General features: G+C 74.3%; 44 protein-coding genes (1 of these 44 only partly in view). 18 read left to right on the forward strand and 26 right to left on the reverse strand.

The features are described 5' to 3' along the window. The 3 genes from J7W19_RS30475 to J7W19_RS30485 form a co-directional block, all read right to left on the reverse strand. Positions 1-180, reverse strand: partial view of a 6-phosphofructokinase gene (locus J7W19_RS30475; RefSeq protein WP_004948759.1) — the start only. The gene continues 846 nt to the left of window position 1, outside the view; the window shows 180 of its 1,026 coding nt (coding positions 1-180); it begins with the start codon at positions 178-180; the stop codon falls past the left edge of the window. Between the two features lie 125 nt (positions 181-305). Then, a complete protein-coding gene (locus tag J7W19_RS30480; RefSeq protein WP_004948762.1) occupies positions 306-1,034 on the reverse strand; it encodes a type 1 glutamine amidotransferase in 729 nt (242 codons plus the stop codon). A 19-nt stretch (positions 1,035-1,053) separates the two neighbouring features. Continuing rightward, positions 1,054-2,292, reverse strand: coding sequence for a MurT ligase domain-containing protein (locus J7W19_RS30485; RefSeq protein ID WP_152263773.1), 1,239 nt, complete (start codon positions 2,290-2,292; stop codon positions 1,054-1,056). A gap of 165 nt (positions 2,293-2,457) precedes the next feature. Between J7W19_RS30485 and def the strand changes: the two genes are divergently transcribed. Continuing rightward, the gene (gene def / locus J7W19_RS30490; protein WP_040890963.1) at positions 2,458-3,045 is read left to right on the forward strand and encodes a peptide deformylase; all 588 of its coding nucleotides are present in this window, start codon (positions 2,458-2,460) and stop codon (positions 3,043-3,045) included. A gap of 238 nt (positions 3,046-3,283) precedes the next feature. On the opposite strand, the gene J7W19_RS30495 is transcribed toward def, so the two are convergent. Then, positions 3,284-3,922 (reverse strand): GNAT family N-acetyltransferase, encoded by a 639-nt coding sequence (locus J7W19_RS30495; protein WP_004948771.1) that lies wholly within the window; start codon positions 3,920-3,922, stop codon positions 3,284-3,286. A 124-nt stretch (positions 3,923-4,046) separates the two neighbouring features. Beyond that, entirely contained in the window at positions 4,047-4,691 is a 645-nt protein-coding gene (locus J7W19_RS30500; protein WP_004948774.1) for a TetR family transcriptional regulator, read from the reverse strand. A 152-nt stretch (positions 4,692-4,843) separates the two neighbouring features. Between J7W19_RS30500 and J7W19_RS30505 the strand changes: the two genes are divergently transcribed. Continuing rightward, positions 4,844-6,070 (forward strand): acyl-CoA dehydrogenase family protein, encoded by a 1,227-nt coding sequence (locus J7W19_RS30505; RefSeq protein ID WP_004948777.1) that lies wholly within the window; start codon positions 4,844-4,846, stop codon positions 6,068-6,070. Positions 6,071-6,553: 483 nt separating this feature from the next. On the opposite strand, the gene J7W19_RS30510 is transcribed toward J7W19_RS30505, so the two are convergent. Continuing rightward, complete coding sequence (locus J7W19_RS30510; protein ID WP_004948778.1) at positions 6,554-7,153, reverse strand: DUF4291 domain-containing protein; 600 nt, start codon at positions 7,151-7,153, stop codon at positions 6,554-6,556. A gap of 4 nt (positions 7,154-7,157) precedes the next feature. On the opposite strand from J7W19_RS30510, the gene J7W19_RS30515 reads away from it, so the two are divergent. After that, positions 7,158-7,583 carry a phosphotransferase family protein gene (locus tag J7W19_RS30515; RefSeq protein ID WP_233478198.1) on the forward strand — a complete coding sequence of 142 codons (426 nt, stop codon included), beginning with the start codon at positions 7,158-7,160 and terminating at the stop codon, positions 7,581-7,583. A gap of 86 nt (positions 7,584-7,669) precedes the next feature. Here the strand turns inward: J7W19_RS30515 and J7W19_RS30520 are convergent, their stop codons facing one another. Continuing rightward, positions 7,670-8,140, reverse strand: a complete 471-nt coding sequence (locus tag J7W19_RS30520) for an NUDIX domain-containing protein (protein WP_004948783.1) — start codon at positions 8,138-8,140, stop codon at positions 7,670-7,672. A 546-nt stretch (positions 8,141-8,686) separates the two neighbouring features. On the opposite strand from J7W19_RS30520, the gene J7W19_RS33715 reads away from it, so the two are divergent. Further along, positions 8,687-9,211 carry a LysM peptidoglycan-binding domain-containing protein gene (locus tag J7W19_RS33715; protein WP_004948788.1) on the forward strand — a complete coding sequence of 175 codons (525 nt, stop codon included), beginning with the start codon at positions 8,687-8,689 and terminating at the stop codon, positions 9,209-9,211. A 368-nt stretch (positions 9,212-9,579) separates the two neighbouring features. On the opposite strand, the gene J7W19_RS30535 is transcribed toward J7W19_RS33715, so the two are convergent. Then, positions 9,580-10,287: a trypsin-like serine protease gene (locus J7W19_RS30535; protein ID WP_004948791.1), complete on the reverse strand. Its 708-nt coding sequence runs from the start codon at positions 10,285-10,287 to the stop codon at positions 9,580-9,582. A gap of 46 nt (positions 10,288-10,333) precedes the next feature. Further along, positions 10,334-10,882 carry an RICIN domain-containing protein gene (locus J7W19_RS30540; protein WP_004948795.1) on the reverse strand — a complete coding sequence of 183 codons (549 nt, stop codon included), beginning with the start codon at positions 10,880-10,882 and terminating at the stop codon, positions 10,334-10,336. Between the two features lie 1,176 nt (positions 10,883-12,058). Here J7W19_RS30540 and J7W19_RS30545 point away from each other — a divergent pair. Both J7W19_RS30545 and J7W19_RS30550 read left to right on the forward strand, forming a co-directional pair. Then, positions 12,059-13,714, forward strand: coding sequence for a GMC oxidoreductase (locus tag J7W19_RS30545; RefSeq protein WP_040890972.1), 1,656 nt, complete (start codon positions 12,059-12,061; stop codon positions 13,712-13,714). 218 nt (positions 13,715-13,932) lie between these two features. Further along, positions 13,933-14,700: a thioesterase II family protein gene (locus J7W19_RS30550; RefSeq protein ID WP_004948803.1), complete on the forward strand. Its 768-nt coding sequence runs from the start codon at positions 13,933-13,935 to the stop codon at positions 14,698-14,700. Between the two features lie 192 nt (positions 14,701-14,892). Here J7W19_RS30550 and J7W19_RS30555 read toward each other — a convergent pair whose 3' ends face one another. Together J7W19_RS30555 and J7W19_RS30560 are read right to left on the reverse strand one after the other, a co-directional pair. After that, positions 14,893-17,070 (reverse strand): PIG-L family deacetylase, encoded by a 2,178-nt coding sequence (locus tag J7W19_RS30555; RefSeq protein WP_004948806.1) that lies wholly within the window; start codon positions 17,068-17,070, stop codon positions 14,893-14,895. 234 nt (positions 17,071-17,304) lie between these two features. After that, positions 17,305-17,865, reverse strand: a complete 561-nt coding sequence (locus J7W19_RS30560; protein WP_004948809.1) for a GNAT family N-acetyltransferase — start codon at positions 17,863-17,865, stop codon at positions 17,305-17,307. A 319-nt stretch (positions 17,866-18,184) separates the two neighbouring features. Here J7W19_RS30560 and J7W19_RS30565 point away from each other — a divergent pair, with 319 nt between their 5' ends. The 3 genes from J7W19_RS30565 (at position 18,185) to J7W19_RS30575 (ending at position 21,536) form a co-directional block, all read left to right on the forward strand. Beyond that, complete coding sequence (locus J7W19_RS30565) at positions 18,185-19,333, forward strand: alpha/beta hydrolase (RefSeq protein WP_004948811.1); 1,149 nt, start codon at positions 18,185-18,187, stop codon at positions 19,331-19,333. Positions 19,334-19,416: 83 nt separating this feature from the next. After that, a complete protein-coding gene (locus J7W19_RS30570) occupies positions 19,417-20,097 on the forward strand; it encodes a helix-turn-helix domain-containing protein (RefSeq protein ID WP_411848848.1) in 681 nt (226 codons plus the stop codon). Next, entirely contained in the window at positions 20,094-21,536 is a 1,443-nt protein-coding gene (locus J7W19_RS30575; protein WP_078588300.1) for an MFS transporter, read from the forward strand. The genes J7W19_RS30570 and J7W19_RS30575 overlap by 4 nt, the downstream gene beginning before the upstream one ends. A gap of 327 nt (positions 21,537-21,863) precedes the next feature. Here the strand turns inward: J7W19_RS30575 and J7W19_RS30580 are convergent, their stop codons facing one another. Together J7W19_RS30580 and J7W19_RS30585 are read right to left on the reverse strand one after the other, a co-directional pair. Beyond that, on the reverse strand, positions 21,864-23,078 hold the full coding sequence (locus tag J7W19_RS30580; protein ID WP_004956465.1) for an IS110 family RNA-guided transposase: 1,215 nt from the start codon (positions 23,076-23,078) through the stop codon (positions 21,864-21,866). Positions 23,079-23,377: 299 nt separating this feature from the next. After that, positions 23,378-30,898 carry a type I polyketide synthase gene (locus tag J7W19_RS30585; RefSeq protein WP_004954611.1) on the reverse strand — a complete coding sequence of 2,507 codons (7,521 nt, stop codon included), beginning with the start codon at positions 30,896-30,898 and terminating at the stop codon, positions 23,378-23,380. A gap of 334 nt (positions 30,899-31,232) precedes the next feature. Here J7W19_RS30585 and J7W19_RS30590 point away from each other — a divergent pair, with 334 nt between their 5' ends. Next, positions 31,233-32,366, forward strand: coding sequence for an SDR family oxidoreductase (locus J7W19_RS30590; RefSeq protein ID WP_004954608.1), 1,134 nt, complete (start codon positions 31,233-31,235; stop codon positions 32,364-32,366). Between the two features lie 7 nt (positions 32,367-32,373). Here the strand turns inward: J7W19_RS30590 and J7W19_RS30595 are convergent, their stop codons facing one another. Further along, positions 32,374-33,672, reverse strand: coding sequence for a WS/DGAT domain-containing protein (locus tag J7W19_RS30595; protein ID WP_004954606.1), 1,299 nt, complete (start codon positions 33,670-33,672; stop codon positions 32,374-32,376). Positions 33,673-33,819: 147 nt separating this feature from the next. Further along, on the reverse strand, positions 33,820-34,575 hold the full coding sequence (locus tag J7W19_RS30600) for a TetR/AcrR family transcriptional regulator (RefSeq protein ID WP_078588267.1): 756 nt from the start codon (positions 34,573-34,575) through the stop codon (positions 33,820-33,822). 131 nt (positions 34,576-34,706) lie between these two features. Between J7W19_RS30600 and J7W19_RS30605 the strand changes: the two genes are divergently transcribed. Together J7W19_RS30605 and J7W19_RS30610 are read left to right on the forward strand one after the other, a co-directional pair. Then, positions 34,707-34,958 carry a hypothetical protein gene (locus J7W19_RS30605; RefSeq protein ID WP_004954598.1) on the forward strand — a complete coding sequence of 84 codons (252 nt, stop codon included), beginning with the start codon at positions 34,707-34,709 and terminating at the stop codon, positions 34,956-34,958. Positions 34,959-35,299: 341 nt separating this feature from the next. Then, positions 35,300-36,514: an IS110 family RNA-guided transposase gene (locus J7W19_RS30610; RefSeq protein WP_004956465.1), complete on the forward strand. Its 1,215-nt coding sequence runs from the start codon at positions 35,300-35,302 to the stop codon at positions 36,512-36,514. A 223-nt stretch (positions 36,515-36,737) separates the two neighbouring features. On the opposite strand, the gene J7W19_RS30615 is transcribed toward J7W19_RS30610, so the two are convergent. Next, positions 36,738-37,385, reverse strand: coding sequence for a class I SAM-dependent methyltransferase (locus J7W19_RS30615; RefSeq protein ID WP_004956181.1), 648 nt, complete (start codon positions 37,383-37,385; stop codon positions 36,738-36,740). A 331-nt stretch (positions 37,386-37,716) separates the two neighbouring features. On the opposite strand from J7W19_RS30615, the gene J7W19_RS30620 reads away from it, so the two are divergent. The 3 genes from J7W19_RS30620 (at position 37,717) to J7W19_RS30630 (ending at position 41,782) form a co-directional block, all read left to right on the forward strand. Then, positions 37,717-39,330: a phospholipase D-like domain-containing protein gene (locus tag J7W19_RS30620; RefSeq protein WP_004956185.1), complete on the forward strand. Its 1,614-nt coding sequence runs from the start codon at positions 37,717-37,719 to the stop codon at positions 39,328-39,330. A 205-nt stretch (positions 39,331-39,535) separates the two neighbouring features. After that, on the forward strand, positions 39,536-40,456 hold the full coding sequence (locus J7W19_RS30625; protein WP_004956188.1) for a D-alanyl-D-alanine carboxypeptidase family protein: 921 nt from the start codon (positions 39,536-39,538) through the stop codon (positions 40,454-40,456). A 234-nt stretch (positions 40,457-40,690) separates the two neighbouring features. After that, positions 40,691-41,782: an IS110 family RNA-guided transposase gene (locus J7W19_RS30630; RefSeq protein WP_040892933.1), complete on the forward strand. Its 1,092-nt coding sequence runs from the start codon at positions 40,691-40,693 to the stop codon at positions 41,780-41,782. Positions 41,783-41,867: 85 nt separating this feature from the next. Here J7W19_RS30630 and J7W19_RS30635 read toward each other — a convergent pair whose 3' ends face one another. From J7W19_RS30635 to J7W19_RS30650, 4 genes are all read right to left on the reverse strand, one after another. After that, entirely contained in the window at positions 41,868-42,818 is a 951-nt protein-coding gene (locus J7W19_RS30635; protein ID WP_004955805.1) for an alpha/beta fold hydrolase, read from the reverse strand. A 190-nt stretch (positions 42,819-43,008) separates the two neighbouring features. After that, the gene (locus J7W19_RS30640; RefSeq protein ID WP_158688841.1) at positions 43,009-44,253 is read right to left on the reverse strand and encodes a wax ester/triacylglycerol synthase domain-containing protein; all 1,245 of its coding nucleotides are present in this window, start codon (positions 44,251-44,253) and stop codon (positions 43,009-43,011) included. Further along, entirely contained in the window at positions 44,250-45,494 is a 1,245-nt protein-coding gene (locus tag J7W19_RS30645; protein ID WP_004955801.1) for a glycosyltransferase, read from the reverse strand. The genes J7W19_RS30640 and J7W19_RS30645 overlap by 4 nt, the downstream gene beginning before the upstream one ends. A gap of 328 nt (positions 45,495-45,822) precedes the next feature. Next, positions 45,823-46,413, reverse strand: a complete 591-nt coding sequence (locus J7W19_RS30650) for a TetR/AcrR family transcriptional regulator (protein ID WP_004955799.1) — start codon at positions 46,411-46,413, stop codon at positions 45,823-45,825. A gap of 145 nt (positions 46,414-46,558) precedes the next feature. Between J7W19_RS30650 and J7W19_RS30655 the strand changes: the two genes are divergently transcribed. Further along, on the forward strand, positions 46,559-48,037 hold the full coding sequence (locus J7W19_RS30655; RefSeq protein WP_004955797.1) for an MFS transporter: 1,479 nt from the start codon (positions 46,559-46,561) through the stop codon (positions 48,035-48,037). A 531-nt stretch (positions 48,038-48,568) separates the two neighbouring features. Here the strand turns inward: J7W19_RS30655 and J7W19_RS30660 are convergent. Together J7W19_RS30660 and J7W19_RS30665 are read right to left on the reverse strand one after the other, a co-directional pair. After that, positions 48,569-49,717, reverse strand: a complete 1,149-nt coding sequence (locus tag J7W19_RS30660) for an amidohydrolase family protein (protein WP_004955846.1) — start codon at positions 49,715-49,717, stop codon at positions 48,569-48,571. A gap of 1 nt (position 49,718) precedes the next feature. After that, the gene (locus J7W19_RS30665) at positions 49,719-51,074 is read right to left on the reverse strand and encodes a type I glutamate--ammonia ligase (RefSeq protein ID WP_004955848.1); all 1,356 of its coding nucleotides are present in this window, start codon (positions 51,072-51,074) and stop codon (positions 49,719-49,721) included. 283 nt (positions 51,075-51,357) lie between these two features. Here J7W19_RS30665 and J7W19_RS30670 point away from each other — a divergent pair, with 283 nt between their 5' ends. Continuing rightward, on the forward strand, positions 51,358-51,978 hold the full coding sequence (locus tag J7W19_RS30670) for a TetR/AcrR family transcriptional regulator (protein ID WP_004955850.1): 621 nt from the start codon (positions 51,358-51,360) through the stop codon (positions 51,976-51,978). A gap of 206 nt (positions 51,979-52,184) precedes the next feature. Next, positions 52,185-53,135, forward strand: a complete 951-nt coding sequence (locus J7W19_RS30675) for a polysaccharide deacetylase family protein (protein ID WP_004955852.1) — start codon at positions 52,185-52,187, stop codon at positions 53,133-53,135. Between the two features lie 40 nt (positions 53,136-53,175). Here the strand turns inward: J7W19_RS30675 and J7W19_RS30680 are convergent, their stop codons facing one another. From J7W19_RS30680 to J7W19_RS30695, 4 genes are all read right to left on the reverse strand, one after another. Continuing rightward, complete coding sequence (locus tag J7W19_RS30680; protein ID WP_004955855.1) at positions 53,176-53,793, reverse strand: phosphatase PAP2 family protein; 618 nt, start codon at positions 53,791-53,793, stop codon at positions 53,176-53,178. A 49-nt stretch (positions 53,794-53,842) separates the two neighbouring features. Then, a complete protein-coding gene (locus J7W19_RS30685) occupies positions 53,843-54,520 on the reverse strand; it encodes a DedA family protein (protein WP_004955857.1) in 678 nt (225 codons plus the stop codon). A 278-nt stretch (positions 54,521-54,798) separates the two neighbouring features. Further along, positions 54,799-56,550 carry a carbohydrate binding domain-containing protein gene (locus J7W19_RS30690; protein WP_233478199.1) on the reverse strand — a complete coding sequence of 584 codons (1,752 nt, stop codon included), beginning with the start codon at positions 56,548-56,550 and terminating at the stop codon, positions 54,799-54,801. A gap of 272 nt (positions 56,551-56,822) precedes the next feature. Continuing rightward, the gene (locus J7W19_RS30695; protein ID WP_004948290.1) at positions 56,823-57,218 is read right to left on the reverse strand and encodes a rodlin; all 396 of its coding nucleotides are present in this window, start codon (positions 57,216-57,218) and stop codon (positions 56,823-56,825) included. Between the last annotated feature and the right edge of the window lie 453 nt (positions 57,219-57,671).

Consider the following 57,671-nt stretch of genomic DNA (forward strand, 5'->3'; position numbering starts at 1 on the left):
GATGCCCGCCACCGCGTCCAGGTCGAGCGGCCGGTGGTCGCCTTCCAGCAGACCGCGCCAGCCGTCGTGGAAGCCGATCACCTCGTCGCCGTGGTCGGCGACCGCGCGGTGCACGACGGAACGTATGACGGCGTTGAGACCGGGGCAGTCGCCGCCGGAGGTGAGCACACCGATGCGCATGGTGGAAAACCTTTGTGACAGGGCCGACGACCGGACCCCGTCGTCCGGTGGAATCCCCGTCACCCTACCCAGGGCGGGTGACGGGGAACACCGGCGTCCGTCATGCAGACGGTCGAGCGGGACGGCTACGCGGGCTGCGTCGCCGCCGCGATCCGCTCGTTGCGCAGCGCGTCGTACCAGCGGTCGTCCACCGGCGGCAGCGCGTTGACGTCCAGCGCCAGCTTCAGCAGCAGGTCCGCGATGTGCGGGTTCCGCGCCATGACCGGGCCGTGCATGTACGTGCCGAAGACCGTCTCGTTGAACGCGCCCTCGGTACCGTCGCCCGTGCCGTTGCCGTTGCCGAAGCGGACCCGGGCGAACGGGCGCGCGGACGGGCCGAGGTGGGTGACGCCCTGGTGGTTCTCGAAGCCGGTCAGCGGCGGCAGGCCGAGCTGCGGGTCGATGTCGCCGAGCACGTCGCCGACGCACCGCTCGCCCTCGCCGCGGGTGCTGTACACGTCCAGCAGGCCCAGGCCCTGCTCGCGCTGGCCCAGGTCGTTGATGAACTCGTGGCCCAGGATCTGGTAGCCGGCGCAGACCGAGAAGACGATCGCGCCGTTGGCGACCGCCCGGTTGAGGCCGCCGTCGCGGCGCAGCCGCTCGGCCGCCAGCCGCTGCGGGCGGTCCTCACCGCCGCCGATCAGGTAGATGTCGCCCGAGGTGGGGATCTGCTGGTCGGAACGGACGTCCAGGCGCTGGACGTCCAGCCGGCGCTGGTGGGCGCGCCGCTCCAGGACCAGGACGTTGCCCTGGTCGCCGTAGGTGCTGAGCAGGTCGGGGTAGACCCACACCACACGCAGACTGTTCTGGCTCATGCTCATGGTCCTTTGCGGGTCAGTTGCCGACGCGGCGGCGGAGGTCCTGGAACGCGGTGTAGTTGGCGATGACCTCGATCCGGCCGGGCGGGGCCGACTGCACGGCCTCGTCCACGCTCTCGCAGACCCGGAAGTCCAGGCCCGCGACCTCCAGGCGCACCGCCAGGTCGAGCTTGCGGTCGCCGATCACGAAGATCGGGTGCCCCGCGAGCCGCGTGTAGTCGACGTCCCACAGCCACGAGGTGTCCGTACCGTCCGCTCCGCGCGCGTTCACCGACAGCAGCACCGGCGCGGGCGGGCCGTCGATCAGCGAGAAGGTCTCCAGCCAGCCGGCCGGGTTCTTCGCCAGCAGCAGCCGCAGCTCGCGGTTCATGAACGTCACCACGTCGTACCGGCCGGCCACCGCCTGTACCTGGTACATCCGCTCCAGCGCCACCTGCGGCGGGACCCCGAAGGTCGCGGCCACGGCGGCGGAGGTGGTGGCGTTCGCCTTGTTGGCCCGGCCCGGCAGCTGGAGGTGGATCGGCCACGCGGAACCGTGCGGGTCCAGCACGTAGTCGCCCGACAGCGCCCAGCTCGGCGTCGGCCGGCGGAAGCCGCACTCGCCGCAGAACCAGTCGTCGCCCGGGCGCTGCATCACACCGCCGCAGGACGGGCAGGACCAGGCGTCGTCCTTCCACTCCTGGCCGGCCGCCACCCACACCACGTTCGGCGAGGACGAGGCGGCCCACACGATCAGCGGGTCGTCGGCGTTGGCGATGATCACCGCCTTGGAGCCGGCCAGGCCCTCCCGCCACTTCTCGGCCAGCATGCGGGTCTCCGCGGCGCGGTCGAGCTGGTCGCGGGAGAGGTTGAGCAGCGCTATGGCCTTCGGCGAGACGTCCCGGGCGACCATCGCCAGGTACTTCTCGTCCACCTCGATCACGCCGAAGCGCGCGTCCGAGCCGCCGGCGAGGGCGGAGGTGATGCCCGCGGGCATGTTGGCGCCCAGTGCGTTCGACACCACCGGGCCGCTGGCCCGCAGCGCCTCGGCGATCAGCCGGGTCGTGGTCGTCTTGCCGTTCGTGGCCGAGACGAGGACCACGTCGAGGTGGGTCGCCAGCCGGGCGAGCAGGTCAGGGTCGAGCTTGAGCGCGACCTTGCCGCCGATCACCGATCCGCTGCCGCGCCCCGCGGCCCGCGACACCGCCGCCGCGGCCTTGCCCGCTGTCACGGCCAGCTTGGCGCGTGCGGACAGCGGCCCCGAGTTGCCTGCCATCGTCCTAGATCCTCCTTGTTCGGCGCCGTCGCCTGTTCCCTGGTCCGCCGGTGGAACGCCCCCTCCGCGCCGAATCGTCAGCCAGGAGGCTTCGGTCGGGGATCAGCCTATCGAGATCCGCCCGTGGGCCCGAAACCGTCTTCCGCGGGCCCGTAGGCTGGACCCATGCGAAGACGTGCCATTCCAGGAAGTTCCGGACGCGTGCGGCCCGTGCGGCTGCTCGGCGACCCGGTGCTGGCCGCGCCCTGCGCCGAGGTCGAGGACTTCACGGCGCCCGTCGAGGTGGACGGGGACCGCACCGACCTGGCCGGACTCGTGGAGTCGATGTTCGCCACGATGTACGCCTTCGACGGCGTCGGCCTCGCCGCCAACCAGATCGGCGTCCCGCTGCGCGTCTTCGTCTACGACTGCCCCGACGACGAGGACGTCCGTCACCTCGGCCACCTCGTCAATCCCCGCCTGGTGTCGGCCGCCGGGATGGAGGTGCGCGGCCCCGAGGGCTGCCTGTCGCTGCCCGGCCTCGAGGCGCCGACGCCGCGCGCCGACGAGGCGGTGGTCGAGGGCTTCACCCTGGACGGCGCCCGGGTACGGGTGGCGGGCACCGGCTTCTTCGCCCGCTGCCTCCAGCACGAGTGCGCCCACCTCGACGGCGGCCTCTACCTCGACCACCTCACCGGCTCCACCCACCGCCGCACTCTCCGCGCCGCCCGCCGGGCACCCTGGGCGGGGGCGGCGGTACGGCCGGTGCCGTAGCGCGCGGGCGCGCGGTGTGCCAGGGGCTCGCGCCGGGTGCGGCCCGCGCGGGCGCGCGCTCGGCGGATGGACGACGCCGGACGGTGGCGCGCGCCGTCTCGCGACCGGTGAGCCGTGCGGCTGCGGTCCGGCGACCGGCGAGCGCCGGCCCGTGGCCGACGGGCGTCAGGTCCGCCGCCCCATCCCCGGCAGGGTCAGGTCCGCCGTCCCATCCCCGGCAGGCGTTCCGCGCGTCGCCTCACGGCCGGTACGCGCACGCCGTCAGCGCCGCGTGCCGCTTCCAGCCCAGCGTCTCGTACAGCGCGCGCCCCTCGTCCGTCGCGCCCAGTACGCCCGTGAACGCCCCCTCGGCCAGGGCTCGTTCGGCGAGCGAGCGCATCACGAGGCGGCCCAGGCCGCGTCGGCGGTGCGCCTCCTCGGTCACGACGCGGTCGACGACCGCCACGTCCCCGACGATCGCGAGCTGCCCCTTGGCGGCGGGTCCGCCCGTCGCGTCGGTCACCCGGACGCGGTGGACCCCGTCGGTCTCGCCCACGGACACCGAGTAACCGGGCGGGGCCGGCGACGGGCCGACGGGCGGAGCGAGGTCGACGGCCATCAGATGGCCGGTGTCCTCCTCGTCCACCACCCAGCCCGGGGGAAGCAGCCGCCCTATCCGGTCGGGGTCCTCGGCGGCCTTGAGCCAGGCGTACGGTACGGGGCCGGCGCACGCCGCCCGTACCGCGTCCGGCTCCGGGGCGTACACGACGCGGCGCTCGGACTGCTCCGGCAGTCCGACCGTGATGACGCACCCCCAGGCGCGCGCGGCGGGCGGGGGAGTCCCCCGCGAGACGGCCCAGCCGGCCGCCCAGGCCGCAACGAGTTCCGGAACCGCCATATACCCCTCCAGAGTAATGCCTGCCTTGCGGCAGAGGACATTACGCCGGGGGAGGGGAGCCGGCATCCGGTTTTCCGTTCCGCCCGCCGGGGCCGCGGCCGGACGGCCGGATCGCCGGCGGCGGTCAGAACCCCGGACCGTCCGCCCGGTCGCCCGCCGTGGCCAGCCGGCCCCAGAGGAGGTCGGCGAGGTGGCTGACCAGGTGCTCGCGGGGGAAGGGGCGCTCGCGGAGCCACCAGTCGCCGGCCGCGTGCATCATGCCGACGATGCCGTGCCCCCAGGCACGGGCGAGTTCCGTCCCCTCCGGACCCAGCTCCACGCGCTCGGCTATCACCACCGCCAGCTCCTCGCCCATCCGCCGCAGCAGCGGCGCCGAGTGCCGGCCCACGTCGAAGCCGCGGTCGGAGGGTCCGGCGTCCTCGGCCGGGTGCATCAGGAACCGGTAGACCTGCGGCCGCGCCTCTATGGCGGCGAGGTAGGTGTCCAGGGTCGACTCCACGCGCCGCCGCCGCTCGGCCGGCGCGTCGAGCGCGGCCCGCAGCCCCTCCAGCAGCGCCTCGGTGTGCCGGGCCGCGAGCGCCCGGTAGAGGCCGCCCTTGTCGCCGAAATGCCGGTAGAGGATCGGTTTGGTGATCCCCGCCTCCGCCGCGATGGCGTTCATCGACGCCCCCGGCCCGTCCCTGAGCACCACCCGGTCCGCGGCCTCCAGCAGTTCCCTGCGCCGCCGTTCCGTGGTGCGCTGCTGGTCTTCCCGCTGACTGGTCGTCATGGCTGTGCCTCCCGCCCCCGTGTCTTCTCACATGCCTGCGCAACGTAACACCCGCGGCACCCAGCGGATCCGGGGGGAGAGGGGAGTTGACAGGTTCTACTGACCGGTAACAGACTCCTGTTACCGCAGGTAAGCAACGCTCGGGAGGGGCCATGGCGGGTTTCGGACTGGAGCTCGACGACGAACAGAAGGCCGTGCGCGACTGGGTCCACGGCTTCGCCGCCGACGTCATGCGGCCCGCCGCCGCAGAGTGGGACGAACGCGAGGAGTTCCCCTGGCCCGTCGTCCAGGAAGCGGCGAAAATCGGCCTGTATTCGCTCGACTTCTACGCGAAGCAGTTCTTCGACCCCACCGGCCTCGGCATCCCCGTCGCCATCGAGGAACTGTTCTGGGGCGACGCCGGCCTCGGCCTCGCCATCACCGGCACCGGCCTGGCGGCCGTCGGCGTCCTGACCAACGGCACCGACGAGCAGATCGGCACCTGGATCCCGCAGATGTACGGCGACCCGGACGACGTGAAGGTCGCCGCCTTCTGCTCCTCCGAGCCCGACGCCGGCTCCGACGTCTCCGCGATGCGCACCCGGGCCGTCTACGACGAGGCCAAGGACGAGTGGGTGCTCAACGGCACCAAGACCTGGGCGACCAACGGCGGCATCGCCAACGTCCACGTCGTCGTCGCCGTCGTCGAACCCGGCCTGGGCGCCCGAGGCCACGCCTCCTTCATCATCCCCCCGGGCACCGAAGGACTGTCCCAGGGGCAGAAGTTCAAGAAGCACGGCATCCGCGCGTCGCACACCGCCGAGGTCGTCCTCGACGGCGTCCGCGTGCCCGGCCACTGCCTGCTCGGCGGCAAGGAGAAGCTCGACGAACGCCTGGCGCGCGCCCGCGAGGGCAAGAAGAAGGGCGGCGAACGCGGCGGCAACGCGGCCATGGCCACCTTCGAGGCGTCCCGCCCCGCCGTCGCCGCCCAGGCCGTCGGCATCGCCCGCGCCGCCTACGAGATCGCCCTCGACTACGCCACCACCCGCGTCCAGTTCGGCCGCCCCATCATCGACAACCAGGGCGTCGCCTTCCAGCTCGCCGACATGCGCACCCGCATCGACGCCGCCCGCCTCCTCGTCTGGCGCGCCTCGGCGATGGCCGCCACCGGCAAGCCGTTCACCTCGGCCGAGGGCTCCATGAGCAAGCTCTACGCCGGCGAGACGGCCAAGACCGTCACCGCCCAGGCGATGCAGATCCTCGGCGGCAACGGCTACACCCGCGAGTACCCCGTGGAGCGGATGCACCGGGACGCCGCCATCTACACGATCTTCGAGGGCACCAGCGAGATCCAGCGCCTGGTGATCGCCCGGGCGGTCTCCGGGGTGCAGGTGCGCTGACGCGCGGGGTGCTGATGCGGGGCGCTGACGCGCGGGCCATGACGCGCGGGGCGCGCGCACCGGTGGGCGCGCGCCCTTGTGTCAGGGCACGCCGTACCCGTACCCCTGGCGACGTGTCATGTTCCCGGCCAGCCGGACCACTGCGTCGTACCGCATTTGCGGCAGCGGCTGGCACCGCTCCACAGCACCCACTCGTGGTCACACTCGTCACTCATCCCACTCTCTCCCCTTCTCCGAAGTCTCCCGAAGCCGCCGAAGCCGCCGAAGGCGACGGCGCGGCGGCGTCCGGCCGCCGACCGCGAACCCCACGCCGCCCACCAGTACCACCAGCCTGCACCAGCACGGGCCCGGCCGTGGCCGGGCGGGATCGCACTCACCCGCCCTCACTCGCCGTATGCCCCACCCGCACTGACTCCCCGCGGGCCGTGAAGGTTTACCGCCGACGCCGGAACTCCGCCGCGTTATGTGACGCGGGAGGCGGGACTACGGGCACAGATGCGCGAGGAACCCGTCCGCGACGGGATAGGGCCGCTCCTCGGGCAGCAGCCGCCCGGCGCCCTCCGGATCACCCTCGCGCACGCGCGCGTGCACGGCGTGGGCCAGGGCCGTGACGTCCGTGATGCCCACCGTCCACTCGTCCGCGTACCGACGGGACGCCTCGCCGGCCAACCCCAGCTGGAGCGAGCGGTACGGCAGCGCCCGCAGCCGCAGGTCCCGCTCCGGATCCCACTGCACCCGCGCCGGCGCCCGCCGCAACTCCCGCCGCCAGGCGTCCCGGCTCTCGTGCACGTCGGGGTCGTAGTGCGACAGGCACGTGTTCCGCAGCGCCCACTCGAACCCCTCCCGCTCGATCTCCACGGCCAGCACCGTCCGCTGCCCCTCCTTGGCACCCCAGCCGCAGCGGTACATCATCCAGAGGAAGGACGGCTTGATCCACGTCATGCGCTCCCGCTTCCAGGTGGCCGGGAACCGGCCGTCCCGGGCGGCGGGCAGGCCGATGGCCGGATCGTACGCCTGGTAGACGGTAATGGTGGACGCCGAGTGCAGTGCGCGGATCTGGTGTTTCTGAGGTGTCACGGACATCAGAGTGCGTCCGGCGCAGGTGTTCGGGCCACTCATTTACGCAACTCGGCACTTCGCACGCAGCGGGCACGCGATCGGCCCTGCGCATCGAGCGGGCGCCCGGCTACCGGAGGACGACCGGCGCTTCCTCCGCGCCCTCCACGCCGAGCTGCGCGGCGCGGTGACGGGACTGCGGTTCGGCTCGCCGAGGGGGTTCGTGCACGGTGACGCGCATGTGCAGAACCTCATGGTGGGCGGCAAGGGTCAGGCGGTCTTCATCGACTTCGAAGGCTTCGGCTTCGACCCGACGCTGCGCCGGACCCAGGAGTTCACCATGACCACCTGGCTCATGCGGAACGCGTCCACCGGCGGGCGACCGGCGGGGGAGTATGCCCGACGGATCGTCTCTCTGCGGGACGAGAAAGCGCCGCGCGACTGGCGGCCGTTGTGACGCTCGCTCCTCGTCGAGCCGGGCGAGCGCCTGGGCGATGTGAATCCCGGGCTCCGCGGGGGTGGCTCGTGTGCGCCGCCAGGCGGTCAACCCAGGTAGGGCTGGTCCTGGCCGTCCAGGAAGTGCCGGATGCGCAGTCGCTGCGTCCTGTGCATCGGGAGTGCCGGGGTCTCGTCAGGGTGGACGAACCGGAGCTCCGCGGATTCACCGGAGATCACGAGGTCGCCCCCGGTGACCCGTGCGGTGAAGCACACGTTGAACTGCCGTCGCACTTCGCCGTCCGAGTAGGCGATCACGTGGCGCGGATCGGTATAGGGGCCGACCAGCCCCGTGATCTCCACGTCCAGGCCGGTCTCCTCCTTGACCTCACGCACGGCCGTGCCGGGGAGGGAGTCGGTCATCTCCATGCCGCCACCGGGCAGGGCCCAGAGACCGTTGTCGCGCCGACGCTGCAACAGGACGTGGCCCCGGTCATCGGTCACGACCGCCGAAGCGGCGACGACCACGCTGTTCGGCTCGGGGGCGGCGGGATCGGCGTAGTACTCGGTGCGAGACATGACCACTCCCTTCTCCTGGAGGGGCGTTGCCGTCGCCCACACGGCGTCGAGACTCTACGCGTACGAGCCGAAGACGAGTCCTGCGAGCAGCGGCAAACGTCGGCAGCCGGGTGGAGACTGACCACTCCGCCCGGCATAGACACGGCCTTTTGGCGCCGGACTCCCCTCCACCCGGGAGGCCGTGCGCCTGGACCGTCGTTCGGGAGGTTGGCGCCAGGCCGCACCGGATCCCGGTCCTTCCTCGTCGCCACCTGTACGGGCCGGTGATCGAAATGCGGGTTCGTCTCCGCGAGACGGTGACGGACGTGACATTCCGCCTGTGCGAGTGGTGGTGGCGATACCTGTCCGGCCGGCGGATGTTCCGCGTCCTGGACGCGCAGCGCGATCACTTGACAGCCCTGGCCCTGGACGACGGCGTGTCCGGTGAGTCGCCGAATGCGGATTGCGCCGAAGTGGGGGCTCGTTCAGGTGACGTCTTGCATGGGGGACCGTTTCTGCTGGGCATGCCTCGCGCACGGCCACGAAATCCACCTGAAGGGAACATTCATGGGTGACACACTGCAAGTTGGCGATGAACTGGGTCTCGGTCAATCCCTGCAGGGCGGTGCCTACACCCTGACGCTGCAGGACGATGGCAACCTGGTGCTCTCCGAGCCGGGTGGCGTCGTGTGGGCCACCAACACCCACGACAAGGGGGTCGAGCGGGCCGTGCTCCAGGACGATGGCAACTTCGTGCTCTACACCGGCGACGGCGCGGTGTGGGCCACCGACACCAACGGCATGGACGCCGACCGGTTGGTCGTCCAGGACGACCGCAACGTGGTGCTGTACGGCAAGGACGACAGCCCGTTGTGGGCATCGGACACCAAAACCGACAGCACCGTCACCGCCGAGGAACCGGCGGCGGCCGCCACTGATGCGCGCACTTACACCGTCGCGCCCGGCGACACCTTGTGGGCCGTCGCGGAACGCTTCTACGGTGACGGCAACCGCTACCGCGACATCGCCGCCGCCAGCGGCATCGACAACCCGGACGTGGTGAGCGTTGGCCAGGTGCTGACGATTCCGTGATCCGGCGTCGCGGCGGTGAGTGGAACTCACCGTGCACCGCGCATTTCTGATGAAGCGTCATCGGAGCCGCAACCGGATCGCCGCGAGGGCGACCGTGCCATGAGACATGTAGGCGTGCTTCTCGAATCTGGTGGCGACGGCTCGGAAGCTCGCTCGCTTGATCCGCGACGGGGTGAGGGAGCCCCTTCGTTCAGGCACTTGTGCGGGGGCTGCAGCTGGACGGGCGGCGCGGCGCGGGTGCGCCGCCCCGGAGGGAGGTCCTCCTCGGGGCGGCGCGCGATGTCGTCCGACGCCGGGCCGATGACCCGCACGCGCCGCTGCCGCCGGCCGGACCCGGCCGCGACGCTTGCCGTCTTGCGCGTCGCGAATCACAGGCCCGTCTTCGCCTTGATCCAGTCGCGTGCCTCGGATACGCCGCCGGCGTTCTCGGAGCAGTTGACTCGGTCATCGTAGGGGGACGAAGGCTGCCAGGTGACGGCCGCTACCTTCGGCTTTCCATTGTAATTGTGCACTACTGGCCCACCCCAGTCGTCCGACCCCATACACCCTCCGTTTTTGCAGCCGCTTGCCGTGGCGAAGAGGGTTTGGGAAGAGTAGTCCGTCACCCTTACGTTGATCTTGTTCAGTGCATTGCCGTCCCAGCCGTAGGTGGTGTCCACGTCCCCGACCTTGGGGAGTGGGTCGGACTTGTCGGCCATCACCATGTAGCCGTTTGTCGCGGGGTCGGATGTCGACCCGGTGGGAGCGGGGATTGCTTGGGGGATGTGAACCACGGCCACGAGGACGCTTATCTCCCAGTAGATCGCGTCGGACTTGTAGGTGACGCCGTCGCCACGGTCGACCGTGGCGGCGTCCGTATAGCTGGCGCAGTCCCGTGAGGTCAATACCCAGTTCGGGCTGATGAGCGCGCCACTGCAGTAGAAGTCTCCGCCCCCTGTGTCGCTGAAGTGGAGGCGGACCGCCGCGGAGGGAGTCGGGACGGGGGTTCCGCCGATGATCGCGTGAGCGTTGGTGATTCCGGCGCACAGTGCGACGGCGGTGCCCACTGCTACGGCGGCGTTTCGGATCTTGCGCATGGCATTTCCTCCCGGATTCGGAGAGCTTTCGGTGGCTTCAGGGGGCTCACGAGAGCACGGTCCACCTCTGGGTGGTGTGCTGACGGTCCGGGTCCACCACTACCGTGGACCCCGCGACCCAGGTGCCGCAGCTGTCCAGCACGCTGCCGGTGGCCGCGCTGGCGATGGTCAGTACGCCGTTCGCGTCTTGGGTGACCTTCCATTTCTGCTGGGGGGTGATGTTGTTCGTATCCCTGTGGGTCAGGGTTGCCGCGCCCCCGGACTCGGTGGGGGCGGTCAGGGCCATGGACGGGTCGCAGCTGTCCTGGATGTTCGCGGTGCCGTCCGGGTTCAGGAAGAACTTCCACTTTTCGGAAGCGTGGCTCGGGTCATAGGTGTTGATGTCGGCATAGCCGGTCGGGGCGGCACACTGACCCTCCACTTCGAGCGCCAAGCGGCTGCCGCCGCTCGTGGTGCCGCCATTGGTGATGCTGTGATACTGGTTGTCGCCGACAATGGATGCCGGAGCGGCCGCGGAGTGACCGGCGGCCTGAGCGTTCTGAGCGGCCATCAGCAAGCCGGCCGCGAACACCGCCGCCAGGGCGCGAAGTTGCATGACATGTCCTTCCGTGAGGTGAGAGACCAGGCGCAGTCCGCTCGGTGAGTGGTGTCTCCGTGTAGAGCCCATGGAGTGGCAACGGAGCGCGGCGCCAGGAGAAAAGGTGATGCCTGTGGAATTTCGCAGTGCAATGGCGTCGAGTACGGCCACTGCGGCGGGTTCCGGGGATCTACCTTGCGCTCGCCGTGAGGCGCATAACTGGCTTCAGCCGTCCGTCGAGCGGTTCGCCTGTTCAGAGAAGCAATGTAAGAACAGCACTCCCATCGAATCCCGGAAAGAGAGTCCACACGCACTTCACCCGGACGGGTGCCAAGTTCGGCATAGCCGAATTCGGCTCCCTGTTGCGGGCGGGACGCACCCCGGAGGTGTACGGAAGGAGCGGACCTTCGCTCACGGACGTGCCAGGGCCCGGTCGCAGCGATCACGGGTGGACAACCGCGGGCGCACCGCGCGGAGTTGACCTTGTCGTCGGGATCTCCGTCGGCGCCGCTCCGACGGAGACTCGACGCGCAGATGTCTCCGCCCTGGCCATCGTTGTCACCTCCGGCATGGCGGCCCCTCGCTTCTCTTCCTTGCGGTGGGCCCCTACGCCTGACCTGGACTGCCCGCGTGCTGCCCCTGGGCGGACGCGCGCCGCGGAAAGTCGGCCACGGTGGCGGGACGGTCGAACGATCAGGCGCGCGTGTGCTTCCGGCAACCACGCATGTAGATCGGCCATGCTGTTTCGGTCTTGAACGTCACGGTCGGTGGGGTGTGCCGGGAGCCGCGTTTCCCGTCGTCCTGGGCCTTGGTGACGGATAGTGAGAAGCGCGTCCCGAATGCCGACGGGTCCGAGGGGTGCGGGCGGTGGGCGTTCCACGTGAGCTGTTGCCGGCCTCGGCGAGCACGGCGTAGACGCGTTCCGGTGCGGTGTCGTTGGGGTCTCGCGCCCACTCGACGGCATACGCCACGCTCCGCAGCGATCAGATCACGTGCCGACAAGCGGCCGTGGCGTGCCGGTGCCGTCGGGCTGGGTGCCTTTATCCCCGACTCGCCATGGAGGTCAAGCGGAATGGGGGAATCAAGGGCTGTTCCGGCACAACTCACTTACCTCTCCGGCAACTTCTGTTTGCATGCGTCCGGGGCCCCGACATGCGTTCCAGCCACAGGGCCCAGGAGAGGTGAGGTGTGTCCATGTCGGTTCAACGTCATCCGTCGCGTCGTCGGGTGCTCGGGGGTGGGGTCGCGTTGGGGGCCGCGGCGTTCGGCGGCGGGATTCTGTCCGGAGCGTCCGGTGCCGAAGCCGCCGAAGCCGCTGACGTCGCGCGGGACGGGGCGTTCGTGCCCGCCGTCGTCGTCGGGACCGGGTACGGGGCCGCCGTCACGGCGTTACGGCTCGCAGAGGCGGGGGAGCGGGTGTTGATGCTGGAGATGGGGCGGTGGTGGGACCGGCCGGGGGCGGACGGGCGGGTGTTCTGCGGGATGCTCGACCCCGACCGGCGGTCGAGCTGGTTCCGTACCCGGACCGCGGCGCCGCTCGGCTCGTTCCTCTGGCTCGACGTCGTCGACCGGAACATCGAGCCGTACGCGGGCGTGCTCGACCGTGTCGACTTCGGGTCCATGGCCGTCTACGCGGGCCGCGGCGTCGGCGGCGGCTCGCTGGTCAACGGGGGGATGGCCGTGGCGCCTCGGCGCGACTACCTCCAGCGGGTGCTGCCGCGGGTGGACGCGGCGGAGATGTACCGCCGGTACTTCCCGCGCGCCCGTGCCATGCTCCGCGTCAACGGCATCGACCGGACGTGGTTCGAGGGGACCGAGTGGTACCGGTATTCGCGTGTGGCGCGCGAGCAGGCGGCGCGGGCCGGGCTGCGGTCGGTGTTCCTCGACAACGTCTACGACTTCCGCCATATGCGGAGGGAGGCCGATGGGACCGCTCCGCGGTCGGCGCTGGCCGGCGAGCTGATCTACGGCAACAACCACGGCCGGATGTCCCTCGACAAGACCTACGTGGCCGCCGCCCTGCGCACCGGGCGGGTCACCATCGCACCCCTGCACCGCGCGAAGTCCCTCCGCCGCCGGCGGGCGGGCGGCTACGTCCTGACGGTGGAGCGGTCGGACGAGACCGGGCGCCGGACCGCCGTCAAGGAGATCGGCTGCCGGCGGCTGTTCCTGGGCGCAGGCAGCCTCGGGACCACCGAACTGCTGCTGCGGGCACGGGAGACCGGCGCGCTGCCGGACCTCGGCCCCGAGATCGGCCGCGGCTGGGGCCCCAACGGGAACGTGATGGCCGCGCGCGCCAACCACGGCACCGATCCCACCGGCTGCCACCAGTCCACCGTCCCCGCCCTCGGCCTCGACGACTGGGACGACCCGCGGCACCCGGTCTTCGCCGAGGTCACCCCGGTGCCGGCCGGCACCGAGACCTGGATCAGCCTCTACATCGCGATCACCCGCAACCCCGAACGCGGCACGTTCGTCTACGACCGCGCCACGGACCGGATGGGACTGCGGTGGACCCGGGACCAGAACCGGCCCGCCGTCGACGCGGCCCGCTCCTTCTTCGACCGCGTCAACCGCGCCAACCGCACCGATTACCGCTACGACCTCTTCGGCCCCCGCGCCAAGGCGTTCGCCGACGACTTCACCTACCATCCCCTCGGCGGCTGCGTGCTCGGCCGCGCCACCGACCCGTACGGCCGGATCCCCGGTCACCCCGGCCTCTACGTCACCGACGGCTCGCTGGTCCCCGGCTCGCTCGGCGTCAACCCGTTCCTCACCATCACCGCGCTGGCGGAGCGGAACATCGAGCGGATCGTCCGGCAGGACGTCCTCCCCGCGTCGGGCCGCTGACGTGACGCCCGTCAGACGTGACGCCCGCAGCACGTGACCCCCGCAGCACGTGACCCCCGTCGCACGTGACGCCCGCCGCATCAGGTGTGCGGCGCGGCCTTCCGGGGCACGTCTGACCTGGCCGTACCCGACCGGCCGGTGGGGGACCGGGACCTGTCATCGTGGTGTCCACCGGTCCGCGGCACCGCCCGGCAGCCCTTGGAAGGAAGACCCGTCCCGTGAACGACGTCCGTGGCATCACCGAGGAGAACACCCAGTGGATACGCAGGTTCGCGCCGCGCCCGGACGGTGACGTCCGGCTGGTTTGCCTGCCGCACGCCGGCGGCTCGGCGAGCTTCTACTACCCGATGGCGCGGGCGATGCCCGACTTCGCCGACGTCCTGTGCGTCCAGTACCCCGGCCGCCAGGACCGCCGGGACGAGCCGCTCGTCGACAACATCCCCGAGCTCGCGGACCGGGTCTTCTCGGTGCTGCTGCCCTGGGCCGACCGGCCGCTGGCCTTCTTCGGGCACAGCATGGGCGCCTCCCTCGCCTTCGAGGTCGCGCGGCGGTTCGAGCGCGAGAAGGGCATCGTCGCGACCGCCCTGTTCGCGTCCGCCCGCCGCGCCCCGTCGATCTACCGGGAGGAGACCGTCCACCTCCGGGACGACGACGGGATCCTCGCCGAGACCCGGCGGCTGAGCGGCACCGACTCCCAGGTGCTGGCGGACGACGAGCTCGTCCGTATGATCCTCCCGGTGCTGCGGTCGGACTACCGCGCCGCCGAGACCTACCGCTACGAGCCCGGGCCGCCGCTGCGCTGCCCGGTGGTCGCGCTGACCGGTGACGCGGACCCCAAGGTGTCCGTGGACGACGCGGCGGCCTGGGCCGGCCACACCGAGTCCTCCTTCGACCTGCGCGTCTTCACCGGCGGCCACTTCTACCTGACGGAGCATCAGGACGCGGTGGTGCGCGAGGTCGTGCGGCGGCTGCGGCCCGCCGCCTGAACGACCGGCCCCTGCCTGAACGACCCGCCGTCCGAACGGCCAGGCCCCGCCTGAACGACCGGTCCCTGCCCGAACGGCCCGCCGTCCGAACGGCCAAGCCCTACCCGAACGAACAGCCCGCCTGAACGACGACGGCCGCGCCGCCCGTCCCGATCCCGGGACGGACGGCGCGGCCGTCGTGTCCACGCGCCCCTACGCCGACGTACCGCCCTGCGACCGCCCGTCCTGCCCGGTCCAGGCCGTGAACGGGTACTTGCCCGACGTCTGCGTCCGGGCGCTGCTCAGCTTGCCGTCCATGCCGAGGACCACGACGGTGGTCCGGCCTCGCGCGTCCTGGGCGACGCCCGGCGTGGCGCGGTACGTCACGCCGCCGCCCTGCCAGGGGCCGGGACGGCCCGAGCCCTTCGAGAGCCGCACCCGGCCCCGGGAGTCCCGGGCGGCGAGGACCACGTTCCGGCCGTCCTGGGCCAGTGCCACCCTGCCGTACCCGCCGATCGGCGGCAGGTCGGCGGTCATCCGCCAGGGGCCGTTCGCCGGGCGCTCGGCGACCATGACCCGCGCGGTGGAGGGCTGCCGGGTGACCATCCGCATGCCGCCGCCCGAGAAGGCGGCCAGCGACAGCGGGCCGCTCGCGGTGGGCAGCCGGGTCGCCCCGGTCGGCTGCGGCACCTCGCCCTCGTTCTCGGACATCCAGTGGTAGACGGTCTTGCTGTCGGCGGCGACCACATGGACCCGTCCCCGGTCGTCCAGGGCGGCGTCCAGCCCGTCGAGGACCACCGGCGGCTGGTCCCCGTCCGACTCCAGGTGCTCCCAGTCGGTCCAGTCCGTGCCGTGCTCGCCGGTGCGGTACATCAGCCCGCCGGCCCAGTCGCGGACGAAGAGGAAGACCTTGCCGTCCTTGCCGGCGACGGTCACCGGGTAGCCGACCTCCATCGACCGCTCCGGGTCGGCCTCGGGCGAGCCGAGGGACTCCCAGTTCCCGAAGGACGGGAGGGCTCCCGGACGGGGCTTGCCGTTCTGCCGGGCGGTGACGATCTCCCGGTGGTGCGGGGTGCCGCGGGTCGGCAGGACCGTGCGCACGGAGAACAGCTGGAGGGTGCCGTCCGCGTGCCGCAGGACCTCCACCTGCCCCTCCAGCATCGACCCGCCGATCTTGGCGGGGCCGGACCAGGCGCCGGTCCCGGGCTTGGTCTCGGTCCAGCAGTGCACGGCGCCGTCGAGGAGCGCGAAGGCGGCGAGCCGGCCGTCGGGCAGCGGCTGCACCCAGCGCTGGGTGCCGGGCGCCCGGTAGCGGAGGTTGTTGGACCAGCGGACGTCCTTGGAGCGGGCGCCGACCTTGCGGTCACCGCAGCCGGCGGGGTCACCGCAGTCCTTGCCGTCGGCCCAGCCGTAGATGTCGAGGAGCTTCACCTTGTGCCGGGTGGTCGCCGCGTCGAGGTTGGACGGCAGGAGGGAGACCTCGTAGCCGACGTAGTTCTCGACCGCCGTGGGCCGGCTGTGCCGGCGTCCCCAGTACTCGGCCAGCGCCGCCTGGGCGAAATGGGCGGAGGTGGTGTGGTCCTGGTGGTCGTAGTGGGATATGCCCTCCAGCTCGTGCGCCACCCCGGGGAACTGCTGCTGGATGGCCCGGTGCGTCGGGTTGGGGTCGAGGGTGCGGACGACCGTCGGGCGGTACCGGTCCAGCACCGCCACCAGGGAGTCGATGACGTGCTTGCGCTCGTACAGGTACGTGCGCTTGACCGGGCTGTGCGCCGGGACGAGCGTCGTCAGCTTCGGCGTGACCCCCAGCCACAGCCCGCGCAGGCTCTCCTTGCGCGGCACCCGGATGAACCGGGCCTCCACCAGCTCCAGGAAGATCAGTTGGACCTGGGGAGCGGCCTTCAGGGTGTGCAGCTCCGCCTGGAAGCCGGGGATCAGCGTGGTCGTCTCCACCCGCCAGGGGCTGAGCCAGTCGCCGGTGGCCATCTGGGCGGTCGCCTCGCGCAGGCCGTTGATGCGCGCGCGGACGAACTCCGGCCGCTTCATGGGCAGCTTCGGGTACCCGGGCGTCTGCGAAAGGGCGTTGCGGCCGTCCGACTCACCGCCGGTGAGGCACACGGTGACGGTCGGGGCGCCGCTCCGGATGGACTGCTCCAGCTCCGGGTTCATGAAGTACAGCGAGTCGTCGGGGTGCGCGATGATGTGCACGAACGACTCGGTCGTCACCACCTTCGCCGGCTGCACGGGGAACTCGTCCTCGTGGCCGCTGCCCTGCGCCGAACCGGGGGCCAGCCACTGCCAGGCCCCGACCGTGCCCGTTCCGACGACCAGACCCGCACCGCCGACCTGGAGAACCCGGCGGCGGGACAGTCGTGATATTCGCCCCGGCACAGGGGTCTCCCATCTCCTGCGCCCAAAGCGCGGTTGAGCAAACGCGGACATGTCGGACAAAGTCGAACCAACCCCCCTTAGTTGACCGTAAGATCTTACGACTCGCGGGGCGCGGTTTTCCGACTGTCATGTAACAGCCGTGCTTCGGCGAACCATAGATTGCGATGCAATCGTGCGTCGTGAGCACGGGGAATGGCTGTGAGGCGGCTGAAAAGCCGTGGGGTCGGTGCGGTGTCAGCGCGGCTCGCGGTCGTGCAGGATCCTCTGAAAGAGGTAGTGGTCACGCCAGGCGCCGTCGATGTGCAGGTAGTTCCGGGCGGTCCCGAACCGCTCGAAACCGCACTTCTCCAGGACGCGTTGCGAGGCGGCGTTGGCGATCACCGTGCCCGCTTCGACCCGGTGCATCCCGAGATCGTCGGCCGCCGCCCGGCACACGGCCGTCACCGCGGCGGTGGCCAGCCCCCGGCCGGCCCGCCGGGCGGCGACCCAGTACCCGAGCGACCCGCTCTGGAAGGCGCCCCGCACGATATTGCTCAGGTTGACGATGCCGACGATGCCCTCCCGCTCGTCATCGAGCACCCAGGGCACCATCCGTCCCTCCCGGCGCAGCGCCGTCAGCTCGCCCAGCCGGGCCGTCTGACCCTCGGCGGTGAAGAACTCCGGGGCCCGGTGCGGCTCCCAGGGGCGCAGGTGGTCGCGGTTCTCGGAGTAGGCCCGGGCCAGGCCGGCCGCGTCGTCGAGGGTCGCGAGGCGGAGGACGACGCCGGGCGCGACGGTGCGGGGTTCGATGATCATCCCCGTAGCGTAGGACGGTCCGGGGCGGGACGGCGAACGGGCGTCCGCGGGATGGGCGTCCCGGGGGACGGGCGGGCGGGGGAGAGGCGTCCCAGGGGCGGGTGTCCCGGGGGCATCCCGGGGATTGGCGGGCGGCGGCCTTCCGTGACGGGACCCGCGCCGCGCACCTCCGCGCCGCCCCTACGACCCGCGCCGCGCACCCTGCGCCACCCCCTACCCAGGTATCACTCCCGACTTGGCCCCGGAGTGTGACGCCCGCCCGGGTACCGCCTCCTTACCTTCCCCTCGCACCACACGGAACGAGGGAGACCGCACCGACATGCACCGCTTCAAGCGCACCCTGGCCGCCGTCGCGCTCACGACGACCGTGGTCGCGGGAACGGCCGGCTGGGCCGCCGCCCACCGGGAGGCCGCGGTCACCGGCCCGCCGCCGGGCACCGCCGCCTGGCGCGCGGACCACTCCCTCCACCGCACCCTGCCCGACCCGGCCACCGCCTCGCCCGCCGAGGTCGCCCGCTTCTTCGCCGGCCTCCCGCAGGACGTCCGGCGGCGGCTCGCGGACCGCCACCCCATGGTCGTCGGCAACCTGGACGGCGCCCCGCCGGCCCTGCGGTACGCGGCCAACCGCCGCGCACTCGCCGCCGAACGCGCCGAGCGGCTCCGGCGGGCGGCCGACACCTCCCTCCCGGAGTACGAGCGCGCGGACGCCCGCGCCCTCGCCGACCGCTACGGGGAACTCCTCGCCCCCGGGCGGCGGATCCTCGCCTTCGACCCGCGCGGGCGCGGCCAGCTCGCCGAGGTGTACGGCGACCTGGCCGCCGCCCGGCGGACGGCCGTCGTCGTCCCCGGGTCCGACATCGACCTCTCCTCCTTCGACCGGCGCACCGACCCCTACGGCACCCCGGCCGGCATGGCCCGCTCCCTGCGCGCCGAGATGACCCGGCGGTCGCCCGGCACCCCCACCGCCGTCATCGCCTGGGCCGGCTACACCACCCCCGTCGGCATCGGCCCCGACGCGGCCACCGGCCGGCTCGCCGAAGCCGGCGCGCCCCGGCTCGACCGCTTCCTCGCCGGGGTGGCCGCCGCCGGGGCCGCCGCGCCGGCCGTCTTCTGCCACAGCTACGGCTCGGTGGTCTGCGGCCTCGCCGCCCACGCCATCGGCCGCGGCGAGGCGACCGACCTCGTCGTCCTGGGCAGCCCAGGCGTCCGCGCCGGCTCCGCCGCCGGCCTCCACACCACCGCCCGGGTCTGGGCCGTCCGCCGCAACGCCGACGACTGGATCGGGAACGTCCCCAACGTCGAGCTCTTCGGCCTCGGCCACGGCGCCGACCCCACGTCCGCGGCCTTCGGCGCCCGCCCCGTCTCCTCGACGGGCGCCCACGGCCACACCGGCTACCTCGCGCCCGGCACGGAGTCGCTGCGGCACTGCGCCGAGATCGCGCTGGGCGTCTATGACGCGGTGCGCTGACGGCATGTCAACGTCCCAACCGCCAAGGGTTCTTCGCGAAAACCTCTTTGCGAAGAACTCTTGGCGGTCTAGAGTGCCCACTCATGGCAGAGGAGAGCGAACTCGCGAGCGGCACAAAGGATTTGGGCCCCGACCCGCGGACGGACATGGTGCTGGACGCCAAGGGCCTCCGCGCCCTCGCCCACCCCCTCCGCGTCCGGCTGGTCGGCCTGCTGCGCACCCACGGCCCGTCCACCGCCACCCGCCTCGCCCAGGACCTGGGCGTCGGGTCCGGTGTGACCAGCTACCACCTCCGGCAGCTCGCCGCCGCCGGGTTCGTGGCCGAGGACGGCGAGCGCGGCAACGCGCGGGAACGCTGGTGGCGCGCGGCGCACGAGCGGACGTGGCTCCGCGACCGGAGCCTGTACGACGAGGAGCCCGAGGCCACGGCGGCGTTCCGCGGCTCCGTCGCCGGCATGCACGCCCTGCACACCCAAGTCGCCATCGGCCGGGCGCCGTCCATGCCCCGGCCCTGGCGCGACGTCCTGGAGACGAGCGACTGGCTGCTGCGGCTCACGCCCGAGGAGACCGCCGAGCTGTCGGCGGAGCTGCGGGCCGTGCTGGCCCGCTACCGCCGCTTCACGCCGGCCCTTGAAGGAGGGGGAGGAGGGGCAGGCGGGGCAGACACGGCGAGCGCCGGGCCCGCCGGCGCCGAGCAGGTGAAGGTCGTCCTGCACATCCTGCCCGACCCCAAGCAAGAGGTGACGGGGCAGGAACCGTCATGACGGGCGTCCCCGCGGCCAGTACGCGCCGGGGCGCGGGCCGTCGCCGACCGGATCGCGCCGGCGGCAGGCGCCCCCTCGTCGGGGTGCTGGCGTCCACGGCCGTCGCCCTTACCGCCACCCGGGTCTCCGCCATCGCCCTGCCCTGGTTCGTCCTGGTCACCACCGGCAGCGCCACCCGGACCGGGCTCGTCGCCTTCTGCGAACTGGCGCCCTATGTCGTGGTGAAGGCCCTCACCGGACCGCTCGTGGACCGCGTCGGCCCCCGCGTCGTCTGCTGGACGGCCGACACCCTCAGCGCGACCGCCGCCGTCCTGATTCCGTTCTGCCACACCCTCGGCGTGCTGCGGTTCTGGCTGCTGCTCGTCCTCGTCGCCGTGATCGGCGCCGTCCGCGGGCCGGGGGACCTGGCGCGGGACGTCATGCTTCCCGAGGCCGCCGACCGCGGCGGGCTGCGGCTGGAGCGGGCCACCGGCCTCGCGGGCGTCGTCGAACAGCTCGCCGCGACCGCCGGGCCCGCGGCCGGCGGCGCCCTCGTGGCCCTGGCCGGCCCGCTGCCCGCGCTGCTGGCCACCGCCGCCTGCTTCGCCCTCGGCTCGGTGATCATCGGGCTGGTGCTGCCGCCCGGCATGGGACGCCCGGCCGCGTCCGGCGGCACCGGCGGTACCGACAGCACCCCGGAGCCCGACGGCTACGGGCGGCGGCTGCGCGAAGGGTTCGCCTTCCTGCGCGGCGACCCGCTGCTGCGGGCCATCTGCGCCGTCGTCGGCGTCGGCAACTTCCTCGGCGCCGCCTTCGCCCAGGTCCTCGTCCCCCTCTGGGCCCGCGACTCCGGCGGCGGGCCGGCCGTCATCGGGCTCGTCAACGGCCTCTTCGGCGCCACGGCCGTCCTCGGCGGCCTCACCGCCGCGGCCGTCGCCCACCGGCTCCGCCGCCGCCTGGTCTTCTTCACCGGCTACCTGCTCAGCGACACCCCCCGCTACCTGGTCCTCGCCCTCGACGCGCCGCTGTGGCTGGTGGCCGTCGTCTTCGCGACCGGCGGCCTCGGCGCGGGCTTCCTCAACCCCATCCTCAGCGCGATCTCGTACGAACGCCTCCCCCGCCACCTCATCGGCCGGGTCCGCGCCCTGACCGCCGCCGTCGCCTGGGCCGGCATCCCCTTCGGCGGCCTGGCGGCCGGCGCCCTTATCGCCACCGCCGGCCTGACCCCGACGCTGCTGGCGGCGGGGGCCGCCCACCTCACGGTGGTGATCACGGGCGGGACGCGGGGTGCTTGGAGGGAGGGGCAGGAGGGGGAGGAGGGGCAGGAGGGGAGGGAGAAAAGAGAGGAAAGGGGGACGGAGACGCGTGGGAAGCCCGACCACGAGAGTGCCGCGCCGACGGATGCCGCGCCCGGCCGATCGACGCCCGTACGCCGGGCGCGGGGCCCGGCGGGCCGATGACTCCGACTTTCGGGCGGGGCTTCCCGGGCCGGGCACGCGCCCCGGCGACCCGGCGGCCTCGCCGGTGGGCGCTCCCGGCTCGACGGCCTCCCCGCGGACGTCGGCGCGCGGTGGCCGCCGTGTCGGGGGGGGTGCCCCTATCTGTTTCGTCAACCCTGGCGGGGCTGGTTCGTAGGGGTTCGTGCTGGTTTTCGGGAACGTCCCGCGAAGCGGGATGTTCCCGGCGGCTCGGGTGCGGTGCGGGCAGGGCGGTGGCCGGCGTGGCGGGGGTGGCCGTGCCGGTGACGGGATGGAGCGGGCTGGAAGAGGCAGGGGGTGGGGTGGGTGTCAGGCAGCGAGGTCGAGGGCGCGGGGTTCGTAGAGGGTGCCGTTGCGGATCATCGCGTGGATGACGTTCACGCGTTGCCGGGCCAGGCGGAGGATCGCCTGGGTGTGAGTCTTGCCGCGGGTTCGCTGGCGGTCGTAGTAGATCCGCGAGGACGGGTCGCTCTTGCAGCCGGTCGCGGCGAACGCGGCCTGGAACAGGGCGCGTTTGAGGAGCCGGTTGCCGCGGTGGGGAGCGTGCTCGCCGCGGATGGAGGTGCCCGAGGACTTCGTTGCGGGGGCGAGTCCGGCGTAGGAGGCGAGGTGTCCGGCGGTGGGGAAGCCGGTGCCGTCACCGATCGCGACGATCACCGCGGCGGTGGTCCTGACGCCCATGCCGGGCAGGGACGTCAGGAGGTGGAAAAGAGGGAGGGCCTCCAGCAGGGCGGCGATCTCCTGCTCGGTGGCCTGTCGCTGGGTGTGGGCGGCGGCGAGCTGAGCGGCCAGGCCCGGAACGATCAGCGCGGACGCCTCGGTGCCGGGAACGACGAGAGTCTGCTCGGCCAGCGCGTCGGAGATCTCCCCGGCCAGCTGCTTCGCCTTGCGCGAGCCGTGCGCTTTGAGCAGGGCCTCGCAGCGGGCCCGGCCGAGTCTCTTCAGCTTCGCCGGGGAGCCGTGCCGGGCCAGGAGGGCTTGGACGTAGGGGTAGGCCAGGCGCGGGCCGAGCACGCGTTCCAGGGAGGGGTGGATCTGGGAGAGCAGGCCGCGCAGCCGGTTGGTGGTGCGGTTCACCTCGCCGGCCAGGTCGTTGTCGTAGCCGGTGAGCATGGTCAGCTCGGCCAGTACCTCGTCGTCACGGTCCACCGCGCGCAAGGTGTGCGGCATGGTCCGGGCGGTCTCGGCGATCACGAACGCGTCGCGGGCGTCTGTCTTGGCCTCACCGGGATGCAGGTCGGCGGCCCGCCGCATCGACAGTCCCGGCAGGTAGGCCACCCGGCACCCGCTCGCGCGGGCCACCGTCAGCGGCAGCGCGCCGATGTTGGCGACCTGGTCCACGATCACCAGGACGGTACCGAACTTCGCCACCAGCTTGGTGAACAGCTCCAGCAGTTTCGGCTCGGTGTTGGGCAGCCGCTTGTCGTGCACGGTCCTGCCGTCCCCGGTCCGGCCGTGGGCGTGGTGGAACTCCTTGCCCAGGTCCAGGCCGAGGAAGAGATCTGTCGCGGTCGTGTCGACCATGTGCGCGTGCCCCTCGCCACTCGTCTCCCCAACTCCCGGCCGTCCCTGCGGCACCACACGCCGGCAACCACGTTACGCAGACATGCCACCCGTGAAGCGGTCCGGCATTGCGCCGAACCAGAGTGGTCGTCAGGCCCCTCATCAGCGGTCAAGCGGTGCCCCGAAGCCCGGCGGCAACACCCCCCAGGTCATGTACTTCGACAGGGGGCACACAGCCATACCGAGCCCGGGGGCCAGGCGCCCCGTTGCGGGGCCACGGAAAAGGTAACGGGGCGTCGTGCCGGAGAGCGCCGTCCGCCTTATGCCTCCTGCGTCCCCGCCGGCCTCTCGTCGTGACCACTGTGGCCATCGTGACCGCCGTGACCGCCGTGACCGTCCCGGCCGTCCCGGCCGTCCTGGCCGTCCCGGCCGTCATGGCCATCGCGGGATCCCGTTCCGTCCCGTTCCCCGGCGTCGTCCCCGCCCCCCTTCCCCTCCAGGCCGAGCCCGAGGCGCAGTTGGTGGGCGACGCCGGTGATGGTGCCGTTGCCGCTGAGCAGTTCCATGGGCGGGATGCGGACGTCGTACGTCTGCTGGAGCGTGGCGAAGAACTGGGTGCCCGTCAGCGAGTCCATGCCGTAGGCGTCGAGCCGGGTGTGCGGGTCCAGGCCGTCGGGGGAGGTGCCCAGGGCATCGGCGACCAGCCGGGTGAGTTCCTCGACGAGGAGGTCGAGGGCGGCCTCGGCGGGCATGCGGCGGAGGGCGTCCAGCCGCCGTTCGCGCGCGGTCCCGTCGTCCGCGGCGCCGGCGGGCACGAGCGCGCCGAGGCGCGGGCGGGTGGCCTGGGGCAGCAGGGCGGCGACGCGCGGCCAGTGGTAGCGGCCGGCGCCGACGACGTCGGTGGTCGCGGGCAGGCCCTCGGCGACGGCCAACGCCCGCCGTGACGTGAGCGGTTCGACGCCCACGGCGGCGAGGCCGTCGAGGAGGCCGTCGCGGGCGGCGTGGCCGGTGTCGGAGAGGGCGCCCCAGGCGACGGCGAGACCGGGCAGCCCCTCCCGGCGGCGGCGCCGGACCAGGGCCTCCACCGCCAGGTTCCCGGCGACGTAGGGGGCCTGGTGGACGTTCCCGAGCAGGGCGGTGCCGGAGGAGTGGCACAGGAAGAGGTCGCACTCCCGGTCCCGGGTGAGGCCGTCGAGCACGGCGGCCCCGGTCGCCTTCGGCGCCAGCACGGCGGCGGCCCCGGCCTCGTCCAGTTCGGTCAGCGGCGCGTCGTCGTACCGCGTCGCGGCGTGCACGACCCCGCGCAGCGGGAAGCCGGTGCGGTCGATCTTCCTGACGACGGACCGCATGGCCTTCGCGGAGGTGACGTCTGCGGCGTACGCGGTGGCCCGGACACCGCGGGCCGCCAGCGCGGCCAGGACGGCCGCCGCCTCCGGGGCCGCCGCCCCGCGCCGGCTCACCAGGGCGATGTGCCGGGCGCCGCGGTCGGCGAGCCGGCGGGCCGTGACGGCACCGAAGCCGCCGGTCCCGCCGGTGACGAGGTAGGTCCCGTTCGGGTCGGGGCGGTGCGGGCTCGCGGCCGGTTCGACGGGCGGGGGCTCGTCGTCGGGTTCGAAGGTGACGACGACCTTCCCGATGTGCCGCGAATGCCGGAGGAGGCGGAACGCCTCGTGGACCCGGGCGGCGGGGAAGGTGGTGTGCGGCAGGCCGTGGTAGGTGCCGTGACCCAGTTCCGCGATCAGCGCCTCGTCGATCAGCCGGGCGCAGAAGGCCCGGTCGGGGAGGAGGGCGGAGATGTCCAGGCCGAAGAAGGCGATGTTGTTGTCGAAGGGGTGCAGGGGCAGCGGCTTGTTCTCGTGGATGTCGCGCTTGCCCAGCTCCACGAACCGGCCGCCGGGGCGCAGGAGTTCCAGGCCGCGCACGACGGCCTCGCCCGCCAGGGAGTTGAGGACCACGTCGACGCCGCGCCCGCCCGTGAGGGCGCGGACCCGGTCGGCGAAGTCCGGGGCGCGGGAGTCCAGGACGTGTTCCATGCCGAGGGAGCGCAGGGCGGAGCGTTTGAGCCCGCTGCCCGCGGTGGCGATGGGGTGCGCCCCGTGGTGCCGGGCGTAGCGCAGCGCGGCCAGGCCGACCGCGCCGGCGGCGCCGTGGACCAGGAGGGTCTCGCCGGGGCGCAGCCGGGCGAGGTGGCCCAGCCCGTAGTGGGCGGTGATGAGGGCGATCGGCGCGCCGGCGCCCTCGGTGAAGGCGATGCCGTCGGGCAGCCTTGTGAGCCAGTGGACCGGTGTGACCGTGTGGGTGGCCAGGCAGGAGGGCGCGACGCCGACGACCCGGTCGCCCGGCCGGAATTGCGTCACGCCGGGGCCGCAGGCGGTGACGGTGCCGGCGCACTCGATGCCCGGGCCGCGCTCGGAGGGCGTGCCTTCGGTCAGTTCGCCCGGCAGCAGCCCCATGACCTGCATGACGTCCCGGTAGTTCAGCCCGACGGCGCGTACGGCCACCGCCACCTCGCCGGGGCCGGGCCGCGCGGGGACGGTCTCCGTCCACGACAGCCGGTAGGACAGCCCGGGGTCGCGCAGCCGCAGGCGGAAGGCGGTCTCGCCCGGCCGCATCCGCACGGGGGCCGTGCCCGGCCGTTCCCTGGGCACGAACCGGCCCTCGGGGGTGAGGACGACCTCGTCCTCCTCGTCGGGGGCGACGAGTTCGCGCGCCAGGCGCTCGGCGTCGGCGGCCGGGTCGCCGGTGCGGGACAGGGCGATCCGGCGGGTGTCCAGGCGCGGGTGCTCGTTGGCGAGGGTGCGGGCGGCGCCCCAGAGGGCGGCGGCGGCCGGGTCGGCGTCCCGTACCGGGCCCGGCAGCGCGTCGTGCGGGTGGGTGACCAGCCACAGCCGCGTCCCCGGGCCGGAGTCCCGGCGCGCGTGGGCGGCGGCCAGGGCGCCGAGCGCGGCGATGGTCCGGGCGGCGTGGGCGGTCGGGGCGTCCGGGCCGGTGCCGGCCGTGCGGCCGACGAGCAGGACGACGTGCCGGGTCGCCGCGTCGTCGGCCGGGACGGCGTCGAGCAGGGCCGTCCACTCCTCCGCCGTGCCGCCCGCGCGGCCCGTGGCCACCGCGGGCGCGCCCGGGCGGGTGAGGGCGGCGGCGAGGGCGGTCACCAGCCCGTCCTCCCGCCGGTCGGCGGTCACCAGGAGGAACGCCGCGTCCGGGGGCGTGGCGAGGGGTTGTTCGGGCCGGCGCGGGGTGGAGGGGGCGGCGCCGAGCAGGACGGTGTGCCCGTCGGTGTCGGCGCGGGCGACGTCGGTGAACCCGGCGCGCCGGAGCAGGTCCGGCCAGGCGTCGCCGTCCGGCGGCGGCCGGAGCGCGGGGCCGTCGGCCGGCCCGTGCAGCAGGTCGCGCAGCGCGGTGTCGTGCGCGAGCGAGGTGATCAGGTACCCGCCGGGCGTGAGGAGGGCGGCGGTCCGGCGGAGGGCGGCCTCGGGGTCGGGGCGGTCGCCCGGTGTGTCGTCGAGGACGATGTCGAAGTCCTCGCCGGCTTCGTCGGCCAGGGGATCCGTGAGCTCGACGACGGCGTCGTGGCCGAGCGCCGCGAGCCGGGCGAGCAGCGCGGGCCGGGCGGCGGGCGGCACGCCGGTGAGGCGGTAGTGGGTGCGGTCGGGAGGCAGGACGGGGAGCAGCGCGACGGCGGTGGCCCCTTCGCCGGTGTCGAGCACGCGCAACGGCCGTTCGGCGGGCCAGAGTTCGGCGACGCGGGAGAGCGCGGCGCGGAGCAGCCGGCAGCGGCGCCGCTCGGCGGGCAGCGTCTCCTGCACCAGCTCGGCCGTCTCGGTGTGGTCCGCGGGTGGGGCGTCCGGCGCGGCGGTCCAGTACCGGTCCGCCGCGGCGGCCAGGGCGAGGGCGGTGCCGAAGGCGGGGGCGGCGTCCAGACAGCGGTGGGCCGGCGCGGCGGTGTCGTGGTTGTCCGCGGTCAGCCGGTGGCGGCCGTCGCCGAGCGGCAGCGCGGTGCCGTGCCGGCACATCAGGTCGAGCAGCCGCAGGGCCCAGGCCCGGTGCCCGGCCGACGGCTCGGGGCCCAGCAGGTCCGTCACGGCGAACGGCGCGCGGGCGTCGGGGAGGAGCCGGGCGAGGGCGTTGGCGTGGTGCCGGGCGGCGAACTCGTCGAGGGCGTCCCGGGCGCGGCGCTCGTCGCCGGGGCGGAGCGGCGGTTCGGGCGGGCGGAGCGCGTCGAGGATCCGCCGCGGCGGGGGCAGCGGCGCGGGGGAGCCGGGCCGTCCGGGGCGGGGCGCCGCGCGGAGGGCGGTGTGGTGGACGGTGACCGGGGTGCCGCCGCCGACGGACGTCCGGCGCAGCCGGCAGCCCTCGACGTGCACGGTGACACGGCCGTCGGGGTCGGTGAGGGAGAGGTCCCACCGGACCTCGTCCTCGCTCCGGAAGAGTTCCCGGGCCCGGACGAATCCCGTCGCGGACGGGGTGTCCCACACCCGGACGGCCGCGATCGAGGCGGGCAGGAAAGCCTGCCCGGCGTCGAGCCGGTCCGCGAGCAGCTGCACACCGGCCTGCAGCGCGCCGTCCAGCAGGGCCGGGTGGACGACGTACGGCGCGCCCGGGGCGTCGTGCCGGTAGGCGGCCAGGACCTCGGCGGGGCCGGCGCTCAGTTCGGTGAGCACCTGGAAGGCGGGTCCGTACTCCAGGCCCGTCGCGGCCCGGTCGCGGTAGTAGTCGGCGGCGCGGACGTGCCGCGGGCAGCGCGCGCGGACGGCCGCCGGGTCCACCGGGGCCGGCCGGGGGGCGGTCAGGGTGCGGACGCGCGCGGTGGCGTGGACCCGCGGGGTGTCACCGGGACGGGCGGTGCTGGTGATGGTCATGGTGCCGTCGTCCGGGCGCAGGGACGACTGGAGCGCGAGGGCGCCGGGGTCGTCCCGGGGGATCACCAGACCGCTGCGGATGAGGAGGCGTCCGACGTCGAGCGGGCCGTCGCCCAGGGTGCGGCGGCCGGCCGCCAGGGCCATCTCGACGTACCCGGTGGCCGGTAGGAGGACGGCACCTTTGACGCGGTGGTCGGGGAGCCAGGGGGCCGCGACCGGCTCGACGGGGCCGTGCCACTGGGGGTGCGGGGCGGGTACGCGCTCGCCGAGCAGGGGGTGGTCCAGCACTCCGTCGCCGGGGTCGCGGAGCCACGAACGGGGGCCGCCCGTCCAGTGGCGCCCGCGCTGCCAGGGGTAGGCCGGCAGGTCCACGACGCGTCCGGGGCGGAAGGCGGGGCCCGAGGCGCCGGCGCCGGCGGCGATCAGGGCGGCCACGGTGGTGGCCAGGACCCGCGGCCCGGCGTCGGCGCGGCGCAGGGTGGGCAGCACGGTGACCGGCTTCCGGCGGTCCCCTCGGGTGCTCCTGCGCAGGTAGCCGGTCAGGACGGGGTGGGGGCCGAGTTCGAGGAGGACGTCGGCGCCGTCCTCGTGCGCGAGCGCCGCCGCGTCGGCGAAGCGCACGGGCCGGCGGATGTTGTGCCACCAGTAGTGCGCGTCCAGCTCGGTGCCGAGCAGTTGGGTCCCGGTGACGGTGGAGTAGAACGGGACGGTGGCGGGGGACGGTTCGAGACCGTCGAGCGCCCGGGTCAGCGGGGCCTCGCAGCCGTCCATGGCGGGGCTGTGGAAGGCGTAGTCGAGGTCCAGCTCGTGGAAGAGGACCCCGCGGCCGCGCAGCCGTTCCCCGAGGGCGGCCAGGTCGGGGGCGGGTCCGGCGACGGTGACGTCCCGCGGGCTGTTGATCCCGGCGAGCACCACGGTGTCGCCGTACCGGGCCAGGACGTCCGCCGCCTCCTCGGCGGACAGGCCGACGGCGGCCATGCGGCCGGCGCCGCGCGTCGGGGCCTGGACGGCGGAGCGTTCGGCGATCACCCGGGCGGCGCCCTCGGTGTCGAGCACGCCGGCGGCGTGCGCGGCGGCCACCTCGCCGACGCTGTGCCCGAGGACGGCGGACGGCGTGATCCCGTGCGCGCGCAGCACGGCGGTGGTCCCCAGCTGGACGGCGAGCAGCAGCGGTTGGGCGCACTCCGTGGCCTCCAGCCGCCAGGAGCCGGGCGGCCGGGTCAGGGCCTCGGCGACGGACCAGCCCAGCCGTGGGGCCAGTCGGGCGTCGAGCTCGTCGACCGCGTCCCGGAAGACCGCCTCGCGGGCGTACAGGTCGGCCCCCATGCCCGGCCACTGGGAACCGTTGCCGGAGTAGACGAACGCCACCCTGCCGCGCCCGGCGGCCTTCCCGACGGCTCCCTCGGGGGCGTCCGGTGCGGGGCCGTCGGCCGTCAGCGCACGCAGTGCGCGCGCCGCCTCGCGGGCGCCGGTGGCCAGGACGACCGCGCGGTGCTCGTGCCGGCCGCGCCGCCACAGGGTGCCGGCGGCGTCGGGGAACTCCCGCTCCGGGCAGGCGTCGAGGCGGTCCGCGAGCCGGGCGGCGGCCTCGCGGAGCGCCCGCGCCGAGCGGGCGCTCACCAGCACCGGCAGCGGGCGCGCGGGGGGCGCGGGGTCCGGCTCCGGCGCGGGGTCGGGCGCGGCGACGAGGACGTGCGCGTTGGCCCCGCCGAACCCGAAGGAGTTGACGCCCACGACCGCCCGCCCGGACGCGGTCACCGGCAGCTTCCCGGTGGCCGGGCGCAGCCCCAGCCCCGCGAAGTCGATGGCGGGGTTGAGCGGTTCGGCGTGCAGCGAGGCGGGCACCGTGCGGTGGCGCAGCACCAGGAGGGCCTTGCAGAGCCCGGCCATCCCGGAGGCGGGTTCGAGGTGGCCGAGGTTGGACTTCACCGAGCCGATGGGCAGGTCCCCGGTGATCCGGCGCATCCCCAGGGCGCGTCCGATGGCGGTCGCCTCGACGGGGTCGCCGACGTGGGTTCCGGTGCCGTGCGCCTCGAAGTAGACCAGTTCGTCGGGATCGACCCCGGCTTCGGCGGCCGTGCGGCGCAGCAGCTCTTCCTGGGCCTCGGTGCTGGGCAGGAACACCCCCGGGGTGTGGCCGTCGCAGTTGGTCCCGGTGCCGAGGATCACCCCGTGCACGCGGTCGCCGTCGGCGAGGGCGTCGGCCAGGGGCTTGAGCAGCACCACGCCGCCGCCCTCGGCGCGGACGAAACCGTCGGCGTGCGCGGAGAAGGCCGCGCACCTGCCGCGTGCCGAGAGCATGGACGCCTGCGAGAAGCCCACGAACTGCTGGGGATTGAGCAGGATGTTGACGCCGCCGCACAGGGCCGTGCGGCAGGAGCCGTCCCGCAGGGCGCGGCAGGCCCGGTCCAGGGCGACCAGCGCCGAGGAGCAGGCGGTGTCGACGGACATGCTGGGGCCGCGCAGGTCGAAGGCGTGGGAGACGCGGTTCGCGGCAAGGGCGAGCGCGCCGCCGACCATGGTGTAGGGGGTCACCTCGCGCGGCGCCGGCATCACGGCGTACGAGCCGTCGGAGATGCCGACGAAGACGGCGGTGTCGGTGCCGGCCAGCCGGGCGGGATCGACGGCCGCGTCGTCCAGCGCCTCGGCGGTCAGCTCCAGGAGCAGCCGGTGCTGGGGGTCCATGGCGGTGGCTTCCTTGGGCGAGATGCCGAAGTAGGCCGCGTCGAAGCCCGCCGGGTCCTCCAGGAAGCCGCCGGCGGCCGTGTAACTCTTGCCCGGCCGGGGGTGGCCGGTGTCGACGAACCGGACGGGGTCGAACCGGCCGGGCGGCAATGTCGTGATCATGTCACGCTCTTCTTCGAGAGCCGCCCACAGCTCCGCCAGGCCGCCGATGCCGCCCGGCAGCCGGCAGGAGGCCCCGACGATGGCGATGGCCGCACCGGGATCCCGGCCGGCGCCCTCTCGTCCGTCCGCTTCCATGTCCACGGCCCTCCCCTCGCGCCCGCCGGTGTCGAGGCCGCCCGCAGCCGTCGGGCCGCCCGCCGGTGTGCGCGCCGCCGACAGGCGGGGAGGCCGGCGACCGGCGGGCTCGTGTTATGTCTTCACGGGAAAAGGGCAGTTAAGCGCACTGGCGGGGGCATTCACCCGTCCAGGTGAAATCACCCCAAGAGGCGTGGCCGGACGGCCGGTTGGCAACAGCTATGCGGGGAGGGAGTACCGGAACCAGGCCCGGCTCGCCGTGCGTTCCGCGGCATTTCCCCACCCGCTGGAGAACCGGGTCCCGGTACGCCCGGACTGCCGGAAGGACGTCACCATGTCCGTGCTCATCACCGGCGCCACAGGGTTCGTCGGCAGCCGTCTGCTCCACCACCTCCTGAGCCAGGACGACGACACCCCCGTCATCGTCCTCGGCCGCGACGCACCCGAGGTGTTGCTCGACCGCATACGCACGGCCGTCGGCTGGCTGGACGTCAACGGGACGGTGCGACCAGGGGCGTTCGGCCGGCTGCGCTGCCTGCGCGCCGACCTGGCGGGCCGGGGGCCGTTCCCGGACGGCGCGGCGCCCGCCGGCCTCACCGCCGTCTGGCACTGCGCCGCCGCCACCACCCTGCGCGGGGACCCCGTGCCGGTGCACCGGGTCAACGTCATCGGCACCCGCCGCGTGCTGGAACTGGCCGACCGCGTCCCGGCGGCCCACCTCGTCCACGTCAGTACCGCCTACGTGGCCGGCCGCCGCGCCCACGGCGTCATCCGGGAGACGGACCTCTGCGACGCGGCCGGCTTCCACAACGCCTACGAACAGAGCAAGTTCACCGCCGAGCGGATGGTCCTGCGGTGGGCCCGCGACGCCCGGCGAACGGTCACCGTCCTGCGGCCGAGCGTCCTCGTCGACGACCGCCCCGCCCCGGAGGGACTGCCTCGGCACCCCTTCGCCGTCCTGTCCCGCAGCGTGCGCGCGACCCTCGACGAACGCGCCGCGCGCGCCTCCGCCGCGGCGCGCCCACCAGGGACGGCGCTCTCCCAGGGAGCGCTGCGCTTCCGCCTCCCGGGATCCCCGGACGGATCGCTCAACCTCGTCCAGGCCGACTGGTCCGTCCGGGCCATGGTCCGCGCCGTCGCCGCCCACCGGGGCCCCGGCGTGCTCACCGTCCACGTCACGCACCCGGACAACACGCCGGTGCGCGCCATCGCCCGGGCCTTCGAAGCGGTCCACCCGGGCCTGTCCGTCGAGATCACGCCCAGGATCGGCGATCCCACCCGGCTGGAGGCCGCCATGCTCGGCGACTTCGGCTTCATGACGGCGTACAGCGCCCAGCACCGCGCCTACGACCGCACCCACCTGCTGGCGTGCACGGGCGACCTGCCCGACCCCCGGCCTCTCGACGGCGCCTACCTCGAACGCGCCCTGGCCGTCCCCCCGCCCGGGCGGACGGCCGCAGGTTCATGACGGGCCGTCAGCGAACCGGCCCGCCCGGGGCGGCCGCCTCGCACAGCTCGCGCGCCGCGGCGTCGAACCATCCGGGGAGGCGGTCCAGTCCACCGACCTCCGGGCACGTCGTGAAGCCGACGCACACCTCGCCGCCGTAGTCCATGAAGGCGACCGAGAACGGGTGGCCCGAGGGCAGGAACAGCATCGGCACCACGTGGTCCACCCGGAAGCCCGGCGCCCCGAGACCCCCGGGCGGCCCCGGCACGTTCGACGCCACCAGTGAACCGACCCGCGGCCGGAGGCCACGCCACGACGTCCACGCCGCCAGGGCGTCGGGACACCGGCGCAGCAGTGCCTCCACGTCCGGACGCGCGGAGCGCCGCCGCACCGTCCGCGTCCGCGTCGCCACCGCGGCCAGCCGGCGCAGGGGGTCCGGTTCGCGCAGGGGCAGGAGCACCCGCGCGCCGACGAACCGGTTGCCGTCGGCGGGCCGGTCGGCGTCCTCGCGCAGGGTGACCGGCACCATCGCCCGCACGCCGCGCGGGACCCGGTCGCCCCGCTCCCGCGCCCACGACCGCAACGCCCCTGCCAGGCAGGCGAGAAGGACGTCGTTGACGCTCGCACCGGACGCGGACAGCAACGGGCGCAGCGGCGCGGTGCGGACGAACGTCCACCGGTGGAGCACGGGTGCCCCGGGAGCCCGGTCCGGCACCCTCGCCAGGCGCGCGGCCGGCGGGACGCCGAGGGCGACGTCGGCCAGGACGAGTGCCGCCCGGCACACGCCCCACACGCTCGCCGTCCCCCGGTCGTCCCCGGCGGCCGGAACGCCCGGGGCGGGGGCGGATTCCGGCGGCCGGGCGGAGCCGCCGAGCATCCGGCCGACGAGCGAGGTGACCGCGCTGCTCCCCACCCCGTCCAGCAAGGCGTGGCGGACGCGGGGCACCAGCGCGAACGCCCCCGGCGCGTACCCCGTCACCAGCCACAGGTCCGCACCGGTGGCCGGCAGCGGCGCGACGGCCAGCCGGCCCAGCACCGCGCGCAACCCCGCCTCACCCGAGCCGCGTTCGGCCCGTTCCTCGAAGACGTGCCGGTCCAGGACCTCGTCCGTCTCGGCTCCCTCGGGTGCCAGTTCCGGAAGCAACAGGGCTGACAGGCGCGCCATTTCGCGCAGTCGCGTCCTGGACGGGGCGATGCCCGAGCACAGGAACGCCTGCGCGATCACCGGTGGGGTGGTCGGGTGGCGGCGCTCGTAGGCGGTCCAGGTCCGCGCCCAGAAGTCGTACCTTCCGGGGCGCGGGGCGGGGGTATCGGCGGACAGGGGCACGGCGGTCCTCCTTCTCCGCGGGACGTGTTGCCGGAAGTGTTCCCACTTCGGCCGCCCCGTCGGCGGAGCGCGCGGAACTCCCCGCGCGGCGCCGCGGGACGACCCGTCCGCCCGGCACCGGACGGTGCGACGACGGCGTCCGCCGCGTCAGCCCGGCCCCGCCGCGAAGATCCGCTCCAGGTGGTGGTCCACCGTGCGCCGTACGTCGGCCACGCTCCGGCGCCCGTGCAGCACGTCGATGCTCAGCCCGACGACGCCGGACACCAGCAGGTCGGCCTCCCGCCGCGGGTCGACCGGCGGCAGCCCGGCGGAGCCGGCGGGAAGCCGGGTGATGAGCGCGGTGACCAGGTCCTCCAGGGGCTGGGCGTCGTGGAGGAACACCCGGGCGAGCGCCGGGTCGGTGAGGCTGCGGGCGTAGTACGCGGCGTGGACGCGCAGGGCGACGCGCCGCCACTCGTCCAGCGGCAGGAACTCGTCGAGGACGGCCCGCAGCAGCGCCTGTGGGTCGGACGGCCGGCGCAGGGCCCGGACCCGGGCGTCGGCCTGCCGCGCGCTCTCCTCGTGCAGCATGCGCAGCGCGGCGACGAGCAGGTCGTGCTTGCTGTCGAAGTGGTACTGGACGACGCGCAGGGACACACCGGCCTCGGCGGCGATCTCCCGCATGCTGGCCGCGTGCAGCCCCCGCTCGGCGGCGACGCGCCAGACCGCCTCGGCGATCTGCCGCCGCCGCCCGGACGGGGCCGGTGCCGGGGTCTTCGGAGCGGGCGGCGGCGGGTCCTTCCGGCGCCGGTAGGCCCGGGCCTGGCAGCCGCGCGAACAGTACACGGGCGGCCGCCCCCGGCCGGCCGGCGCCAGCGGTGTGCGGCACACGCGGCAGGCCGGCACCTGCTTTTCGTCACGCATGTGCCCAGGGTAGCCGCAAGAAAGTGTGATGTTACGGCGGAATGCCCTGCGGAACCCGGCCATTTCCGTCCCGCTCGTGGTTACGCTCGTAACGTCCCTACGGAGAAAGACACGACACGGCGGGAGCGGTGATGGACGAGGCCGGGTACCGGCTGGGCATGGCGGTGGCGTTCATGCTCGGCCTCTGGGAAGGGGTGATCGCGATCGTCTACCGCGCGTTCACCGACAAGGAGGCCGGCGTGATGACCGCGGTCGACTACCTGCCGAGCCCATGGTGTTACGTGGCCGGCGGGACGGTCGTGTTGGTCGCCGGTGCCGTCGTGGAGGCGCTCGACCGGGGCCGCAAACGGCTGCCGGCACGGCGGGAGTCCCCGGGCGGCTGACCGGGCGGCCGTTCCGGGTGGTGTCCCGTCCCGCACGACATGCGGGGCGGGACGGGACACCACCTGTTCCCCGTTACCTTTTCCGTGGCCCCGCAACGGGGCGCCTGGCCCCCGGGCTCGGTATGGCTGTGTGCCCCCTGTCGAAGTACATGACCTGGGGGGTGTTGCCGCCGGGCTTCGGGGCACCGCTTGACCGCTGATGAGGGGCCTGACGACCACTCTGGTTCGGCGCAATGCCGGACCGCTTCACGGGTGGCATGTCTGCGTAACGTGGTTGCCGGCGTGTGGTGCCGCAGGGACGGCCGGGAGTTGGGGAGACGAGTGGCGAGGGGCACGCGCACATGGTCGACACGACCGCGACAGATCTCTTCCTCGGCCTGGACCTGGGCAAGGAGTTCCACCACGCCCACGGCCGGACCGGGGACGGCAGGACCGTGCACGACAAGCGGCTGCCCAACACCGAGCCGAAACTGCTGGAGCTGTTCACCAAGCTGGTGGCGAAGTTCGGTACCGTCCTGGTGATCGTGGACCAGGTCGCCAACATCGGCGCGCTGCCGCTGACGGTGGCCCGCGCGAGCGGGTGCCGGGTGGCCTACCTGCCGGGACTGTCGATGCGGCGGGCCGCCGACCTGCATCCCGGTGAGGCCAAGACAGACGCCCGCGACGCGTTCGTGATCGCCGAGACCGCCCGGACCATGCCGCACACCTTGCGCGCGGTGGACCGTGACGACGAGGTACTGGCCGAGCTGACCATGCTCACCGGCTACGACAACGACCTGGCCGGCGAGGTGAACCGCACCACCAACCGGCTGCGCGGCCTGCTCTCCCAGATCCACCCCTCCCTGGAACGCGTGCTCGGCCCGCGCCTGGCCTACCCCTACGTCCAAGCCCTCCTGGCCCGGCACGGCTCCCCGGCGAAGCTGAAGAGACTCGGCCGGGCCCGCTGCGAGGCCCTGCTCAAAGCGCACGGCTCGCGCAAGGCGAAGCAGCTGGCCGGGGAGATCTCCGACGCGCTGGCCGAGCAGACTCTCGTCGTTCCCGGCACCGAGGCGTCCGCGCTGATCGTTCCGGGCCTGGCCGCTCAGCTCGCCGCCGCCCACACCCAGCGACAGGCCACCGAGCAGGAGATCGCCGCCCTGCTGGAGGCCCTCCCTCTTTTCCACCTCCTGACGTCCCTGCCCGGCATGGGCGTCAGGACCACCGCCGCGGTGATCGTCGCGATCGGTGACGGCACCGGCTTCCCCACCGCCGGACACCTCGCCTCCTACGCCGGACTCGCCCCCGCAACGAAGTCCTCGGGCACCTCCATCCGCGGCGAGCACGCTCCCCACCGCGGCAACCGGCTCCTCAAACGCGCCCTGTTCCAGGCCGCGTTCGCCGCGACCGGCTGCAAGAGCGACCCGTCCTCGCGGATCTACTACGACCGCCAGCGAACCCGCGGCAAGACTCACACCCAGGCGATCCTCCGCCTGGCCCGGCAACGCGTGAACGTCATCCACGCGATGATCCGCAACGGCACCCTCTACGAACCCCGCGCCCTCGACCTCGCTGCCTGACACCCACCCCACCCCCTGCCTCTTCCAGCCCGCTCCATCCCGTCACCGGCACGGCCACCCCCGCCACGCCGGCCACCGCCCTGCCCGCACCGCACCCGAGCCGCCGGGAACATCCCGCTTCGCGGGACGTTCCCGAAAACCAGCACGAACCCCTACGAACCAGCCCCGCCAGGGTTGACGAAACAGATAGGGGCACCCCCCCTCGGGCCGGATGGTTCGCGGGTCAGCGCAGGCGTCGGACGCGCAGGACGTGGTCCACGCGGAACCCCGCCTCGCCGTCCGGCCCGGTCGCCTCCGTCCGCAGCGACTCCCGGACCTCGACGCGCCGGTCCGGCGACGGCAGGCCCATCGCCGCGAGGAGTTCGTCCGCGGTGGGGAAGCGGACGTCCGCGTGGGCCTGCCGCTTCCAGGACGGGCTCTGGGCGTGCCCCACGAAGAGGAGGACGCCGCCGGGCGCCACCGCCGCCGCGGCGGACCGGACGATCCGCTCGACCGGCAGCTCCAGGGGCGAGTGCAGGAACTGGAGGGAGACGAGGCCGTAACCGCCCTCGGGGGCCTCGGGGAACGACGTGCCGAGGTCGTGCCGCCGCCAGCCGATCCGGTCCGCGACCCCCGCCTCGGCGGCGTGCGCGGCCCCCCGCTCCAGCGCCGTCGCCGAGACGTCCACGGCGGTGACCTGCCAGCCCCGCGCGGCGAGCCAGATCGCGTCGGCCCCCTCGCCGCATCCGAGGTCCAGGGCGGTGCCCGGCGCGAGCCCGGCCGCCTCCCGGACCAGCAGCGGGTTGGGCCGCCCGCTCCACACGCGGTCGTCGCGCCCGTAGAACTCCTCCCAGAAGACCTCGGGGGTGGGCTGCGGCCGGGTGTCCGTCATACGGGGTCTTCCTCACTCTGCTCACCGCGTCACCGCGGGGCCGGCGCCTCGGTGGCGCCCGCGTGCCGCCATGGTCGACGCCCGCCGGGCCGCCGGGCAAACCTTGTTGCGGAAACCGCAAATCCTCCGAGCCGGCGTTCCACGGCGGCCGTCCGGCGGCTCCGGCCGTGTCGAAGAGCCGGCTCGGCCACCCGCTGCCGCGCCGCGGCGGCGCCTGGTAACTTCTGGGAAGTTGATCATCCGTATGTCGTTCGAACGACGTTCAGGCGTACGGACGTCAACCGTTCAGTTCCGTACGGATCCCCGACTCCCCAGTCCGAAGGACGCAGCCTTGCTCCGCCGTTTACACCGCCTCACGCGCCGCGCGACGGTCTCCGCCGTCCTCCTCGCCCTCCTGCCGGCCGGCCCGGCGCTCGCCGCCGGGGACGCGCCCGGCGCCCCGCACCTCGACGCCGTCGAGCGGACCCTGCGCCAGGTGTCCCCCGGCCTCGAGGGCGACGTCTGGCAGCGCACCGAGGGCAACAAGCTCGACGCCTCCGCCGCCGACCCCTCCGACTGGCTGCTGCAGACCCCCGGCTGCTGGGGCGACGCCCACTGCGCGGAGCGCCCCGGCACCAAGCGGCTGCTCGCCAAGATGACCGAGAACATCTCGCGGGCGCGGCGGACGGTGGACATCTCCACCCTCGCGCCGTTCCCCGACGGCGCCTTCCAGGACGCCATCGCGGCCGGCCTCAAGGCGTCGGTGGCCTCGGGCAACAAGCCCCGCGTCCGCGTCCTCGTCGGCGCCGCGCCCCTCTACCACCTCAACGTGCGCCCCTCGGCCTACCTGGACGACCTCCGCGCGCGGCTCGGCACCGCGGCCGACGCGGTCACGCTGAACGTGGCCTCGATGACCACCTCCAAGACCGCCTTCTCCTGGAACCACTCCAAACTCCTGGTGGTGGACGGCGAGTCGGCGATCACCGGCGGCATCAACGACTGGAAGAACGACTACGTCGACACCGCCCACCCGGTCACCGACGTCGACCTGGCCCTGACCGGCCCCGCGGCCTCCACCGCCGGCCGCTACCTGGACACCCTCTGGGGCTGGACCTGCGGCAACAAGGGCAACATCGCCAGCGTCTGGTACGCCGCCTCCGCCGGCGCGTCCTGCATGGCCGATCTGGAGAAGGAGGCCAACCCCAAGCCCGCCGGACCCACCGGGAACGTCCCGGTGATCGCCGTGGGCGGCCTGGGCGTCGGCATCAAGGACAAGGACGCCTCCTCCGCCTACCGGCCGGAGCTGCCGTCCGCCCCCGACACCAAGTGTGTCGTCGGCCTGCACGACAACACCAACGCCGACCGCGACTACGACACGGTCAACCCGGAGGAGAGCGCCCTGCGCGCGCTGGTCGGCAGCGCGGAGAAGCACGTCGAGATCTCGCAGCAGGACCTCCACGCCACCTGCCCGCCCATCGCCAAGTACGACGTCCGGCTCTACGACACCCTCGCGAAGAAGATCGCGTCCGGTGTGAAGGTCCGCATCGTCGTCAGCGACCCCGCCAACCGGGGCACGGTCGGCAGCGGCGGCTACTCGCAGATCAAGTCCCTGACGGAGATCAGCGACGTCCTCCGCAACCGCCTCGCCCTCGTCACCGGCGGCCAGGACCAGGCGAAGAACGCCCTGTGCTCCAACGTCCAGCTCGCGAGCTTCCGGAGTGCCAAGAGCCCCACGTGGGCCGACGGTCACGCCTACCCGCTGCACCACAAGCTGGTGTCCGTGGACGGCTCGGCGTTCTACGTCGGGTCGAAGAACCTCTACCCCTCCTGGCTCCAGGACTTCGGCTACATCGTCGAGGACCGGACGGCCGCCGGGCAGCTCGACGCGAAGCTGCTGGCGCCCGAGTGGGAGTACGCCCAGGACACGGCGATCGTCGACTACCAGCGCGGCGTCTGCTCGCTCTGACCCCCGCGCCGTGCACCGAGGGGCCCCGGTCTTCCGCCGGGGCCCCTTCGTCGTACAACTCGACTGACGGGCACTCCAGTTCGGCATGCGGACGGACGGCCGTACGCACCCCTCACCCGTTCGTGGCGCGATTTCCGGTCGCGCGCGGCGGGGTGCGACCATGCGCTCCTCCCGAACCGAATCAGTGAGCAATCCTGGAGTTTCCATGCCACGACATGGGGGAAGCGCGGCCCGCCGCTGGGCAGCGGTACTCGCCGCGTCCGGCGCGGCCCTGGCCGTCGCGCTCCCGACCGCGTCCCACGCCGCCGACGGCCCCGCGGGCGTCGGCGCCAAGGGCGCGTACCTGCTCGACAGCGGCACCGGAAAGGCGCTGTGGAGCAAGGCGGCCGACGTCCGGCGGCCGATCGCCAGCACCACCAAGATCATGACGGCGGTGGTGGCCCTCGACGGGCGCCCCGCCGACCTCGACAAGCAGGTCACCGTCAAGCAGTCCTACCGCGACTACGTCACCCGTCACGGAGCCAGCACCGCCGACCTGCGGACCGGCGACAAGCTGACCGTGCGGCAGCTCCTCTACGCCCTGATGCTGCCCTCCGGCTGCGACGCCGCCTACGCCCTGGCGGACGCCCTCGGCAGCGGACCGGACGAGGCCGCGCGGACCCGGTCGTTCGTCGCGCGGATGAACGCCAAGGCCGCGGCGCTGGGCCTGCGGAACACGAAGTTCGACTCGTTCGACGGCATCACCGCGGGCGGCGGCTACTCCACCCCCCGCGACCTCTCCGCGCTCGCCCGGCACGCGCTGCGGAACAGCACGTTCACCACGGTCACCAAGGCGTTGAGCACCCAGCAGAAGGCGCTCAACGTCAACCGCCGGTACACCTGGTACAACACCAACAAGCTGCTCGGCTCGTACGAGGGCGTGTTCGGCGTCAAGACCGGCTCCACCCGCGCCTCGGGCCCCTGCCTGGTCTTCTCGGCCCGGCGGGACGGCCGGACGGTCGTCGGCGTCGTCCTCGACGACGCGGCGAGCCGCTACCCGGACGCCGCGAAGATGCTGGACTACGCGTACCACACGCACACCCCGCTGACGCTGCGCCGGCTCCCCGCGGCGGCGCACGAGGACTGACAGTGAGGATGTGACGTGGCTTCTCCGACGGGTCTGACTCACGGACTGACCGACGTCTCGACTGTCTTGTTTGGGATTTGTCGATCCGCTCGGAGGAGCCGCCTCGCACGCGACCGGACGGGCGACCGTGACCTTATAGGAGCTTGGTCAAGAAGCCCCGCCACTGTCTTGTCCGCCCGCCCGGCCGGCGCGTGCCGCCCTACCGGGATCAGCGAGAGGACGGCAGTGACCAGCATGACGGACCAGGCCCTGGAAGTCACAGGCGGCATCGACACCCACGGCGAGACCCACCACGCCGCCGTGGTCGACCGCCTCGGCCGCCACCTGGCCGACCAGGAGTTCGAGGCCACCGGCCCCGGATATCGCAAGCTCCTGGCCTGGCTGCTCGCCCAGGGCACCGTGACGGCCGTCGGCGTGGAAGGCACCGGCGCCTACGGCGCCGAACTCGCCCGCGTTCTGCGCGAAGCGGGACTGAAGGTCGTCGAGGTCGACCGGCCGGACCGCAAAACCCGCAGGCTGAAGGGCAAGTCCGACCCGATCGACGCCTACGCCGCCGCCGTGGCGGTGGCCTCCGGCAGGGCGAGCGGGACCCCCAAGACCCGCACCGGTGTCGTGGAAGCCGTGCGGGCTCTGCGGGTGCCGCGCCGTTCGGCGGTCAAGTCCCGTACCCAGGCAGTCAACCAGGCACGGCAACTGCTGGTCACCGCGCCCGAGAGCCTGCGCGCCCCGCTGCGCGGGCTGACCGCCGCCCGGCTGGCGAAGGCGTGCGCGCGGCTGCGGCCGGGTGACGATCTCGCCGACCCGCTGCACGCGGCCAAGGCGGCCCTGCGCCGGCTGGGCCGGCGGATCCTGGCCCTGACCGAGGAGATCGACGAGCTGGAGGCGGAGCTGAAGACGCTCACCGCCCAGGCCGCCCCCGAGCTCCTGGCCCTGCAAGGAGTCGGCGCGGACGTGGCCGGGCAGCTGCTGGCCACCGCCGGTGACAACCCCGACCGGCTGCACTCCGAAGCAGCCTTCGCCCACCTGTGCGGCGTCGCTCCCATACCGGCCTCCTCGGGCCGCCGGGACCGCCACCGGCTCAACCGCGGCGGAGACCGGGCCGCCAACCACGCCCTGCACACCATCGTGCTCTGCCGCCTGCGCTGGGACGAACGCACCCGCATCTACATGGAACGGCGCACCCAGCAGGGCCTGTCGAAGAAGGACATCATGCGCTGCCTCAAACGCCACGTCGCACGCGAGGTCTACCGCGTCCTCATGCGATCCCTCGACCACCGATCCACCAGCCGACAAACGACTCAAGGCGACCTCACTGAAGCCGCTTGACATCCATAGGAGCATCCGCGCCCGGAACGGCGAGCGGGCCGGCGTCCCCGAGGGGACGCCGGCCCGCTTCGCGTGTTCCCGCCGCTCAGTGCTCCCCGCCCGTGCGGGGCGCGGGCAGGGGGGCCCGCGCCACCCCGGCGCGGCCCCGGCCCCCCACGTGCTCCACCGGATGGCAGTAGTCGAGACCGGTCAGCGGCTCCCCGCCGAAGAAGCGCAGCAGCAGGTCGACGATCTCGGTGGGGCGCTCCAGGTGGACGAGGTGGTCCGCGTCCTTGAGCGCGGTGAACCGGGCGTCGGCGCACCGCGCGGACACCTCGCGGCTGAGCGCCGGAGTGGTCAGCGGGTCGTGCTCGCCCGTCGTCACCAGCACCGGGATCTCCACCGCCGGGCCACCGGGCAGCTCCGCGTGGTCCAGCAACCGCCGCGAGTTCTCCCGGTACTTGTCCACGCCCTCGGTGGTCAGCTTGTTGAGGGCCTGGGTGAGGCAGCGGATGACGACCGGCCGGCGCGCGACCGTGACCCGGGGGTCCCGGCAGACCATGGTGCCGATGACCTGGTCCACGAACTCCGCGTGGCTGCCCCGCTCCAGCATCCGGATGGTGAGCTCCACCTTGGCCCGGACGTGGTCCGTCAGCTGGGCCATCGTGCCCACCAGGGCCAGCCGCTCGGCCCGCCCGGGGTTCCGGCGCACCCACTCGTGGGCCACCGCGCTCCCGTAGGAGGCGCCCACCACGTTGACCGGATAAGGGGCGATCTTCGAGAGGAAGAGGTCCAGGGCGCCGGCGAGGAAGTCGATGCCGTGGTGGGCCGGGAGGCGGTCGGAGGTGCCCCAGCCCGGCAGGTCCACGGTGATGACGCTGGCCGACTCCAGGAGCATCCGCTCCAGCCTGCCCCAGCCGCCCTGGTGCTGGAAGGCGCCGCCGACCAGGACGATGGGCGCGATCCTCGGCTCCGGGTGGTGGACGATCCGGCCGCTGTACCCGAAACCGCCGTATGTAAGCGGAATGACCTCTTCCGAGAGTGCGGTAGGCGTCATCAGAGCCGGTCTCCGTTTCACGATCGTCGCCGCGCGGTGGGGGAGCGTTCCCGCGGCCCGCGCGGCCGGGATCTCGTGGGGTGCCATCCCAGTGAATGGGTGGGGAATGGGTGCCTTCACCAGAGGAACGAGAGCCGATAGGAGGACGTTACTCCTGACGGGCGTCCCATGGCCGGTGCGACCCGGTCGGTCACCGGCCCAGCGCGAGGATCTCCTCGCGCAGCAGGGCGGCGAGCCGGTCGGCGAGCGCGCGCCGGCCGTGATCGGTGATCACCGCGAGCGTCGCACCCGTCGTGTCCCGCGTCATGGTCAGCGCCAGCGGGTGCCCCGGACTCAGCGGCGGCAGCAGCGACAGCCCGGTCAGCCGGGCCGCGCCCAGCGCCAGCGGCCCGGTGCGCTCCGCCAGGCTGCTGCACAGCACCGAGGCGTACAGCGGGGAGTCGACATAGCGGCCGAGCGCGTCGCTGACGGGCCCGTGCCGCCGGGGCGCCGCCGCCACCGCGAGCGCCTGCGCCCGGGCCCGTTCACGCAGCGCCGTCCGCCGGGTGAAGCCGTCCACCGCGGCCAGCCGCCGCCGCGGCCAGCCGGCCACCGGCAGCGGGACGCGGACCGTCGCGTAGTGGTTGCCGAGCACCGCGGCCGCCCCGGGCGGCCGCACGTCCACGGGCACCATCGCGCAGACGCCCGGCAGGAACGGCAGCCGCCCGGTCGCCTCCGCCGCCCGCAGCGCCCCGGCCGCGCCCGCCAGGAACACCGCGTTGGCGGACGCGCGCCCCGACGGCGGCGCGTCCCGGGCCGCGTCCAGTTCGGCGCGGGTGACGCGGCGCCAGGCGACCGCCCGGCGGGCGTCCACCGGACCGTGGAACGGCAGCGGCCGCGCCCGGGGCAGCAGGTCGGACAGGGCGTGCAGCGGCCGGCGGCGCGGCGCCGGGAGGGGAGGGCCGGCCTGCCCGGGTGCGGCCGACGGGCCGTCGAGCAGGTCACGGACCAGGCCGAGCAGCGACCGGCCGTCGAGGAGCGCGTGATGGGCGCGGAGCAGCAGCGCGAACCCGTCCTCACCGGCTCCGCCCGGCAGGAGGTCCAGCCGCCACGGTGGCCGCTCCGGGCCGAGCGGCCGGGCCAGCAGCCGGGCGACGTGCTCCTCCGGCGGCCCGCCCGGCGCGACGGCGACGTGCCGGACGACGTCCGGCCACGCCACGGAGGTCCACCCCGGCCACGCCGGATGCTCCGCGTCCGCGACGGTGAGCCGCAGCCGGCCGTGCCCCGACCAGCGCTTCCCGACGAGCGACCGCAGGCCGTCCGGTGCGGGCGCGGGACCCGTGAAGCGGGCGAGCAGCGCCACGGTCATACAGACGGCACCGCTGCTCTGGTGCCGGTGCAGCCAGGCGTCGAGCGGCGGCATCGGGCTGCCCGCCGCGGCTTCCCGCCCCCTCACGGCGCCATCGCCGCCACCGCCCGCGCCACCGCGCCCGCGCCGTCCTCCCGGGCCAGCCGGCCCGCCAGCTCCGACGCCCGCGCGGCGAACCGGGGTTCGCCGGTCGCCCGGGAGAGCGCGTCCGCCAGCCGGCCGGCCGTCAGCGCGGACGGCGGCAGCGCCCCCGGGCTCACCCCGAGGCGCACCAGGCGCGACGCCCACCAGGGCTGGTCGGTCAGGTGGGGGACCGGGACGGCCGGCACCCCGGCCCGCAGCCCGGCCGCCGTCGTCCCGGCCCCGGCGTGGTGCACCACGGCGGCCGTCCGGGGGAGCAGCCAGCCGTGCGGCAGCGGTCCTACCGTGATCACGTCGTCGTCGTGCACCGAGAGCCCGGCCCAGCCGGCCTGCACGATGCCGCGCAGCCCGGCCCGGCGCAGGGCGCGGGCCATGACGTCCCCGAGCCGCTCCGGGTCGCCGGGCATCATGCTGCCGAACCCGACGAACACCGGTGGCGGCCCGGCCGCCAGGAAGTCCGTGACCAGGGACGGCGGTTGCCAGGACGGGCACTCGTGCGGCCACCAGTAGCCGGCCACCCGCAGCCCGGGCCGCCAGTCCGGCGGCCGGGGGACGACCGCGCGGCTGTAGCCGTGCCAGATCGGCCAGCGGCTCTTCTCCCGTTCCCTGCGCAGCAGATGGACGCTCCGGCAGGACAGGCCGAGCCGCGCGTGCAGCCGCCGGTTGGCCGCCGCGTAGAGCGCGTCGGTCACCGCGTTGACCGCCCGCGCCCGCAGCCGGTTGGCGTACCCGGGCGGCTGCCAGGGGAGGACGCAGGGCGGGAAAGCCGAGGTGGGGGCGTCGGGTTGGAGGAACACGCCCATGCTGCGCACCTTGTGGTACCGGGCCACCACCCGGCCGATGGGCGCGGCGAGGGTGGACAGCAGGACGAGGTCGGCCTTGGGGTCGACGGCCGTGAGCATCCCGTCCACCAGCCGAACGGCGGCCCGTTCGGTGGCGCGCGCGAGGTCGCGCAGGGCGCGCGGCGAACGGCGGCCGCCCTGGAAGGTGTTGTGCGCGGCGAGCAGGTCCTCGAACGGGTCCGGCTCCAGCGGCCGGGTCCGAAGTCCGCAACAGGTCACGGTGCCCGCGAATTTCGCGTGGGTGACGAGCTCCACCTCGTGCCCCTCGGCGACGAGCCGGTGCCCGAGGCCGGTGTACGGGACGACGGACCCCGTCGTGCCCGCGGTGATGATGTCGATGCGCAATGTTCCGGCCTTCCCTGCTCCGGGCCCTCGCCGGCCGCCGGGACGGTCCGGCGTGTCACGAGGCGTGTGCCTGCCGGAACAACGACGCGGCCCCCGGGCGGATACGGCACGGGTGCCACCCTGGGCGCAGGTGTGCGGTTTCCGCGCGCCGGGCGGAGGGCGGGGGCCCGTTGACCTGACATCTCATGACCCGAAGTTCCGCCGCTCGTGGGCCCGTCCGTGTCTCGCCAGTCCCGTCCCTCCCGTCCGTTCTTTCCCGTCCGCCGAATCCGCCGAATCCGCCGCGTCCGCCGCGTCTGTCGCGTCGGCCGCGTCCCGACCGTCCGTGTCACGACCGTCGGCCGCACGTCGGCCGGCCGGCCAGGACGCCGTCGAGCAGCCGCGACAGCGCCCAGGCGAAGTCGGCGCGGGGGTCGTCACCCTGAGGGTGTGCTGTGCTGGTGTGGCCGGTGGGGTGGGAGTTGAGGAGGTGGCCGAGGAGCAGGTTCCAGAGGACGCGGTAGGCGCGGGCGGCCTCGTCCGGCGGGAGGCCCGCCTCGGCGAGGGCGGTGAGGGCGCCGTCGGCGAACGGCGCGGCGGCGTCGACCGTGTGCTCGCCGTCGGCGATGATCCGGGCGGCCCAGGGGTGCCGGGCCAGGTGGTCGTGGGCCGCCAGCCAGTGCTCCCGGAGCCGCTCGTGGAGGTCGCCGGTGTCCGTGCGGCGCGGCAGCCGGACGGCCACGTCCTCGGCGAGCAGGGACAGCAGCTGGCCCCGGTCGGTGATGTGCCGGTAGAGGGACGCCTGGCCGGTGCCGAGCCGTTGGGCCACCTGACGGACCGTCAGAGCGCCGAGGCCGTCCTCGTCGGCGATGCGGCGCGCGGCGGCGACGATCAGGGCCCGGGAGAGCGGGCGCCGGCGGCCGGGGACTGGTGATGTCACGCCGTCACCTTACACAGCGGAGCGTGATGACCCGGGGCTCCGGAATCGCTTGCCCGCGCTATGTACTTAGCTTAGCCTTACCTGACGCGAACGGCGTTCGCATGTGCTCCACATCCCTGCCCCCTTCCCCCTCTTGAGGTATCCCTTGGCCACCTCACCCTCCCGCGGCGGCCCGGCGGGCAACGCGGCCCTCGCCGCGCTCGTGCTCGCGGTCCTCTCCTACTCGCTGGTCCAGACGATGCTGGTCCCCACCGTCGGAGTCCTCCAACGCGACCTGCGCACCTCACCGGCCGCCGCCTCCTGGGCGGTGCTCAGCTCCACCCTGCTGACCAGTGCCGTCCTCACCCCGCTGATCAGCAGGCTCGGCGACCGGCACGGCAAACGCCGGGTCCTCGTCGCCACCCTGACCGTCCATCTGGCCGGCACGCTCGGGGCCGCCTTCGCGTGGGACGTCGCCTCGCTCATCGTGCTCCGCGCGGTGCAGGGCGTCAGCCTCGCCCTGCTGCCCCTGGCCCTCGGGCTCATCCGCGACGTCATGCCCCCGCACCGGGTCGCCGGCGCCCTGGGACTGACCTCCGGGCTGGTGGCGGGCGCCGCCGGCGCGGGTCTGCTGGTCGGCGGGCTGCTGGTCGACCACGCCTCCTGGCGCTGGCTGTTCGCGGCCGGCGCGCTGCTCGTCGCGGCGGCGCTGGCCGCCGTCCTGCGCTGGGTGCCGGAAGGGCCCACGGCCCCCTCCGGGTCCCTCGACGTCCCCGGCGCCGCGCTGCTCGGCGGCGCCCTGGTCGCCGTTCTGCTCGGCCTCACCCAAGGGCCCGCCTGGGGCTGGGCCTCGCCCGCCGTGCTGGGCCTGTTCGCCGGCTGCGCCGTGCTGTCGGCCCTCTTCCTCGCGTGGGAACGCCGCGTCCCGCACCCGCTCGTCGACCCGGCCCTGCTGCTCGGCCCCGCCATCCGGACCGTCCACCTGGGCGCCTTCCTGCTCGGCGCGGTCCAGTTCGTCTTCTACGTGCTGATCCCCAAGCTGGCCGAGGCGCCCTCGGGTCCCGGGGTGCCGGGGGGTTACGGATTCGGCGCCTCCGTCACCGTCGCCGGGCTGATCCTCGTCCCCGGCACGCTGTGCGGACTGCCCGCGAGCGCCCTGGCGGGCAGGGTCGAGGGCCGCTTCGGCGCCCGCGCGCCGCTCGCCCTCGGACTGGCCGTGAGCGCGGCGGGCGGCGCGCTGCTCGCCCTCGAACACCACGCGGTCCGGCACCTCGTGCTCGGCTACGCGGTCATCGGCACCGGCTTCGGCTTCGCCATGGCGGCGTTGCCCCGGATGGTCCACCAGGTCAGCGGCCCGGACACCGGCGCGACGGCCAACGGCGTCAACACCGTCGCCCGGACCGTGGGCGGCGCCGTCGGCAGCCAGCTCGCCGCGGCGATCCTGGCGTCGCGGACCGTGCCGCACACCGCCGTCCCCGCCGCCCACGGCTACACCGTCTCCTTCTGGACGGCGGCCGGCGTCGCCGCCGCGGGGGCACTGCTCCTGCTCACCGGACGTCGGCCGGGCGGCTCCGGATTCCCCACCCCGACGGCGCCCGGCCGGACGCGACGCGCGGACGGAGCGCGGGCCCGGTCCGAGCCGTAGACCGGCCACCGGATTCCCCGCCCCGCCGGCGGCCGCCCGGAAGGACCGCTCTCCGGCCGCGACCGCCGGGCACCGACGCGCGAACCAACCGCCCGTCCGGCCCCGTTGGCCCCGCGGCGCGCTCCTCGCGCCCACCGGTCCGTACCCCGGCGGTGGCCCCGCGGACCCAGCGCGCGGACAACTGCCTGCGCGCCCCCGGCCGTAGACCCACTGCGGGTAACCGCGCCCACGGCTTCCCGCCCCCGGTGGCCGCCGGAGTCGGCGCGCGCGGCCGTCCGCCCGTCCCGGTGCGTGACCGGCGGCGTGTGCCCGGCGGCGGCGCCCGTTCCCGATGTGCGGGCCGACGGTTCGCCGGGAGCCGCGTATCGGCCACCCGGAGTCGGCGCGGGCGATCGTCGGCCCGCCCCGCCCCGGCCCGTGACCGGCGGCGTGTGGCTCGCGTCCACCGGCCCGTGCCCCGGCGGCGGCAGGCGGCCGGCCCCGGCGCGCGGGCCGACGGTTCGCCGGGAGCCGTTACCCCGACCCCCCGACTCAGCGCGCCGACGGACCGTCCGCCCGTCCCAGTCCGTACACCCGCCGCGCGTTCCCCGCGCCCACCAGTTCCGCGACCCGCGCGGCGTCCGCGGCCGACCAGGCGCCGTCGCCCACCCAGGTGGCCAGCAGCCGGTCCAGGCCGCGTCGGAACAGGGCCGCGCCCACCACGTACAGCTCCGGGAGGCCGTACGCATCGGTCGAGAACATCAGCTTGCCGAAGGGAGCCAGCTCCAGGGCCTCCGCCAGTACCGCCTCGGCCCGCGCGCCGCTGTACGACAGGGCCAGTCCGATGTCGGCGTACACGTGCGGGAAGGCGTGGGCCAGGTAGGCGGCGCCCCGGTGGTACGGGTAGCAGTGCAGCAGCACCAGCGCCGAGCCCGTCGGGCGGACCGCGCGGGCGAAGTCGGTGAGCAGCGCCGGGTCGCAGCGGTGCAGCCGCAGGTCGGGGTCGCCGAAGCCGGTGTGCAGCTGGATCGGCAGGCCCGTCTCGGCCGCGGACCACAGCAGGTGGCGCAGCAGCACCGGGTCGGCCAGCCGGTCGCCCGGGGTCCGGTGGGCCAGCCACCGGTCGGCCGCCATCCGCACCTCCGTCCGGCCGGGCGGATTGGGCTCGAAGTCCAGCCCGTAGCGGTACGCGGCCACCGACTTGAAGGCGACGGCCCGTTCGGCGGCCGTCTCCACCGCGTCCGCGAGGCGGGAGAGGAACCGCGCCGGGCCGTCCGCCGTGTCGGCGACGCGCTCGGCCAGCCGCTCCAGCCGGACCACCTCGTGCCAGGCGGCCCCGCCCATCCGGGCCAGTTCCTGAGGGGACGTCAGGTCGCCGGGGATGCCGGTGTCCACCAGGTAGTCGGTGATGCCGGTGGCGCCCAGCAGCCGCCGGGCCGACTCCGCCGGGCCCAGTTCGCGGCGGCGCTCCAGGTACTCGGCGGGCGCGCAGTGCGGGTCGAGGCCCAGCAGCGGCGGGCACCAGCGGCGCACCGCGTAGCCCAACTGGCTGTCGAAGAAGCTGGTGCCGGGCGCGGCGGGCGCGTCCGACTCGCTGAGGAAGGAGACGAACGCGTCCGGGCCGAGGTCGGAGCGGGCCACGCCGTGGCAGTGGTGGTCGACCAGGGCGGGCCGGGCGGGGGGCGGGACGGCCGTGCTCACCTCAGTACCGCCCCCTCGTCGCGGCGGCGAGTTCCTCCGCCGTCGCCCCTTCGTACCGCTCGATCTCGCCGCGCCGGACGGCGGCCACGGCCTCGAAGAGGGGGTCGCCGAGCGCCTCGCGGAGCACCGCGGAGCGGACGAAGCGGTCCAGCGCGGCGGCCGGCGAGTCCGGCAGCCGCTCGTGCCCGACGCCGTGCGCCGGGTCGCCCGCGACGGGCGGCGGGAGCGTTCCGCCGGCGGCGATCCCGGCGAGCCCGGCGGCGAGCACCGCCCCGGTCACCAGGTAGGGATTGGCGGCGCCGTCGAAACACTTCACCTCGGCGTTGGCCTGGTCCTCGGCGTCCGGCGGCCCCGGGATGAACCGGAGGGCGGCCTCCCGGTTCTCCGGCCCCCAGCAGGCGTACGCCCCGGCCCACCGTGAAGGGCGCAGCCGCAGGTGGCTGGCGGGGGAGGGGGCGCCCAGGGCCAGCAGGGCGGGGAGCTCGCGGAGGACGCCGGCGAGGAACGCGGCGCACTCCGCCGTCATCCCGCAGGGGCCGTCACCGCCCCGGCACAGGTTCCGCTCCCCGCGCAGCAGGCTCAGGTGCAGGTGCGCGCCGTTGCCGACGGTGTCCGGGGCGACGACGGGACCGAACAGGGCGTCGAGCCCGTGCGCGAGGGAGACGGCGCGGACCGTCTCCCGGACCAGTACCGCCAGATCGGCCGCGCCGACCGGGTCGGCGGGCGCCACCGACACCTCGAACTGGCCGGGCGTGTACTCCGGATGGAGCTGGAGCACCTCCACGCGCTGGGCGGTGAGGGCGTCGAGCACGTCCCGGAGGTAGTCGGACAGCTCGACCAGCCGGGCCATGCCGTAGGCCGGTCCCGCGCCGGGCGGCCCGCCCGGCCCGGACCCGTCGCGGCGGGCGACCACCCACTCGGTCTCGAACCCCATCCGCAGCCGCAGTCCACGCTCGGCCGCCCGCGCGGCCATCCGGCGGGCGAACCCCCGCTGGCAGCCGGCGTACGGGCGCCCGTCCTGCTCGAACCGGTCGGCGGGCGCCCAGGCCCAGCCGCGCCGGGCGCCCAGCACGGTCAGCCGGCCGAGGTCGGGGAAGAGACGCAGATCGCCGTCGGGACCGCCGGTGTACGGGCTGGTGACACTGGAGTCGTCGGTGAGGTAGACGTCGAAGACGGGTGACATCCCGACGCCCCACCGCGCCGCGTGCGCGAGCCGGGCGGTGGGGACGGCCTTGACGCGGGTGATGCCCGCGTTGTCCACCCAGGTGAGCGCGACGGCCTGCACCCCGAGCGCGGTGAGTTGCGCGGCCTCCTGCCGGGCTGCCGACTCCGCGCGTTCCCGTTCCGGCCTCTGCATGCTGGACTCCTCCGCCGGGGTGCTGAAGGTGGGGCAGGGGTGACGGCGCCCGGTCAGGGTCCGCCGCCTGGATCCTCGGCCGGATTCTTGCGTATTTCACCTCGGCGGGGGGCCGTTCGGGGGAAGCGGCCGGAGCGTGGCGGCCGGTCCGCCGCCCGGTGTGCGGCTCGCGGTCCTCCACCGGTCAGCGAGGGTCGGCGACGGTCGCCATCGGACGTCACCGGTGCGGTGGCCGATCGGATCCGGTCACCCGCCATCTGGCCCGCCCGTGCTATAAAGCCGCATGCCCAAAATCGTCGACCCGGACGAGCGCCGCCGCGCCGTCGCCGAGGCCGTGCTCCGCGTCGTCGCCCGCGACGGGCTGGAGAGCGCGTCGCTGCGCAACGTGGCCGCCGAGGCCGGGCTCGTCGTCGGATCGGTCCGGCACTACTTCGCCGACCACACCGCACTGATCATCTTCGCCATGGAGGAGCTCGGCCGCCGCATCGGCCGCCGCGTCACCGCCCGCGCCGAACCGCTCCTCGCCGCGGAACCCGGCGCCGACGGCGCGGCCCTCGCCGAGGAGCTGTTCGCCGAACTGCTCCCGCTCGACGAGACGCGCCGCCGCGAGGCGGTGGTCTGGCTGGCCTTCACCACCGCCGCCCGCACCCGGCCCGAACTCCGCGCCCGCGCCCGGGAGATGCACGACGGCCTGCGCGCGCTGGCCACGCGCGTGCTCACCGGGGCCCGGGACCGGGGCGCCCTCGCCGGCGGCCTCGACACCGCCACCGAGAGCCTGCGGCTCTGCGCGCTCCTCGACGGCCTCACCCTCCAGGCCGTCCTCCAGCCCGACAGCGTCACCTCCGACGCGATGCGCGCCGTCCTCCGCCGCCACCTCGACTCACTGCGCGCCGCCCGGACCTGAGGCCGCGACGGCCGCCGCGCCCCGGCGCGGTCCGGACGGCGGACCCATCGGTTGCGGGAGCGGATACCTGCCCTGAGGCTGGAGCCAAGATCACCGATCCAGCTCGGGTGCTTGTCCCGGAGCGGGGCTTCTCCGCGTCTGCGAGCACTGGGCGTGAGGTGCCGCACCGGCCGCCCGCCGCCGGCCCGCACCGTTGAGGAGTCAGCATGTCGGAAATCCGTGGCGTCCTCCGGCGCGGCCGCGGACGCCACCGGCGCCGCAAACGGGTGCCGTTGAAGACGGCCGCCGCCGCGGCCGTGCTGGTGGCCGGCTCGGCCTTCGCGGTGAACGCGGTGGACGACCGCCCGGAGTGCGAGACCCAGGCCCGGCCGGGCGGCGCGCACGACGACCACCGGCACGGCACGGCCATGGGCACCTGCGGCACCCGTCCCACCGCCGCCCACGACCACCGCCCCGAGGGCCACGGCGCCCCCGAGGGCGCCGGCCACCCCCCGGCCGGCGGCCGGCAGGCCCCGGCCCTGACCCCCGAACCGGCTGCCGGCTACGACCGGGAACGCTGCGGCAACACCTCCGGCCGGGTGCTGCTCTCCCTGGACGACTGGGCCTACAGCGACCCCGAACGGGCCACCCGCATCGGCGCCCAGCTCCAGGCCCAGGGCGTCCGCGCCGCGTTCTTCCTCATCAACAAGTACGCCTCCCAGTACCCGCAGATCACCGCGACCCTCCGGCAGCAGGGCCACTGGGTCGGCAGCCACACCTGGTCCCACCGCCAGCTCACCCGGCTGACCGACCAGGAGCTCCAGGACGAGCTGCGCAACGGCCTCCCCGGCAACTTCCTGCGCCCGCCCTACGGCGACGCCGGCCCGCGCGAGACGGAGGTCGCCGCCTCCATCGGCCAGCGGGTCTGCAACTGGACGATCGACACCTACGACTGGCAGCAGTCCGACGGCGCCTTCCGCGACGCCGAGGCGATCCGCACCACCGTCCGCGAGGCCACCGCCGAGGAGAAGAACAACGGGGTGATCCTCGGCCACCTCTTCAGCAACTTCCCCGACGCCCTCTCCGGCATCATCAACGACCTCCGCGACCAGGGCTACCAGATGTGCCGCAACACCGGCCCGACCACCGACCAGGTCCCGTACCCCCTCCAGTGCTGACCCCCTCGGCCATGGCCCCCTCGGCCACAGAAAGCGGCCGTCACACGGACGACAGCAGCAGGGCGCGCAGCGGACCCTTGCGCGCCCGCGCCACCCAGGGCGCGCCCCGCGCGGCCGACACGGTCAGCGGCGCGGCCAGGGCGACGCCGACCAGCGCGCCCGCCGCCACGTCGTGCGGGTAGTGGGCGCCCACCCAGACCCGGGAGGCGGCCATCATCACCGCGGCTGGGACGGCGCCCGCCGCCAGCACCCGGTCCACCACCCAGAGCGCCGCCGCCGCGGCGAAGGCGACGGCCGCGTGGTTGCTGGGGAACGACCAGTCGCCCGGCGCCGGACACGCCTCCAGCGTGAACCGGCCCGGCAGCGACCGGCACGGCCGGTCCTCCCGCACCAGCTCCTTGAGCGCCACGTTCACCCCGTACGCCAGGGCCACGACCAGTGGCACGGCCAGCGCCCGCGCCATCACCGGGGCGTCCGCCCGGCGCGCCCGCCACCAGGCCGCCAGCATCAGCGCGGCGAACGCCGTCAGCCCGAGCGTCGACCAGGCGGACGCGGTGTCGTTGAGCAGCCAGGGGGCGTCCCGCGCCGCCCGGGTGACGGCCGTGTAGAGGCCGCCGTCCAGGCCCGATCCGTCGAAGGCCAGCGGAGTGACCGTCATGTCCCCTCCCTCGTGGCTGCCGCCGTGCTCGTCCGCCCGCCCCTACCCGCTATCCGCGCCCGTCACCGCGCGGACCGGCCCCCGCCCGGCGGCGGGCGCGCAGCAGTTCCACGGCGAACGGCAGCAGCGAGAGCGCCACCACCGCCGCGACCAGCGGCAGCAGATACCGGTCGACGTTCGGGACGACGGACCCCAGGGCGTACCCCGCGAGCACCAGCCCGGCCGTCCACACCAGTCCGCCGGCCACCTGCCACACCAGGAACACGCGCCCCGGCACCGCCAGCGCCCCGGCCAGCGGGTTGAGCACCGTGCGCACCACGGGTACGAACCGGGCCAGCACCACCGCGCGGGCGTGCCCGTACCGGCCGAGCAGCTCCTCGGCCCGCGCCGCGCCGTCCAGCAGCCGCCGGTTGCGCGAGCGGGCCAGCAGCGTCCGGCCGCCGCGCCGCCCGATCAGATAGCCGCACTGGGCCCCGGCCAGCGCCCCGGCCGCCGCGCACACCAGCACTTCGGCGAGGGCCAGGCGCGGCCCGGTGTGCGCCCCCGGCCGGCACAGCAGTCCGGCGGTGAACAGCAGGGAGTCCCCGGGCAGGAAGAAGCCGATGAGCAGACCGGTCTCGGCGAACAGGACGACGGCCACCCCCACCGCCCCGAAGGACGACAGCAGGGAGGAGGCGTCGAGGAGGTCGACGGCGAGGGCGACGGGCGGAGCGGGGGCGAACGACACGGCTGAGCGGCCTCCGGCGGTCGAGGGCGGTGGCCCGCCCGTCGCGACGGTACGGGCCGGGCGGTTGCGCGGCGGTGGACGGTCTACGCGACTGTAGACGATCCGGGGCGGCCGACGGGCGCCTTGACCGACTCCATACGGGGCCCGGCCGCGTCCGCGCGCGGGGGCGCGCACCACCCGGCCGGGGGTCCTCGGACCCGTCCGGGTGACGCGCGCCCGCCGGGGAACGGCGCGGGGCCCGCCGGACGGCCGGCGGGCCCCGGGTACCGGACGGCGGGTCAGCCGAGCGCGATGTCGTCCGCGAGGACGGCCCCCTGCCCGTACCAGCCGTGCACATAGACCGTCACCCGGCCGGTGGAGTCGGTCGTGAAGGGCACGGACAGCCGCGTCCAGTCGCCGGCGGACGCCCAGCGGCTCGCGGTCGCCCCGCCCGAGACGCCGAGGAACGCGTAGTCCCCCCGCACCCAGCCGGTGAGCGTGTACGAGGTGGCGGGGGAGAGGGTGGGGGTCTGCCGGCACTCGCCGGTGCCGCCGCCCGTCGGCGCGGTCCGCAGCGCGTATGTTCCGCCGTGCACCGGGCTCTTGACCACCGACGCCCCGTCGTCGCACGTCCACGGCCCGGTGCCGCCCGACTCGAAGTCGCCGTTGACCACCCGGCCCGGCGTGCCGGAGCCGGTGACGGTCAGGGTGAACGACGCCGAGTGGCTCCCGGAGGGTGCGGTGCCGGTGACGGTCACCGGGTGGGCGCCGGGCGCCGCGTCCTTGGCGACGGTGAACGTGAGCCGCGCCGACTCGCCGGCGGTCACCGACGACGGGCTGAACTCCGCCGTCACCCCTTTCGGCAGGCCGCTCGCGGACAGCCGCACGGTCTGCGCCGGTCCGGACACCGCGCGCGTGGTGACGGTCGCCGCCGCGCTGCCGCCCGGCGGCACGGAGGCCGCGCCGGGGGAGACGGCGAGGGAGAAGTCCTGCTCGGTGGACCCGCCGCCGGTGAAGGGCGCGAAGGTGTGGGTGAAGTACCAGGTGTCCTGGACGATCCCCGAGCAGGTGTCGGATCCCTTGGTGCCGGGGCAGCCGCCGTTGTCGCGCTGGAGGGCCCAGAACGAGAGGGTGTTGATGCCCTTGCCGACGGCCCAGTCGTAGACCTTGGCCGCGTCCTGGGTGGTGAAGGTCTCGGCGGGCCCGTAGTCGTCGATACCCGGCATCTCGGTGACGCCGACCATCGCCCACCGCTGGGCGTCGCTCTTGTCCGGGTACAGCCCGGCGAGTTGGGTGTGCAGGCCCTCGGCGGCGGTGATGGTGTCGGCGGCCATGTCGTGCTGCGCGCCGTCGTAGTAGTCGAACGTCATGATGTTGACGACGTCCACCCGGGTGCCGTTGTCGACGGCGTTGCGCAGGACGGCGAGCCCGCTGTCCGCCGGCCCGTGGGTGGTGGTGGGCAGGGTGTACGAGATCTGCACCGTGCGGCCGTTGGCGGCGGCCCAGTCCTGGACCTTCTTGACCGCCTTGTTGCGGCGGTCGATCCCGGCGGCGTTGGTCAGCGAGTTGTCCTCGATGTCCAGGTCGAGCCGGGTGACGTCGTAGGTGGTGATCACCTTCTCGAACGCCTCGGCGATCCGGTTCACGTCGGTGCAGCTGTCGGCGAGTTCGGTGCCGCCGTTGTCGGCCGCGTACCCGCCGAAGGACGGTATGACGTCCCCGCCCCGGGCGCGGATGGCCGTCACGTCGGAGCCGAAGACGGAGATGTCCACCGGCTTGCCGGTGTCGCCGTTCCAGTAGGGGGTGCAGGAGCCCTTGGCCTCGGTCTGGAGGAAGGCCAGGGTGAGGTGCTTGGCGCCCGACTTCTCGGCGAGCGCGGCCGGGCTGTCGGAGCCGTAGGTCTCGAAGTAGGGCGCGAAGACCCGCGGGGGTAAGGGGGTGGCGGCGGTGGCGGCGGTCGCCGTGCCGGCGCCGCCGAGGGAGAGTCCCGCGCCGGCCCATGCGGTGGCCAGCACGGCCACCACGGCGCGGACGGACAGACGTCGTCTCAACGGATGCTCCCGGTGACTGAGGTGTGCACGAGGTGGGGGCGGTTGCGCGCTGAACATCGTTGGACTGGACCAGAGTTGCGTCAAGGGGCCAGGAACCGGGAATTCCCGCGGTCCCGCCGCGGGGAATCCCCGTCCGGGCCGCGATTTCCACCGGCCCGCCCGGCGGGCGCGGAAAGCCGTTCCCGCCGGGCGGGCACGGAAAAGGGAATCCCCCCGGTTCCGGCACGGATGCCGGAACCGGGGGGATTCCCCTGGAACCGCGGGGGCTTACGTCAGCCGTTGGCGGAGCCGTTGCCCGACAGGATCGGCAGGTCGTCGAGGATGTGCGACAGCGGGTCGTCGCCGTCGTTGATCGTCGAGTTGTCGGTGCACTGCTGCTCCTGCTCCGAGGAGAGGATCGGGATGTCCTGCAGGCCGATGTTGAGCAGGGCGACGATGTTCTGGATGTTGGCCCGGCCGAGGCCGATGCAGAGCTTGTTGAGCGAGCCCTGGACCAGGCTCATCTGCGGGCTTTCCTTGCCGCCGGTGTGGGTGTTGCCGTAGCCGGTCTTGGCGCCGTTCGCGTTAGCGGTGTCCTGCTCGTCGCCGGCCCATGCCATCGCGGGAGTGGCCATGGCGCCGATTGCGGAAGCCGTCACCGCGGCCGTGGCGATTGCCTTCTTGAGCACGTCTATGCCTTTCGATCGAAGAGGTTTTTTCCCGCTGGGAAGCGAACTGAGTAACTGTGACCGTTTTGGGAAGTTCCGGGAGTTCACTCATTCGCCCCATCGCCCCATCGCCCCATCGCCGCTCGTCGGGGCGGGTGCGCGGAGCCGCCGCGGCCGTTCCGTCCACCCCGCGGGGGTGGTCGCCGGTGGGGAACGGTCACCGGGAGACGCCTGTGGGTGACGCTGTCCGGACGCTGCGCGTCCGGCTGGTAGCGTGCAGTGCGCGGCGGGTCTTCCGGCCGTCGGCCCGCTCGGACGGCGCCCCCACGCGACGCGCCGGGCGGGCCTGCCACACCTCGCGCGGGCCCGGGGCCCACTGGGGGGAGCCCTCCGGGGGGTCGCCGTCCGGCATCCTCTTCGCCCAGGTCAGCGGGTGTGACGAGGGGGACACCGAGAACCGCTCGGCGGTCGTAT

Origin of the sequence: Streptomyces mobaraensis NBRC 13819 = DSM 40847 (assembly GCF_017916255.1) — a bacterium.
Lineage (GTDB): Bacteria > Actinomycetota > Actinomycetes > Streptomycetales > Streptomycetaceae > Streptomyces > Streptomyces mobaraensis.

Coding starts and splice junctions, on each gene's coding strand:
- J7W19_RS30480 (WP_004948762.1), bottom strand. CDS start 1,034: ATGAGCCAGAACAGTCTGCGTGTGGTGTGGGTCTACCCCGACCTGCTC.
- J7W19_RS30505 (WP_004948777.1), top strand. CDS start 4,844: ATGGCGGGTTTCGGACTGGAGCTCGACGACGAACAGAAGGCCGTGCGC.
- J7W19_RS30575 (WP_078588300.1), top strand. CDS start 20,094: ATGACGGGCGTCCCCGCGGCCAGTACGCGCCGGGGCGCGGGCCGTCGC.
- J7W19_RS30600 (WP_078588267.1), bottom strand. CDS start 34,575: ATGCGTGACGAAAAGCAGGTGCCGGCCTGCCGCGTGTGCCGCACACCG.
- J7W19_RS30630 (WP_040892933.1), top strand. CDS start 40,691: ATGACGGACCAGGCCCTGGAAGTCACAGGCGGCATCGACACCCACGGC.
- J7W19_RS30625 (WP_004956188.1), top strand. CDS start 39,536: ATGCCACGACATGGGGGAAGCGCGGCCCGCCGCTGGGCAGCGGTACTC.
- J7W19_RS30570 (WP_411848848.1), top strand. CDS start 19,417: ATGGCAGAGGAGAGCGAACTCGCGAGCGGCACAAAGGATTTGGGCCCC.
- J7W19_RS30495 (WP_004948771.1), bottom strand. CDS start 3,922: ATGGCGGTTCCGGAACTCGTTGCGGCCTGGGCGGCCGGCTGGGCCGTC.
- J7W19_RS30535 (WP_004948791.1), bottom strand. CDS start 10,287: ATGCGCAAGATCCGAAACGCCGCCGTAGCAGTGGGCACCGCCGTCGCA.
- J7W19_RS33715 (WP_004948788.1), top strand. CDS start 8,687: ATGGGTGACACACTGCAAGTTGGCGATGAACTGGGTCTCGGTCAATCC.
- J7W19_RS30580 (WP_004956465.1), bottom strand. CDS start 23,078: ATGGTCGACACGACCGCGACAGATCTCTTCCTCGGCCTGGACCTGGGC.
- J7W19_RS30680 (WP_004955855.1), bottom strand. CDS start 53,793: ATGACGGTCACTCCGCTGGCCTTCGACGGATCGGGCCTGGACGGCGGC.
- J7W19_RS30635 (WP_004955805.1), bottom strand. CDS start 42,818: ATGACGCCTACCGCACTCTCGGAAGAGGTCATTCCGCTTACATACGGC.
- J7W19_RS30665 (WP_004955848.1), bottom strand. CDS start 51,074: ATGCAGAGGCCGGAACGGGAACGCGCGGAGTCGGCAGCCCGGCAGGAG.
- J7W19_RS30565 (WP_004948811.1), top strand. CDS start 18,185: ATGCACCGCTTCAAGCGCACCCTGGCCGCCGTCGCGCTCACGACGACC.
- J7W19_RS30605 (WP_004954598.1), top strand. CDS start 34,707: ATGGACGAGGCCGGGTACCGGCTGGGCATGGCGGTGGCGTTCATGCTC.
- def (WP_040890963.1), top strand. CDS start 2,458: ATGCGAAGACGTGCCATTCCAGGAAGTTCCGGACGCGTGCGGCCCGTG.
- J7W19_RS30545 (WP_040890972.1), top strand. CDS start 12,059: ATGTCGGTTCAACGTCATCCGTCGCGTCGTCGGGTGCTCGGGGGTGGG.
- J7W19_RS30670 (WP_004955850.1), top strand. CDS start 51,358: ATGCCCAAAATCGTCGACCCGGACGAGCGCCGCCGCGCCGTCGCCGAG.
- J7W19_RS30500 (WP_004948774.1), bottom strand. CDS start 4,691: ATGACGACCAGTCAGCGGGAAGACCAGCAGCGCACCACGGAACGGCGG.
- J7W19_RS30610 (WP_004956465.1), top strand. CDS start 35,300: ATGGTCGACACGACCGCGACAGATCTCTTCCTCGGCCTGGACCTGGGC.
- J7W19_RS30615 (WP_004956181.1), bottom strand. CDS start 37,385: ATGACGGACACCCGGCCGCAGCCCACCCCCGAGGTCTTCTGGGAGGAG.
- J7W19_RS30675 (WP_004955852.1), top strand. CDS start 52,185: ATGTCGGAAATCCGTGGCGTCCTCCGGCGCGGCCGCGGACGCCACCGG.
- J7W19_RS30520 (WP_004948783.1), bottom strand. CDS start 8,140: ATGTCTCGCACCGAGTACTACGCCGATCCCGCCGCCCCCGAGCCGAAC.
- J7W19_RS30585 (WP_004954611.1), bottom strand. CDS start 30,898: ATGGAAGCGGACGGACGAGAGGGCGCCGGCCGGGATCCCGGTGCGGCC.
- J7W19_RS30540 (WP_004948795.1), bottom strand. CDS start 10,882: ATGCAACTTCGCGCCCTGGCGGCGGTGTTCGCGGCCGGCTTGCTGATG.
- J7W19_RS30485 (WP_152263773.1), bottom strand. CDS start 2,292: ATGGCAGGCAACTCGGGGCCGCTGTCCGCACGCGCCAAGCTGGCCGTG.
- J7W19_RS30560 (WP_004948809.1), bottom strand. CDS start 17,865: ATGATCATCGAACCCCGCACCGTCGCGCCCGGCGTCGTCCTCCGCCTC.
- J7W19_RS30510 (WP_004948778.1), bottom strand. CDS start 7,153: ATGTCCGTGACACCTCAGAAACACCAGATCCGCGCACTGCACTCGGCG.
- J7W19_RS30590 (WP_004954608.1), top strand. CDS start 31,233: ATGTCCGTGCTCATCACCGGCGCCACAGGGTTCGTCGGCAGCCGTCTG.